General features: G+C 31.8%; 57 protein-coding genes and 2 tRNA genes (1 of these 59 running past the window's edge). 32 read left to right on the forward strand and 27 right to left on the reverse strand.

Annotation, left to right across the window (positions count from 1 at the left end; genetic code table 11):
- The first annotated feature begins 84 nt into the window (after nucleotides 1-84).
- Nucleotides 85-1095 carry a type IX secretion system membrane protein PorP/SprF gene (locus tag ACFWV9_RS13135; protein WP_411895690.1) on the forward strand — a complete coding sequence of 337 codons (1011 nt, stop codon included), beginning with the start codon at nucleotides 85-87 and terminating at the stop codon, nucleotides 1093-1095.
- A 37-nt stretch (nucleotides 1096-1132) separates the two neighbouring features.
- On the opposite strand, the gene ACFWV9_RS13140 is transcribed toward ACFWV9_RS13135, so the two are convergent.
- Nucleotides 1133-2290, reverse strand: coding sequence for a vWA domain-containing protein (locus ACFWV9_RS13140; RefSeq protein ID WP_411895691.1), 1158 nt, complete (start codon nucleotides 2288-2290; stop codon nucleotides 1133-1135).
- A 215-nt stretch (nucleotides 2291-2505) separates the two neighbouring features.
- On the opposite strand from ACFWV9_RS13140, the gene ACFWV9_RS13145 reads away from it, so the two are divergent.
- Genes ACFWV9_RS13145 through ACFWV9_RS13155 form a run of 3 tightly spaced genes read left to right on the forward strand, consistent with a single transcriptional unit; the run spans nucleotide 2506 to nucleotide 5949 of the window.
- Nucleotides 2506-4689, forward strand: a complete 2184-nt coding sequence (locus ACFWV9_RS13145; RefSeq protein ID WP_411895692.1) for a histidine kinase — start codon at nucleotides 2506-2508, stop codon at nucleotides 4687-4689.
- Nucleotide 4690: 1 nt separating this feature from the next.
- A complete protein-coding gene (locus ACFWV9_RS13150) occupies nucleotides 4691-5425 on the forward strand; it encodes a LytR/AlgR family response regulator transcription factor (protein WP_411895693.1) in 735 nt (244 codons plus the stop codon).
- Between the two features lie 2 nt (nucleotides 5426-5427).
- Nucleotides 5428-5949 (forward strand): gamma carbonic anhydrase family protein, encoded by a 522-nt coding sequence (locus tag ACFWV9_RS13155; RefSeq protein ID WP_411895694.1) that lies wholly within the window; start codon nucleotides 5428-5430, stop codon nucleotides 5947-5949.
- Here the strand turns inward: ACFWV9_RS13155 and ACFWV9_RS13160 are convergent.
- The 9 genes from ACFWV9_RS13160 to ACFWV9_RS13200 all read right to left on the reverse strand — a co-directional run bounded on the left by ACFWV9_RS13160 (nucleotide 5933) and on the right by ACFWV9_RS13200 (nucleotide 14624).
- Nucleotides 5933-6280, reverse strand: a complete 348-nt coding sequence (locus tag ACFWV9_RS13160) for a GTPase (protein ID WP_411895695.1) — start codon at nucleotides 6278-6280, stop codon at nucleotides 5933-5935. The genes ACFWV9_RS13155 and ACFWV9_RS13160 overlap by 17 nt on opposite strands.
- Nucleotides 6281-6313: 33 nt before the next feature.
- The gene (murI, locus tag ACFWV9_RS13165) at nucleotides 6314-7093 is read right to left on the reverse strand and encodes a glutamate racemase (protein WP_411895696.1); all 780 of its coding nucleotides are present in this window, start codon (nucleotides 7091-7093) and stop codon (nucleotides 6314-6316) included.
- 65 nt (nucleotides 7094-7158) lie between these two features.
- Nucleotides 7159-7659, reverse strand: coding sequence for an OmpH family outer membrane protein (locus ACFWV9_RS13170; protein ID WP_411895697.1), 501 nt, complete (start codon nucleotides 7657-7659; stop codon nucleotides 7159-7161).
- Nucleotides 7660-7692: 33 nt separating this feature from the next.
- The gene (locus tag ACFWV9_RS13175) at nucleotides 7693-8859 is read right to left on the reverse strand and encodes an OmpH family outer membrane protein (protein ID WP_411895698.1); all 1167 of its coding nucleotides are present in this window, start codon (nucleotides 8857-8859) and stop codon (nucleotides 7693-7695) included.
- Between the two features lie 152 nt (nucleotides 8860-9011).
- Nucleotides 9012-11582 carry an outer membrane protein assembly factor gene (locus tag ACFWV9_RS13180; RefSeq protein ID WP_411895699.1) on the reverse strand — a complete coding sequence of 857 codons (2571 nt, stop codon included), beginning with the start codon at nucleotides 11580-11582 and terminating at the stop codon, nucleotides 9012-9014.
- Nucleotides 11551-12294 carry an isoprenyl transferase gene (locus ACFWV9_RS13185; RefSeq protein WP_411895700.1) on the reverse strand — a complete coding sequence of 248 codons (744 nt, stop codon included), beginning with the start codon at nucleotides 12292-12294 and terminating at the stop codon, nucleotides 11551-11553. Before ACFWV9_RS13185 ends, ACFWV9_RS13180 begins: the two co-directional genes overlap by 32 nt.
- Nucleotides 12295-12984: a DUF6089 family protein gene (locus ACFWV9_RS13190; RefSeq protein WP_411895701.1), complete on the reverse strand. Its 690-nt coding sequence runs from the start codon at nucleotides 12982-12984 to the stop codon at nucleotides 12295-12297.
- Nucleotides 12985-13083: 99 nt separating this feature from the next.
- Nucleotides 13084-13962, reverse strand: a complete 879-nt coding sequence (locus tag ACFWV9_RS13195; RefSeq protein ID WP_411895702.1) for an NAD kinase — start codon at nucleotides 13960-13962, stop codon at nucleotides 13084-13086.
- Between the two features lie 5 nt (nucleotides 13963-13967).
- Complete coding sequence (locus ACFWV9_RS13200; RefSeq protein ID WP_411895703.1) at nucleotides 13968-14624, reverse strand: acetoin utilization protein acuB; 657 nt, start codon at nucleotides 14622-14624, stop codon at nucleotides 13968-13970.
- A gap of 91 nt (nucleotides 14625-14715) precedes the next feature.
- Here ACFWV9_RS13200 and ACFWV9_RS13205 point away from each other — a divergent pair, with 91 nt between their 5' ends.
- The 6 genes from ACFWV9_RS13205 (at nucleotide 14716) to clpX (ending at nucleotide 19993) form a co-directional block, all read left to right on the forward strand.
- Nucleotides 14716-15429: a pyridoxine 5'-phosphate synthase gene (locus tag ACFWV9_RS13205; protein WP_411895704.1), complete on the forward strand. Its 714-nt coding sequence runs from the start codon at nucleotides 14716-14718 to the stop codon at nucleotides 15427-15429.
- Nucleotides 15426-16190: an alpha/beta fold hydrolase gene (locus ACFWV9_RS13210; protein ID WP_411895705.1), complete on the forward strand. Its 765-nt coding sequence runs from the start codon at nucleotides 15426-15428 to the stop codon at nucleotides 16188-16190. Before ACFWV9_RS13205 ends, ACFWV9_RS13210 begins: the two co-directional genes overlap by 4 nt.
- Before the next feature lie 18 nt (nucleotides 16191-16208).
- Nucleotides 16209-16562: a phage holin family protein gene (locus tag ACFWV9_RS13215; protein WP_411895706.1), complete on the forward strand. Its 354-nt coding sequence runs from the start codon at nucleotides 16209-16211 to the stop codon at nucleotides 16560-16562.
- A 73-nt stretch (nucleotides 16563-16635) separates the two neighbouring features.
- Entirely contained in the window at nucleotides 16636-17958 is a 1323-nt protein-coding gene (gene tig, locus ACFWV9_RS13220) for a trigger factor (RefSeq protein WP_411895707.1), read from the forward strand.
- A gap of 87 nt (nucleotides 17959-18045) precedes the next feature.
- Entirely contained in the window at nucleotides 18046-18720 is a 675-nt protein-coding gene (clpP, locus tag ACFWV9_RS13225; protein ID WP_411895708.1) for an ATP-dependent Clp endopeptidase proteolytic subunit ClpP, read from the forward strand.
- A gap of 43 nt (nucleotides 18721-18763) precedes the next feature.
- Nucleotides 18764-19993 carry an ATP-dependent Clp protease ATP-binding subunit ClpX gene (gene clpX / locus ACFWV9_RS13230; protein WP_411895709.1) on the forward strand — a complete coding sequence of 410 codons (1230 nt, stop codon included), beginning with the start codon at nucleotides 18764-18766 and terminating at the stop codon, nucleotides 19991-19993.
- A gap of 269 nt (nucleotides 19994-20262) precedes the next feature.
- On the opposite strand, the gene ACFWV9_RS13235 is transcribed toward clpX, so the two are convergent.
- The gene (locus ACFWV9_RS13235; protein WP_411895710.1) at nucleotides 20263-21783 is read right to left on the reverse strand and encodes a GH3 auxin-responsive promoter family protein; all 1521 of its coding nucleotides are present in this window, start codon (nucleotides 21781-21783) and stop codon (nucleotides 20263-20265) included.
- 132 nt (nucleotides 21784-21915) lie between these two features.
- Here ACFWV9_RS13235 and ACFWV9_RS13240 point away from each other — a divergent pair, with 132 nt between their 5' ends.
- Together ACFWV9_RS13240 and ACFWV9_RS13245 are read left to right on the forward strand one after the other, a co-directional pair.
- Nucleotides 21916-22707, forward strand: coding sequence for a DUF2797 domain-containing protein (locus ACFWV9_RS13240; RefSeq protein WP_411895711.1), 792 nt, complete (start codon nucleotides 21916-21918; stop codon nucleotides 22705-22707).
- Nucleotides 22708-22798: 91 nt separating this feature from the next.
- Entirely contained in the window at nucleotides 22799-23059 is a 261-nt protein-coding gene (locus ACFWV9_RS13245; RefSeq protein ID WP_411895712.1) for a hypothetical protein, read from the forward strand.
- 153 nt (nucleotides 23060-23212) lie between these two features.
- Here the strand turns inward: ACFWV9_RS13245 and rpsU are convergent, their stop codons facing one another.
- The 4 genes from rpsU to ACFWV9_RS13265 all read right to left on the reverse strand — a co-directional run bounded on the left by rpsU (nucleotide 23213) and on the right by ACFWV9_RS13265 (nucleotide 27920).
- Nucleotides 23213-23407: a 30S ribosomal protein S21 gene (gene rpsU, locus ACFWV9_RS13250; protein ID WP_114299265.1), complete on the reverse strand. Its 195-nt coding sequence runs from the start codon at nucleotides 23405-23407 to the stop codon at nucleotides 23213-23215.
- A gap of 73 nt (nucleotides 23408-23480) precedes the next feature.
- Complete coding sequence (locus ACFWV9_RS13255) at nucleotides 23481-24344, reverse strand: RNA polymerase sigma factor RpoD/SigA (protein ID WP_411895713.1); 864 nt, start codon at nucleotides 24342-24344, stop codon at nucleotides 23481-23483.
- A gap of 112 nt (nucleotides 24345-24456) precedes the next feature.
- On the reverse strand, nucleotides 24457-27123 hold the full coding sequence (locus tag ACFWV9_RS13260) for an AsmA-like C-terminal region-containing protein (RefSeq protein ID WP_411895714.1): 2667 nt from the start codon (nucleotides 27121-27123) through the stop codon (nucleotides 24457-24459).
- Between the two features lie 92 nt (nucleotides 27124-27215).
- Complete coding sequence (locus ACFWV9_RS13265) at nucleotides 27216-27920, reverse strand: queuosine precursor transporter (protein ID WP_411895715.1); 705 nt, start codon at nucleotides 27918-27920, stop codon at nucleotides 27216-27218.
- A 71-nt stretch (nucleotides 27921-27991) separates the two neighbouring features.
- Between ACFWV9_RS13265 and folK the strand changes: the two genes are divergently transcribed.
- Nucleotides 27992-29119, forward strand: a complete 1128-nt coding sequence (gene folK, locus ACFWV9_RS13270; protein ID WP_411895716.1) for a 2-amino-4-hydroxy-6-hydroxymethyldihydropteridine diphosphokinase — start codon at nucleotides 27992-27994, stop codon at nucleotides 29117-29119.
- On the opposite strand, the gene ACFWV9_RS13275 is transcribed toward folK, so the two are convergent.
- The 3 genes from ACFWV9_RS13275 to ACFWV9_RS13285 are packed head-to-tail and all read right to left on the reverse strand — an operon-like array spanning nucleotide 29116 to nucleotide 30760.
- Entirely contained in the window at nucleotides 29116-29772 is a 657-nt protein-coding gene (locus ACFWV9_RS13275) for a methyltransferase (RefSeq protein ID WP_411895717.1), read from the reverse strand. The genes folK and ACFWV9_RS13275 overlap by 4 nt on opposite strands.
- Nucleotides 29772-30218, reverse strand: a complete 447-nt coding sequence (locus tag ACFWV9_RS13280) for a hypothetical protein (RefSeq protein WP_411895718.1) — start codon at nucleotides 30216-30218, stop codon at nucleotides 29772-29774. The genes ACFWV9_RS13275 and ACFWV9_RS13280 overlap by 1 nt, the downstream gene beginning before the upstream one ends.
- A 2-nt stretch (nucleotides 30219-30220) precedes the next feature.
- Complete coding sequence (locus ACFWV9_RS13285) at nucleotides 30221-30760, reverse strand: RNA methyltransferase (RefSeq protein WP_411895719.1); 540 nt, start codon at nucleotides 30758-30760, stop codon at nucleotides 30221-30223.
- A gap of 110 nt (nucleotides 30761-30870) precedes the next feature.
- Here ACFWV9_RS13285 and mutS point away from each other — a divergent pair, with 110 nt between their 5' ends.
- From mutS to ACFWV9_RS13305, 4 genes are all read left to right on the forward strand, one after another.
- A complete protein-coding gene (mutS, locus tag ACFWV9_RS13290; protein WP_411895720.1) occupies nucleotides 30871-33483 on the forward strand; it encodes a DNA mismatch repair protein MutS in 2613 nt (870 codons plus the stop codon).
- Between the two features lie 100 nt (nucleotides 33484-33583).
- A tRNA-Gly gene (locus ACFWV9_RS13295) sits at nucleotides 33584-33655 on the forward strand.
- 43 nt (nucleotides 33656-33698) lie between these two features.
- A tRNA-Leu gene (locus ACFWV9_RS13300) sits at nucleotides 33699-33782 on the forward strand.
- A 167-nt stretch (nucleotides 33783-33949) separates the two neighbouring features.
- A complete protein-coding gene (locus ACFWV9_RS13305; RefSeq protein WP_411895721.1) occupies nucleotides 33950-34495 on the forward strand; it encodes a hypothetical protein in 546 nt (181 codons plus the stop codon).
- A gap of 86 nt (nucleotides 34496-34581) precedes the next feature.
- On the opposite strand, the gene ACFWV9_RS13310 is transcribed toward ACFWV9_RS13305, so the two are convergent.
- Nucleotides 34582-34818 (reverse strand): hypothetical protein, encoded by a 237-nt coding sequence (locus ACFWV9_RS13310; RefSeq protein ID WP_411895722.1) that lies wholly within the window; start codon nucleotides 34816-34818, stop codon nucleotides 34582-34584.
- Between the two features lie 9 nt (nucleotides 34819-34827).
- Nucleotides 34828-35115, reverse strand: a complete 288-nt coding sequence (locus tag ACFWV9_RS13315; RefSeq protein WP_411895723.1) for a hypothetical protein — start codon at nucleotides 35113-35115, stop codon at nucleotides 34828-34830.
- A gap of 552 nt (nucleotides 35116-35667) precedes the next feature.
- Here ACFWV9_RS13315 and ACFWV9_RS13320 point away from each other — a divergent pair.
- The 5 genes from ACFWV9_RS13320 (at nucleotide 35668) to ACFWV9_RS13340 (ending at nucleotide 40498) form a co-directional block, all read left to right on the forward strand.
- Nucleotides 35668-37497, forward strand: a complete 1830-nt coding sequence (locus ACFWV9_RS13320; protein ID WP_411895724.1) for a hypothetical protein — start codon at nucleotides 35668-35670, stop codon at nucleotides 37495-37497.
- A 166-nt stretch (nucleotides 37498-37663) separates the two neighbouring features.
- Nucleotides 37664-37990: a hypothetical protein gene (locus tag ACFWV9_RS13325; protein WP_411895725.1), complete on the forward strand. Its 327-nt coding sequence runs from the start codon at nucleotides 37664-37666 to the stop codon at nucleotides 37988-37990.
- 198 nt (nucleotides 37991-38188) lie between these two features.
- Nucleotides 38189-38461 (forward strand): helix-turn-helix domain-containing protein, encoded by a 273-nt coding sequence (locus ACFWV9_RS13330; RefSeq protein WP_411895726.1) that lies wholly within the window; start codon nucleotides 38189-38191, stop codon nucleotides 38459-38461.
- Nucleotides 38462-38504: 43 nt separating this feature from the next.
- Complete coding sequence (locus ACFWV9_RS13335; protein WP_411895727.1) at nucleotides 38505-39728, forward strand: hypothetical protein; 1224 nt, start codon at nucleotides 38505-38507, stop codon at nucleotides 39726-39728.
- A 353-nt stretch (nucleotides 39729-40081) separates the two neighbouring features.
- Nucleotides 40082-40498, forward strand: coding sequence for a hypothetical protein (locus ACFWV9_RS13340; protein WP_411895728.1), 417 nt, complete (start codon nucleotides 40082-40084; stop codon nucleotides 40496-40498).
- A gap of 202 nt (nucleotides 40499-40700) precedes the next feature.
- On the opposite strand, the gene ACFWV9_RS13345 is transcribed toward ACFWV9_RS13340, so the two are convergent.
- Nucleotides 40701-42008 carry a tyrosine-type recombinase/integrase gene (locus ACFWV9_RS13345; RefSeq protein WP_411895729.1) on the reverse strand — a complete coding sequence of 436 codons (1308 nt, stop codon included), beginning with the start codon at nucleotides 42006-42008 and terminating at the stop codon, nucleotides 40701-40703.
- Between the two features lie 374 nt (nucleotides 42009-42382).
- On the opposite strand from ACFWV9_RS13345, the gene ACFWV9_RS13350 reads away from it, so the two are divergent.
- Nucleotides 42383-44644, forward strand: coding sequence for a glycoside hydrolase family 3 C-terminal domain-containing protein (locus ACFWV9_RS13350; RefSeq protein WP_411895730.1), 2262 nt, complete (start codon nucleotides 42383-42385; stop codon nucleotides 44642-44644).
- Between the two features lie 615 nt (nucleotides 44645-45259).
- Here the strand turns inward: ACFWV9_RS13350 and ACFWV9_RS13355 are convergent.
- The 6 genes from ACFWV9_RS13355 to ACFWV9_RS13380 all read right to left on the reverse strand — a co-directional run bounded on the left by ACFWV9_RS13355 (nucleotide 45260) and on the right by ACFWV9_RS13380 (nucleotide 49653).
- Nucleotides 45260-45934: an ABC transporter ATP-binding protein gene (locus ACFWV9_RS13355; RefSeq protein ID WP_411895731.1), complete on the reverse strand. Its 675-nt coding sequence runs from the start codon at nucleotides 45932-45934 to the stop codon at nucleotides 45260-45262.
- Nucleotides 45934-47196 carry an ABC transporter permease gene (locus ACFWV9_RS13360; RefSeq protein ID WP_411895732.1) on the reverse strand — a complete coding sequence of 421 codons (1263 nt, stop codon included), beginning with the start codon at nucleotides 47194-47196 and terminating at the stop codon, nucleotides 45934-45936. Before ACFWV9_RS13360 ends, ACFWV9_RS13355 begins: the two co-directional genes overlap by 1 nt.
- Nucleotides 47196-48275, reverse strand: a complete 1080-nt coding sequence (locus ACFWV9_RS13365) for an efflux RND transporter periplasmic adaptor subunit (RefSeq protein WP_411895733.1) — start codon at nucleotides 48273-48275, stop codon at nucleotides 47196-47198. The genes ACFWV9_RS13360 and ACFWV9_RS13365 overlap by 1 nt, the downstream gene beginning before the upstream one ends.
- A gap of 5 nt (nucleotides 48276-48280) precedes the next feature.
- The gene (locus ACFWV9_RS13370) at nucleotides 48281-48895 is read right to left on the reverse strand and encodes a WG repeat-containing protein (RefSeq protein ID WP_411895734.1); all 615 of its coding nucleotides are present in this window, start codon (nucleotides 48893-48895) and stop codon (nucleotides 48281-48283) included.
- Between the two features lie 87 nt (nucleotides 48896-48982).
- Nucleotides 48983-49282, reverse strand: coding sequence for a thioredoxin (gene trxA / locus ACFWV9_RS13375; RefSeq protein WP_411895735.1), 300 nt, complete (start codon nucleotides 49280-49282; stop codon nucleotides 48983-48985).
- Nucleotides 49279-49653 carry a hypothetical protein gene (locus ACFWV9_RS13380; protein ID WP_411895736.1) on the reverse strand — a complete coding sequence of 125 codons (375 nt, stop codon included), beginning with the start codon at nucleotides 49651-49653 and terminating at the stop codon, nucleotides 49279-49281. Before ACFWV9_RS13380 ends, trxA begins: the two co-directional genes overlap by 4 nt.
- Before the next feature lie 141 nt (nucleotides 49654-49794).
- Between ACFWV9_RS13380 and ACFWV9_RS13385 the strand changes: the two genes are divergently transcribed.
- From ACFWV9_RS13385 to ACFWV9_RS13425, 9 genes are all read left to right on the forward strand, one after another.
- Nucleotides 49795-51678, forward strand: coding sequence for a PAS domain S-box protein (locus ACFWV9_RS13385; protein ID WP_411895737.1), 1884 nt, complete (start codon nucleotides 49795-49797; stop codon nucleotides 51676-51678).
- The gene (locus ACFWV9_RS13390; RefSeq protein ID WP_411895886.1) at nucleotides 51668-52720 is read left to right on the forward strand and encodes a response regulator; all 1053 of its coding nucleotides are present in this window, start codon (nucleotides 51668-51670) and stop codon (nucleotides 52718-52720) included. Before ACFWV9_RS13385 ends, ACFWV9_RS13390 begins: the two co-directional genes overlap by 11 nt.
- A 78-nt stretch (nucleotides 52721-52798) precedes the next feature.
- The gene (locus ACFWV9_RS13395) at nucleotides 52799-53647 is read left to right on the forward strand and encodes a universal stress protein (RefSeq protein WP_411895738.1); all 849 of its coding nucleotides are present in this window, start codon (nucleotides 52799-52801) and stop codon (nucleotides 53645-53647) included.
- 6 nt (nucleotides 53648-53653) lie between these two features.
- Complete coding sequence (locus tag ACFWV9_RS13400) at nucleotides 53654-54040, forward strand: hypothetical protein (RefSeq protein WP_411895739.1); 387 nt, start codon at nucleotides 53654-53656, stop codon at nucleotides 54038-54040.
- A 485-nt stretch (nucleotides 54041-54525) separates the two neighbouring features.
- Nucleotides 54526-55377 (forward strand): universal stress protein, encoded by an 852-nt coding sequence (locus ACFWV9_RS13405; RefSeq protein ID WP_411895740.1) that lies wholly within the window; start codon nucleotides 54526-54528, stop codon nucleotides 55375-55377.
- Between the two features lie 11 nt (nucleotides 55378-55388).
- Entirely contained in the window at nucleotides 55389-56216 is an 828-nt protein-coding gene (locus ACFWV9_RS13410) for a universal stress protein (protein WP_411895741.1), read from the forward strand.
- A 76-nt stretch (nucleotides 56217-56292) separates the two neighbouring features.
- Nucleotides 56293-56694, forward strand: coding sequence for a hypothetical protein (locus ACFWV9_RS13415; RefSeq protein WP_411895742.1), 402 nt, complete (start codon nucleotides 56293-56295; stop codon nucleotides 56692-56694).
- Nucleotides 56695-56764: 70 nt separating this feature from the next.
- A complete protein-coding gene (locus tag ACFWV9_RS13420) occupies nucleotides 56765-57631 on the forward strand; it encodes an ATP cone domain-containing protein (RefSeq protein WP_411895743.1) in 867 nt (288 codons plus the stop codon).
- Nucleotides 57615-57671, forward strand: the beginning of a protein-coding gene (locus ACFWV9_RS13425; protein ID WP_411895744.1) for an MBL fold metallo-hydrolase RNA specificity domain-containing protein. 1317 nt of this gene lie beyond the right edge of the window; 57 of the gene's 1374 nt are visible here — the first part of the coding sequence; it begins with the start codon at nucleotides 57615-57617; the stop codon falls past the right edge of the window. The genes ACFWV9_RS13420 and ACFWV9_RS13425 overlap by 17 nt, the downstream gene beginning before the upstream one ends.

A 57671-nucleotide genomic window follows, 5' to 3' on the forward strand; every position in this document is an offset into this window, starting at 1 on the left:
TGGTTCGTGGTGGAGTACGACGAGCCCGTGACGAACCAGAGAAAGGAACTCAATGCCCATTTTACCTTGAAACGATAATAAAGCATGAATTTGAAAAAGTATAGTTTAGTAACAATAATAGCCTTAGTAGTTAATTTTAGTTTTGCTCAAGAAGGTGTACCTATTTATTCTGATTATTTAACGGATAATTATTATTTATTACATCCTTCTATGGCTGGAGTAGCTAACTGTGCAAAGGTTAGAATGACCGCAAGACAGCAATGGTTTGGTATAGATGATGCTCCTAGTTTGCAGACGATAAGTGCAAATGGTAGGGTTGGAGATTCGCCCGTTGGAATTGGTGGTATCTTTTTTAATGATTCGAATGGATATCATTCTACAGTTGGAGGTTACGCTACATTTGCTTATCATTTGATGTTTTCGAGGAATGAGATTGACTTAAATATGTTATCTTTTGGTTTAAGTGCAGGATTTCTCCAATATAAATTAGATGAAACAGATTTTTTAGCACCAGGGGAATTCGATCAATTAATTGCAGGTATTGAACAAAGTGCTACAAACTTTAATATTGATTTCGGATTTTCATATCAATTTCTAGATTTTTATGCGCATTTTACTGCAAAGAATATTCTTAAAAATGAAGGAATAAATTTCAACGAACAAGGATTTGAATTTGATAATCTTAGAACATATTTGTTTTCTACTGGTTATGTTTTCAGTAAATATGGTAGTGAGTGGAGTTACGAACCTTCCATAATGTTTATGCATAGAGATGCAACAGAAGAATCTACAATTGATGTTAATGCTAAGGTATATCGTGAGATGGATTTTGGCAAAGTTTGGGGTGGTTTATCATATAGAAGAAGTCTAGATGGAGCAGAGTTTGTTGATGGCTCTGGAGTAAGTAGCCAAAAATTGCAATATATTACGCCTTTTATTGGTGTTGACTATAATCAATTTGTATTTGCATATACTTATTCTTACCAGGCAAATACGGTTAATTTTAACACAGGTGGTTTTCACCAAATTACGTTAGGATACAACTTTAATTGTAGACGAGAGAAATACGAATGTAACTGTCCGGCAGTAAATTAATATAGAAAAAGGCTCAATTTTATTGAGCCTTTTTATTTTACCAATTATAATTTTTTCTCTTGCCCTGTGATTTTATAGCATCAATCATGGCATTTTCTAATCCATTTTTTATTTGCTTGGATTTCTTTGCAATATAATCACGTCGCTTCATATTTAATTCGGCAATAGACTGTTGAAACTTTTCTCGTTCTGTACGTTTCTGCTGGATATAGGTTTTAATTTCGGATTTTGATTTATGCTTAAGTTCTTTGGGAAGTTGTTCAACTTTTAAATCTTCATAGTTAAAATCATCTTCAAGCGCTGCATCTACCAAATCCCATGAACTATTCTTGTAAAGTCTTGAACTTTTACTTACTGTTCTGCTAACGGCATTTGCTTTATTATAACTTCTTGCATTGGAATCTTGTTCTGCTTGGAGTTCCATTTTTGCAAGTCCTTGTCTACCATATGCAACGTACGTTTTATTCAATTTTGAATTGAGTTGCAATATGTCATCGTCGTATGGTGTAGCAATATGAACTGTAGATTGATTATGATTAATTGCCATATAATTTCCGTGTGTTAAATCAGCACCATCTTTCCAATAGGTATCAATTCCTTGATTGTAATCGCCACAAAAAATAGTATTAACAGTAACGTCTTTTTGGTGAGCAAGTTTAGAGGCAACTTTATAACTCACATTTCCTTGTGTGTAGGGTTCGTTTCCAGCAATAAATATGAATTTTAGATCTTCTTTATTATCTCCCCAATCTAACTGTTTTAGTGCTGTTTGAATGACTTTACCGCAAAACTCATTTCCACCATTGGTAGTTAATGAGAATAGGCTTTTTGATATTTCATCTAAATCATCACTAAAGGCAATCACTTGTCTTAAATAGCCTTCATCTGCATTAAGATTGTCATTGCCATATTCGTATAAAGCAATCTTAAGATTTGGATTTTGCTCTCTACATTTTGCATAAGATAATTCATTGACTATTTGCCACAACTGTGCTTTCGCCTGATCGATAAGCCCATCCATACTATTGCTCGTGTCTAATAGCAATGCTACTTTAATTTCAGGATTATTAGATTTTACAGTTGTTTCTAAAATTGTTTCTTTTAGAGCAATTTCTTGTTGATTGTTATTGGCATTGCATGCTGTTACAATTAGAATTCCAAATAATAAGATACTGGTTTTAAATATTGTTTTCATAATAGATTCGTTTTTTGATTATTGTGTAAAGCTCATATGAAAAAGAATGAATTAAAAATCGGAATGAGTGAATCAGCCCTTTGGTTGAGTAATGTGATTTACATATTTAGTAACCTAGAAGATTTAAATCTTTATATGTAAGAGTTTGAAGATTGCGTATTTTCCAAAGTGGAATAAAGTATGTAAGTTTAGTCCAACAATTAATAATTGAGTTTGTGAAAACAAGACATATTTATATTTGTTTTTTCTTTTGTCTTTTTGGAATAAGTGCATTTAGCCAAATTAATAGGGAAGCTGATGCAATAAAAGAAGAGGTGATTTTTGATATTCGTGGTTCAGTGTATATGCAAGATACACGCGTACCTATAGACCGTGTTACTATTTCAGTGAACAGTGGCGCCTATACAACTACTAATAAAGATGGTAAGTTTACAATTAAGGCTAGAATAGGAGACGAACTTACCATACAACATAAAGATTTTGAGACTATATTTTATACCGTAAAAAGTGGTGAAAGAATCACGATTGAAGTTACTGAAGATAATAACTTTTATGGAAGAAAGCTCAGTAAGGAGACAATAGGCAAACGCTTTAATAGATTAATTGACTCAGCAGGTGTTTATTTGAAAAAGGATGCTGAAAAAAGTCTTCAATTTATTGGTGATGCATTAGACAAAGACATAAGTTCAGGTCAGAGTGCTGAAGCCCATGAACTTTTGGGTGATATTTATACGCATTGGAAACAATTCGATTTAGCGGTTTCAGCCTATAAAATTAGTATTCAAAATACTGAAACCTCTTCAGCGAAATTAAAACTTGCGAATGCATATTTAGGTAATGAGGAATATGGAATGAGTATAAGAACATATCAGAGTTTGAGTGAAAAGAACCTTTCAAATTATCAAAAAATTGAACTGTATGAAGGAATTGGTGATGCATATCAAAAAACAAAGGAATATTCTAGAGCTATAGTGTCTTATGAGAAAGGATTGGATGTAGCTAATAAACATCTTATTTCTCCTAAAATAACAGATTTGAACTCAAAAATTGCCCAGGTTTATAATATTAAAGGTGAGCAATCTAAGGCCAAAGATTATTTCAGTAATTCATTGAATTTAGCTGAACAAGAAAACAAAACTAGAGCTGTTGAAGAGCAAGTTAAAGTTGCTGAATTTAGCAGTGACATGGAAGATTATGAAGGTGAAATACAACTTCGAAAAAAGGCAATTGAGGGTATATTAGATTTAGAAAAAGATTCGGTAATCTCTAATGAAAGTGCAAATACACTTCAGAAACAGAATTATAAAATAGGTAATGCCTACTATCTCAAAAATGATTTAGAAAATGCCATTCCTTATTTAGAAAAGAGTTTTGAAGAAGCTGAAAAGAAAGAAGATCTTGTAGTAAAGAAAGATGCTGCACGTAAGCTCTCAGAAGTTAATATAAAAGCTGGAAATACAGAAAAAGGATTAGAGTATTTAGATACATATAAAAATGTAGTTGACGAACTTTATGACGAGTTATATGCACAGAAAGAAATAGAGATTTCTCAAGTATCTCGTTTTAGAAAAAACATCTTAGAGAAACAAAACAGAATTACTTCTCTTGAGAGTGATAGAGCCTTGTCTGAAAGTAAATATGAGTTAACCCAAGAACGTAATAAACGTCAGCAACTAATTATCTATTCGTTAGTTGGAGGATTAATACTTCTTCTAGTCACTGGTTATTTTATGTTTAAATATATAAAACAACAGAAACTCGCCAATAATTTACTAGCTCTTAAATCGTTACGCAGTCAAATGAATCCACATTTCATTTTCAATGCCTTAAACTCAGTGAATAGTTTTATTGCAACAAATGATGAACGAATAGCAAACAAGTATTTATCTGATTTCTCATTTTTAATGCGTGCAGTTTTGGAGAATAGTGAAGAGGATTTTATTCCTTTAGAAAAGGAGATTGACCTTATAGATTTGTATACCAAATTAGAGCACTTTAGATTTCAAGATAAATTTGATTATTCAATAACAGTAGATGAATCATTAAACATTGATGAGTTTCAGATTCCACCAATGTTATTGCAACCTTACATAGAAAATGCTGTGTGGCATGGACTTAGATATAAAGAAGAAAAAGGACATTTAAATATTGATATTAAATCCAAATCTAAAGATGAGTTAACTATTTCTATTACAGATGATGGTATCGGCAGAGAGCGATCTAAAGCCTTAAAAACATCCAATCAAAAGAAACAAAATTCAAAAGGTATGAACAATATCAAAAAACGTGTTGCTATACTTAACGAAATGTATAAAGACAAAGTAGATGTTACCATAGATGATTTTCAAGATGAGGAGGATAAAGGGACGAAGGTTGTTGTAATACTTAAAAAGGACTAAGATGAAATTAAATGCATTAATTGTAGAAGATGAAGCAAAAAGCAGGGAAATTCTAAGAAATTACCTCACAAAATACTGCCCTAATATTTCAATTTTGGGTGAAGCTTCAAATGTTGAGGAGGCACTTGTACTGATAAGAAATAATGATTTAGATGTTGTTTTCCTTGATGTTGAAATGCCATATGGAAATGCCTTTGACTTATTGGATAAAGTTGGTGATATTGATTTTGAAACTATTTTTGTTACTGCCTATAATCATTATGCTATAGATGCCTTAAATGCACATGCATCCTATTATTTAATGAAGCCAATTTCTATTGATGAGCTTATAAAAGCTGTAGATTATGTCATGGAAATAAAAACCAAAGAGGATGCACTACAAAATCAAGTCTTTGCGCCTAATACTAAAGCTGTATATGGTAAGATTACACTGCCACAACAAGACGGTTTTGAAGTCATAGACACTAAGGATATAATGTATTGTAAAGCCGATGATAATTACACGGAAATATATCTAAATAACAACAAGAAAAAATTAGTCAGTAAGACTCTAAAATATATTGAAGAAAGCCTAAAGGAAAGTAATTTTGCTAGAGTTCATAAAAGTTATTTAGTCAATGTAAACGAAATTGTAAAATATGTAAAAGGAAAAGGAGGTAGTGTAGTTTTGAGTAACGGAAAAGAAGTTATCGTATCTGCCTCTAGAAAGTCTGAATTGTTATCTTATTTTAAATAGCTATGCCAGTAATAAAACCAGTAAGGGGAATACACCCTCAAATACCAGATGATTGTTATGTTGCCGATAATGCTACAATAGTTGGTGAAGTCATCATGGGTAATGAATGCAGTGTTTGGTTTAATGCAGTCATTAGAGGAGATGTCCATTTTATTAAAATGGGTAATAAAGTCAATGTACAAGATGGCGCGGTTATACACGCTACCTATCAGAAGTCCGCAACTACTATTGGAAATAATGTTTCCATAGGTCATAATGCTATTGTACATGGTTGTACAATACATGATAATGTATTAGTAGGTATGGGAAGTATTATAATGGACGATTGTATAATTGAAAGCAATTGTATTATTGCAGCGGGTGCAGTCGTAATACAAAATACGGTTGTAGAATCTGGGAGTATTTATGCAGGTGTTCCTGCTAAAAAGGTAAAGGAAATAAGTGAGGAACTTATTACTGGTGAGATAGACAGAATTGCCAATAATTACGTAAAATACTCAGGGTGGTTTAAAAGCGATCGCTAATTGTTTCAATCAATTCACTCACGCTTTCTATGATATTAAGTTTTTCATTATTTAATAATATGGAAATTTGATTATCCTCTAGTTTTAATATTGAAGGATATTTAATTTTTACATTTGGATAGATGGCCTCAAATTCATCTTTATGATAAAAAACCATTTCTAAATTGCTTTGCTCTCTAAAGTTTTTCCATGTTATATTTTCTGTAAAGGTGTCATAAGTAAGTGTGCACAAACTACATGGATAGGTCGATGGACTCAATAGTTTATGCCCAACATCCAATAATGCATTCAAATTTCCTGAGTTGGCATTATATATAAAGAGTAGCTTCATTTTAATTTAGTATACAAAAGAAGTTTTTCCTTACTAAAAATCTAAAAAAGAACTATTAAACTTATTATCTATAATTGTGCGTAATACCTCAATATCTCCATTTGAATAGAAACTTATTGATGGTTGAGAGTCAGTTGTATTTAATAGATCGTTTGATTGTAGAATGGCTTGAGTTTGCCTGGCAACGGCTAATCCAGAATCTATAATCGTAACCTTTTTAGGTAACATCTTAGTTAAAATTGGGATTAAATAAGGATAGTGAGTACAACCCAAAACTAAATGATCTATATCTGCTTTAACCATAGGTTCTAAGTAATAATTTAGTAAGGTCACCATTCTTTTAGAATTTAATTGACCACTTTCAATTAATGGTACTATACCTTCTCCGACCTGTTCAATGACTTTGATTCCGCCTGCATATAAGTCCGTGGTTTTATGAAACAATTGACTGCTTAAAGTACCCTTAGTGGCTAGAATACCGACTGCATTCGTTTTTGTGTTTAGCGCGGCTGGTTTAATGGCAGGCTCAATGCCTATAAATGGTACATCATATGTTTTTCTTAAGTACGAAATGGCATTAGTCGTAGCTGTATTGCATGCAACCACAATAATTTTGCAATCTTGTTTAAGAAGATATTCTGTGTTTTTAATACAAAGTTGAAGTATCTCTTTTTTAGTTTTATTACCATAAGGAGCATTTTTACTATCTGCCAAATAAATACAGCTTTCATTTGGCAATAGACTATGAATCTCCTTAAAAATAGAAGTTCCTCCAATTCCAGAATCAAATATACCTATGGGTCTATTACTCATTATCACAAAAATAAAAAGTCGCTTATCAATTAAGCGACTTTTTAAAATATTTATTTGTTATAGATTTATAAACCTAATTCAGCCTTTACATCTGCCATTAAGTCTTTTCCTTTAGCAACGATTAAACCACCTGCTTCAAGAACATAATCAATGTTTTGTGCTGTAGCAACTTTTTCAATAGCAGCTTTAGCTTTTTCAGTAATAGGTTTTAAAAGATTAAATTCTTTCTCTTGAATGTCTTTTTGAGCCTGTTGTTGATACTGACCAAGGCTTTGTTTCATTTCTTCAACCTCTTGCATACGCTTTTGGTTTTCCTCTTGAGTTTGGCTTGGAGCTTCAGCATCGTATTGCTTTAATTTGTTCTCTAACTCTTTAATAGAACCTTCAATTGTAGTTTGATACGTTTTACCTAGCTGTTCAATTTCTACCTGTGCCGCTTTATACTCGGGCATTGCTTTTACAAGTTCTTGTGTATTAATATGTGCAATATTACTTTGTGCGGCTATAAAACTTGTCGCTCCAATAAAAAGTGCTGTTGCAAATAGTAAAGTTTTTAAATGTTTCATTTTTTCTAAGTTGTATTTGTGTGTTATAATTAATTAATTTCCTTCTCCTTTCTTAGCTTTCGCTATAGAATCTCTCTTTTTTAGTTGTTTTTCTCGTTCTTCACGTGCTTTTTTGCGTTCTTCTATTATTTGTTTTTTACGTTCTTCTAATGCTTTCTTTCTGGCTTCTCTTTCCTTTAATTTTTGCTGGCGCTTTTCTTCTAATATCTCAGCCTGAGTCTTAGGTTTACTAGTTTTGGTTGAGTCTTTTTTTATTTCAGAATCAGATTGCTTCGCACTTGACTTTTCAGTACTTTTTTCTTCTGCACCCGCACCTTCAACTATCTTTTCTTTTGCCTCACTTTTGGTTTCTGATTCTATCGTTGCTTCTTCTTTAGTGCCAGTTTCAGTTTCTGATTCAGAATTTTTCTGACCGTTTCTTGCTTCTAAAACTTTTTGTCGTCTTTCTTCAGCTTCACGTTTTTTGGCTTCCCTTGCTTCTTGTTGAATTTTTCTTCTTTCTTCAAGAGCTTTTTCACGTTCAGCTCGTTTTGCTGCTAATTCTGCCTCACGAGTTGCTTTGCGTTCTTCTAATGCTTTTTGACGTTCATCCTTTTCTGCACTCACAACAGGTACAACTTCTTCTTCTTCTAAGGCCTTTCTTTCTTTTTTATCTTTTGCCTGTGTCCGTTTGGATGTTCTTGTTATAGTTCTAAGAACCTGTTCACTTATATCATACCTTTCAGCCGAATATAGCATAACTACATCTGCAGATTTATCAAATACAAAATCATATTTTTTTGTTGATGCGATTTCTTGTACAGCAGAAAAAATTTGATCTTGAATAGGCGCTATTAATTGTCGCTTTTGAATCATTAAATCTCCATTTGGACCAAATCGTTTTTGTTGATAATCTAAAATTTCAGCTTCTTCAAACGAGATGTCTTCCATACGCTCTTCATACAGCTCCTTAGTTAAAAGAACACTTTCATTTTCAAGTTCTTTTTTCTTCTGTTCTATAACGCTTAGCTGTTTCTCAATATCAGATTTCCATTGCAACACTTTCTTGTCTAATTGTGTTGAAGCTTCTTGATATTCAGGTACATTTTGCAAAATGTATTCAGTATCTATATAGCCAATCCTAACACCACGTTGTGCAATAGCACTAAAGCTCATTAACCCTGTAATTGCCAGTAAAAAAAGAACTTTAAATTTCATCATGATTATGTTTTTATTTTGAGACATAATTGGTATAACCAAATATTTCCTTGTTTATCAGTGTTACTTTACTTCAAATTAACGAAATATATTCCTAAAAATTTTAACACCATGGTGAAATCCTTATATAGCTGTTAGAAAATATCGTGCCAAACTTAAAATTGTTGTCCGATAATGAAGTGAGTTTCCCATCCATTTTTAACAGTTTGACCGGGAAGAGGATCGAATCCATGGCCAAAATCTATACCTAATAATCCAAAAGCTGGCATAAATATTCTTAAACCAACACCTGCAGATCTATTTAGGTCAAACGGATTGAAGTCCTTAAAGCTATTAACCGATGCGCCTGCTTCTAAAAAGGTCAATGCATAAATTTTAGCTTGTGCACCCAAAGTGACAGGGTACCTCAATTCTAATGAAAACTTGTTATATATTGATCCACCATCTTGAGCCGATAGCGATTGATTTGGATAACCACGTAATTGAATAATTTCCCTTCCATCCAATGCAAAGTTTCCTAAACCATCACCACCTAGAAAGAATCTTTCAAACGGAATTACACCTCTATCATTGTTATATGCACCTAAGAAACCAAATTCAACACTTGGTCTTAAAACTAACTTTTTGGTTAACTCAGTATACCAATCTGCTTTAAATTTTATTTTGTAAAACTCTAACCAATTAAAGCGTTCTTGATCTATTTCTCCAATGCGTTCAAAATCATCAGGATCGCTTGGGTCAAGTGAGTCTCTTTCGTCTGCTAAAGCTTCGTAATCAACACCATTCACTAATGAATAAGGAAAAGTAAGTTTTGCTGAGACCGAAAAATTAGATCCACCAGTTGGGTAAATAGGGTCGTTGTAAAGGTTGTTTCTACTTAAACCAATAGTGTAAGATAAATTATTTGAGGTACCGTTACCAAAAGTAAATAGTCCTGTATTATAATTATTGAGATCATAATGCTGATAACTAATTGCCTGTGAAAGTAAAAAGAAATCATCTGGTTTCTTTAATCTAGTAGATGCTCCAAATGTTATACCAGTAATATTAAAACTTCTACTCTTATCTGCTCTTCTGCTCTGCGGATTGAATAAAAACTGTCTAGAATATGATAAAGAAGTTGATAATTGAAATGGTTTTTTGCCACCTAACCATGGTTCACTAAAAGAGAAACTATAAGTCTGAAAGAACTGACTGGCTTGAAGCCTTAATGCTAAACTTTGCCCATCTCCTCTTGGCACTGGCTTATAAGCTTCCTTTTTAAAAATGTCTTTAATTGCAAAATTGTTAAATGACAATCCAAGTGTTCCAATAAAACCACCTCCGCCATAACCTCCTTGTAGTTGAATCTGGCTTGAGCCTTGCTCTACAACTGAATACTCAACATCTAATGTGCCATCTACTGGATTTGGATTCTTGATATTTGGTGCAATTTGCTGAGCATCGAAAAACCCTAGTTGACCAAGCTCTCTAATTGTTCTAATAATATTTGCCTTACTATATAATTGACCTGGACGAGTTCTAATTTCTCTATATATAACATGATCGTTTGTAACATCATTACCAACCACTGTCACATTATTAAAATAGGCAGGTTTACCCTCAGAAATACGAATCTCCATGTCAATTACATTTCCCTCTGCACTTACCTCTACAGGGTTTATAGTGGAGAACATGTAACCAAAGTTTTGATAGGCATTGGTTAAATCATTAGCATCGGGATTATTAGGATCTGCTATTCGCTCCCTTAATTCAACTCCATTATAGGTGTCGCCTTCTTTAATTTTTAAAATACTAGATAAATAACTGTCCGTATATACTGTGTTACCTACGAAATCAATTTTACCAAAAGTATATTTCTCTCCTTCTTCTACATTGATATTTAGACTTATAGTATTATCATTATTGTAGATAATTGAATCTGAAACAATCCTTGCGTCTCGATAACCATTTTCTTTATAGAAATCTACAACACTAACTAAATCGGTTTTGTAATCTTCCTCTATATATTTAGATCTTTTTAGAATACGAATAGGATTTTTCTTCTTCGTATTTTTCATTGCTTTTCGAAGCTTTTTACCTTTAATTTTCTCATTGCCATTGAAGGCAATGTCTTTGATTTTTACTTTTTCGCCCCTATCAATCTTAACCAGCATATTGACACGTTCTTTTTTGACAGAATCGATTACTTCAGATGTTACAATATTTATTTTAGCATTAAGAAATCCTTTCTTTTTGTATTTATTGGCAAGATAATTTTTTGTATTCGCAATTAAGTTTTCAGTTACCTTAACGCCAGGTTGGAGATTATTTTCTTGAATAATCTCATCTTTTTTACCCTTCTTTACACCAGAAATAGTAAGCTCTAATAATTCTGGTAAATCCATAAGATTTATCTCGAGGTTTGCGGTATTGCCTTCAATATTGGTAATGTAAATATCAATACTACTAAAAAGATTAGATTTCCATAAGGTCTTTACCGCATTTGCTATTTTCTCACCGCCTAATTGAATTTCTTCATCTTTTCTAAGCTTAGAATAAGCGATAATAGTTTGTGGACTAAAATTAGTATTACCGGTAACAGTAATTTCTTTGATTAAATACTTAGCGCCTTCAACTTGAGCGTTACTTACCATTGTTGCAATAAAGAACAATACTATGCTTAAAAACGTTGTAAAGGAGATTAGTACTCTATTAAGGGGTAAGTTGTTCGCTTGTTTTTCCAAATCTTCGTTCTCTATTTTGATAATTTATGAGTGCTTCATACAGATTTTCCTTTTTAAAATCTGGCCATAAAATATCTGTAAAATATAATTCTGCATAGGCGATTTGCCATAGCAAAAAATTACTAATACGCTGTTCTCCACTTGTTCTTATAAGGAGGTCAACATCTGGTAAATTTTGCGTGTAAAGATGCTTATTTATAATGGATTCATCAATACTTTCGGAGGAAATTATATTATTTTTAACTTTAACTGATAATTCCTTAATAACATTAACAATTTCTTCCCGAGAACCATAGCTTAATGCTAAAGTTAATGTCATATTCGTATTGTTTTTCGTTTTTTCTATAACATCTAATAGTTCGGAATAAGCTTTTTTAGGTAAATCTTTTAAGCAACCAATAGCAGAGAGTTTAATATTGTTGTCCTGTAATGTTTTAATTTCTTTTTTTAAAGACTTAACCAACAACTTCATTAATGTTTGCACTTCTAATTTTGGCCTATTCCAATTCTCGGTAGAGAATGCATAAAGTGTAAGATTCTTAATTCCTAATTCAGCACTAGCCTCAACTGTTTCTCTGACAGATTTTGTTCCGCTTTCATGGCCAATAACCCTTATGAGACCTTTTTGTTTGGCCCAACGACCATTTCCATCCATTATAATAGCTACATGGTTAGGTAATTTGGCTTTATTTATCTGTTCTTTTAGACTCATTTAAAAATTACAATAGCAAGGTCTTCTTCCAAAGGTGTAAGTTAGTGTAAATCCTGAAAACACATACCAATCATTATTATTTGTATTGCCAAAACTAAATCGTTCTCTAAATTCAGCATCTGGCACACTACCATCAATTTCATCAGTAAAGGTGTATCTAGCACCTATTTCAGCGGCAAGAACCAAATGATTTGAAATATTAGTTTTATATCCTAATACCATTGGTATTCCATAAGCCCAACTGCTTGTGTTTTCAGAAGTAATTATACCATTTTCATCAAAGTAAAAATTGTCATGATTTGCTGTTGTAATACCAGTATATATATATGGTGTACCCTGTATGCCAACTTTATGAAGGTCAAAATCCCAAAAAGTGAATTCCATCCCAGCTGAAATTTCAATGATATCGTTGCTAAAACTATAGTCTCTTTCTACTCGCCTTTGATCACTCGATTTACTGTCTAGTCCTTCTAATTCACTAAATATAATTGAAGCTCTGAATGAATGTCTGGGGCTTCTATTCCACTTAAATATAGCGCCAATTGCAGGCTGATTTGGAGAGATGTAATTGGTAGCTCCAACATCGCCAATAAAATTACTTCCACCAGCAAAAATACCAACTTCATAAATTTGGGCATTCATATTTTGGCTTAGGAAAATACTCAATATAACTAGGAAAAAATACCTCATAAAATTCTCAAAGTTTGCAAATATAATAATTATGATGAGCCTTTAATAATTTGTATTAAATTGTCTTAGAGATAAACAGATTAAACAGTTATTTATTGTTTAATTACGGCGATCTTCACCCCAGAGTAATTTTTTTCTTAGCGTGTCTAAAAAAGATTCATCAATCAATTCAACCATTTTAATTACAAAGTCTGCTTTTTTTATAGTGACTTTTGCGCTATTTGGTAAAGTTATAATTCGAGAGTCTAGTGACATTAAAAACTGATCTTCTCTACCATCTACTTTAAACTTAACGGATGTATTATCTGGTATTATCAATGGTCTGGCACTAAGATTATGGGGTGCAATTGGTGTTAAAACAAAGTTATTAGCATCTGGAGTAATGACTGGTCCACCACAACTTAATGAATATCCAGTAGAACCTGTTGGAGTGGAAAGAATCAGGCCGTCTGCCCAATATGATGTTAAATATTCATCATTTAGGTGGGTTTCAACAGTAATCATTGATGTTGTATTCTTTCTGCTAATTGCAATTTCATTCAAGGCAAAGTTTGTGTCTTCAATGGTTTTATTTTTAGGATTAGTAGTTACACATAATAAAGAGCGTTCGGATATTTTAAATGCACCTTTAAATATTTCATTTAAAGCATTTGAGATTTCTTCAGTTTGAATGGTAGCAAGAAAGCCTAATCGACCTGTGTTTATGCCTACAATTGGTATGCCCAAATCTCGTACATAAGTAATAGCTCTTAAAATAGTACCATCACCACCTATGCTTACTAATAGATTAAAAGAATTATCTAATTTCTTGAATTGATTGACAGTAGTGTTGTTTTGAATAGATTTAGACTGTTTACTTAAAAAATTACACTCAACAAACACATCAGCGTCATTTTCTAAAAGTACCTTTAAAAGCATTTCAAATGCTTCTTGAGTTGTCTCTTTAGCATAATTTTGACCATAAACAGCAATTTTCATAATAATTACATGTTTAAATATTTGTCGAGGTATTGAGAGCGTTCCTTCAGGCTTTCTAAGTATGTGTCATCCTCATGTCCAGAAATGATATTATAGCCATAGCGCCTAAAGGTCTGAATAACTTCGTTGAGACTTGCATTGTCGATTTTTAAGGTAATTTTTACTAAATCACCGTCCATTTTAGAAATAAATGCCCCAAGTAATTTGGCGTCATTAGATTCTACTATTTGACTGATTTCACTAAATGAATAGTCATTGATACCCTTTTCGACAATAATAATTCCACCTGGTTCTGAAAAAAATGGTGTTTCATTAAATAAATGGATAATATCATTTAATTCATAATATCCGAGGTAAACATTATCCTTACCTAGTACAGGCATTATATTGCAATCGTTCTGAGCAAATGCTTCTAAAACATCTAGCCAATTGGTGGAGTCTCTAACATAAAAACCTTCAACCGCATAGTTGCAATCGCTAATTGATATTGCACCATCAAAACAATGCGCATCTGTTTCAGAAATACAACCAATATAAATTCCGTCTTTATGTATAGGAATATGTGAGTATGTTAATTGATTAAATAGTAATTGTAAATCACTTATTTTATCAGTAATACTCAGTGGTTTAATGTCATTTATTATGAATTCCTGTAATTGCATTATGGGACTATTTATTAGTTGCAAATTAATCAAAAATAACCACAAAAAGCGTGTTGTACTTCGTATTTTTGTGAATTGAAAAACGATTTAAATGACCAAATTAAGTGTTAATATAAATAAGATAGCAACACTCAGAAATAGCAGAGGAGGAGATTTACCTAATGTTGTGCAATTTGCAAAAGACGTGCAAAGATTCGGTGCCGAAGGTGTTACAATACACCCTAGGCCAGATGAAAGGCACATTAGATATCAAGATGCTTATGACCTAAAACCTGTTGTGTATACTGAGTATAATATAGAAGGCAACCCAATTCCAAAGTTTGTTGATCTGGTTTTGGATATAAAACCAACACAAGTCACATTAGTTCCAGATACAGAGGATGCAATAACTTCTAATGCAGGTTGGGATACTATTAAGCATAAAGATTTTTTAATAGATATTATTAATGAATTTAAACGCAATGGAATTAGAACTTCCATTTTTGTTGATCCCGATCTCCGACAGATTCAAGGTGCAAAGGAAACAGGAACAGATAGAATAGAGCTATATACTGAAGCATTTGCACATCAATATAAATTAGGAAAGAAGGAAGGCATTGACCCTTACATGGAGTGTGCAGGACTTGCAAATACTTTACATTTGGGTATTAATGCTGGCCATGATTTGTCCTTAGATAACATTAAATTCTTTAAAGAAAATATCACAGGACTTCTAGAGGTATCTATTGGCCATGCATTGATTTCAGAAAGTCTTTACTTTGGAGTAGAAAATGTAATTCAAATGTACTTACATAGACTGCAATGATCTTACATTCTAATATCATTGGTGAAGGAAGGCCCTTCGTAATCCTTCATGGTTTTTTAGGTATGGGAGATAATTGGAAAACCTTAGCCAGAAAGTTTTCCGAATCAGATTACCAAGTCCATTTACTAGACCAAAGAAACCATGGCCGTAGTTTTCATTCAGATGAATTCGATTATGAACTCATGGCCGATGACCTAAAGAAATATTGCGAAATCAAAGACTTTTCTGATATCGTTTTGTTGGGTCATTCAATGGGTGGTAAAACAGCGATGCTTTTTGCTTCAAAGTACCCAGAATTAGTAAAGAAATTAATCGTTGCAGATATTTCTCCGCGTTATTACCCTGTACACCATGATATTATTTTAGAAGGATTGAGTCAATTAGATTTTTCATTTGTTAAAACCAGACTTGAAGCAGATCAGGTATTAGAAGAGTATGTATCGAATATTGGTGTTAGGCAGTTTTTGTTAAAAAATCTATATTGGGTTCATAAAGGACAATTAGGACTTAGAATTAATTTAGAAGTTTTAAAAGAACATGTTTCTGAGGTAGGAGAAGCTTTACCTGTGCATGCTGTTTTTGATAAGGATACTTTATTTCTTCGTGGTGACCGATCTGAATATATTGGTGAAACAGATGAAGCTATAATTCAAAGACATTTTCCTGATTCAGAAATCGTTACAATAACTAATGCTGGTCATTGGTTACATGCAGAAAACCCTAAGGAATTTTATGATGTTGTTATAAAATTTGTAAATTAGAGTTAGATATATTGTATTATGAATTTAATTATTAGACTCTTATTAAATGCCCTAGCTGTTTTTATACTTGCACATGTTTTGGATGGAGTTACCGTAAATGGTTATTTGGGTGCTGTTATAGTGGCGCTTGTTATAGCGGTTTTAAATATTTTGGTAAAACCATTACTTATTATTTTAACCTTGCCAGTAACAATAATGACATTGGGACTTTTCCTGTTGGTTATAAATGCCCTGATAATCCTTTTGGCAGATAAATTAATTGACGGATTTGGTGTTTCAAGTTTTTTAACAGCCTTACTATTTAGTATCCTCTTGTCAATACTGCAATCAATACTTCAGTCAATATTTAAAGAACAGAAGAAATCACAATAAATCAAAGACTTAAAGTGTTGTTGGGTTGTAAAAAATATTGTATTTTTGCAGCCCAATTTTAGTTACAATAATAATGAATATTACAAGAGAAAACATCGATGAACTTAATGCGGTAGTTAAAGTAGATATCGCCAAAGAAGATTATAGCGATAAAGTTGAAAAAATATTAACAGATTACCGTAAATCTGCTAACATTCCTGGTTTTAGAAAAGGACATGTACCAATGAGTTTGGTAAAAAAGCAATACGGTAAAGCAGTTCTTGTTGATGAAGTGAATAAATTATTACAAGATGCAATTGGTAAGTATCTTGTAGAAGAAAAACTGGACGTATTAGGTAACCCATTACCAAAACCACAGGATGATTTAGATTGGGATTCTGATGCTTTTTCTTTTGAATTCGAACTTGGTCTAGCACCAGAATTTGAAGTAAAGCTAAAGAGTAAAAAAGCTATAACACACTATAATATAGTTGCTGATGACAAAATGATAGGCAATCAAGTTGATCACATCAGAAAACAATATGGCAAGCTGATTTCAGAAACTGAAGTTTCAAAAGAATCTGAAATTACAGGTAAATTTACAAGTGAAGAAAATGGTATTGAAAATGTTGCTACAATAACTTTAGATAAACTAAAAGGGAAAACAAATCCTAAAAAGTTTATTGGAGCTAAAGTTGGTGATAACATAGTATTAAAAACCAAAGGGTTATTTAATGATGATCACGATTTAATGACTTTTTTAAAGGTATCTCATGATGATGCGCATGATTTAAATGTAGAGGTAGTTTTTGAAGTTAGCGAAATCAATACCAGAGAATTAGCAGACTTAGACCAAGAATTATTTGATAAACTTTTTGGGAAAGGCGTAGTTACTACTGTAACGGAGTTAAAAGAAAAAATCAAAGCTGATTCAGAAAAACAGTTTGCTCAACAAGGAGAGCAAAAATTGTTGAACGATGTTACGGAATATTTGGTAGAAAGCACAAAATTTGATTTACCAGCATCATTCTTGCAAAAGTGGATGCAAACGGCAGGAGAAGAGCCAATGACAGAAGAACAGGCTAAGGAAGAATATGAGAAATCTGAGAAGAGCATGCGCTATCAATTAATTGAAGGTAAATTAATTCAAGATCATAATTTACAAGTTCAATTCGAGGATTTAAAGGCTTATGCACTGGAAATGATTAAAGGTCAAATGGCACAGTTTGGACAAATGAATCCTTCTGAGAAAGAATTAGAAGATATTGCAGCACGTATTTTATCTAATCAAGAGGAAGTAAAGAGACTTTCTGAGCAATTAATGAGTCAGAAGTTATTAGAGCTTTATAAAAGTGAAGCAAATCTTAAAACAAAAGAAATCACTTACGATGATTTTGTAAAAGAATTTTACAGTTAATCAGTCTGTAAAAATATTAGTATCTTTAAGGCGTAAAACTGAAAAGTTTTACGCTTTTTTTTTAAATCAAAAAACAAATTAAAATATATGAACTACGGTAAGGAATTTAAAAAATTCGCTATAAAAGACCAAGGTGTAAGCAGTACATATTACGACAGTATTATTACAAGTATGTATCCTACAAACTTAACTCCAAATATCATTGAGGAGCGTCAGATGAACGCAGTGGCAATGGATGTTTTCTCTAGGTTAATGATGGATCGTATTATATTTTTAGGGACAGGTGTTAATGACCAAGTGGCCAACATTATCCAAGCGCAGTTATTATTCTTGCAGAGTGTTGATGCGTCAAAGGATGTTCAGATTTACATCAATTCACCAGGTGGTAGTGTTTATGCTGGTTTAGGAATATATGATACAATGCAGTTTATAAAACCAGACGTTGCTACAATCTGTACAGGTATAGCAGCTTCAATGGCAGCAGTATTATTATGTGCTGGTGAAAAGGGCAAAAGATCTGCGCTTAAGCACTCTAGGGTTATGATTCATCAACCAATGAGTGGTACACAAGGGCAAGTTTCAGATATGGAAATTGCAGTAAGAGAAACCATAAAAGTAAAAGAAGAACTATACAACATCATTTCTAATCATTCAGGTAAACCTTATGAGCAAGTGGAGAAAGACTCAGATAGAGATTATTGGATGAAATCTACCGAAGCTTTAGATTATGGGATGATTGATGAAGTTTTAGAACGCAAGTAGTTGTAATAATTTACGACTAAATCTACTAACTAGAATTAATATTATGGCAAAAGAAGAATTAGAATGCTCGTTTTGCGGAAGGAAAAAGCCAGAAACAAATTTACTTATTGCAGGTTTAGACGCACATATATGTGATCGATGTATTGAACAAGCTCATGGTATTGTTATTGAAGAATCTAAGCAAAGCGGAAATACAGAGTTAAGTGCTGAATTAATGCTTAGAAAGCCTAAAGAGATTAAGTCTTTTTTAGATGAATATATCATTGGGCAAGAATATACAAAACGCGTAATGTCAGTTGCCGTATATAATCACTATAAAAGATTATTGCAACCACCAACGGATGATGATATTGAAATACAAAAAAGTAATATCATTATGGTTGGCCAAACAGGTACGGGTAAGACATTAATGGCAAAAACTATTGCCAGAATGTTAAATGTACCATTGGCAATTGTAGATGCAACAGTTTTAACCGAAGCTGGATATGTAGGAGAAGATGTAGAGAGTATATTAACTAGACTTTTGCAATCTGCAGATTATAATCTTGAAAAAGCACAAAGAGGTATTGTATTTATTGATGAAATAGATAAAATTGCACGTAAGAGCGATAATCCTTCTATTACTAGAGATGTTTCAGGTGAAGGAGTGCAACAAGCTTTATTAAAACTTTTAGAAGGAACGATAGTCAATGTACCACCCAAAGGGGGTCGCAAACATCCAGATCAGAAATTTATTGAAGTAAATACAGAACATATTTTGTTCATAGCAGGTGGTGCTTTTGACGGTATTGAACGTGTTATTACTAAACGTCTTAATATGCAAGCCATTGGTTATAGCTCAATTAATACGGATACTGTTGATCAAGACAATATCCTTCAATATATTATACCTAAAGATCTTAAGGACTTTGGGTTGATACCTGAAATTATCGGAAGGTTACCTGTGCTAACGCATATGGATCCTTTAGACGCTAATACTTTAAGAGCAATCCTAACAGAGCCTAAAAACGCCATCATTAAGCAATACAAGAAATTGTTTGCAATGGATGAGGTAGAATTTAGTATCACTGAAGGTGCACTAAATTATATTGTAGGAAAGGCAATAGAATATAAACTAGGAGCTCGTGGTTTGAGATCACTTTGTGAAGAAATTTTAACAGAGGCAATGTTTGATTTACCAGGTTCTGGAGAAACTAAATTAAATGTTACCAAGTCATATGCGGAAGATAGGTTGTCTAAATCTACATTGAAAAAATTGAAGGCTGTTTCTTAAGACATTTATACCTTTATAAAAACAGAAACCACAATATCTAATTAAAGATCTTGTGGTTTTTATTTTTAGTTAGGATTGATTAATAAATATTGCTTGCAATATTGTTCTGTTGACTAGATAATGTCATTGTCATTTCTCTTCGGTACGAATATAGAATCTTAAGTTGGTTAAGGTCTTTAATCAACTAATTATTGGTTGAAATATTGGCAATTATCGATGTACGATAATTCTATACATATTTTAACGATTAAAGGTTATTATGCTTAATCTTATGCATTTGAGTTGAGCCTAAGAAGCTCCTCAACATAATCTCTGGTGTTAGAAAGCCGTGGTACCTTGTGCTGTCCACCTAGTTTATTGTTTTCTTTTAACCAGTCGTAAAACAAGTTTTGCCTTGCATAATGAATTTTAGGCTTGTTAAGCGTCATATTATTATAACGCTTAGCCTCGTAATCTGAGTTAAGTGCTTTCAGAGCATTATCAAATAATTCTTCAAAATAAGACGTGTTCTGTGGAGGTGTCTTAAATTCAATGATCCATTCGTGTGCTCCTTTTTCTTTTCCTATCATAAAAATTGGAGCTGCTGTATAATCTACAATTTCAGCATTGGTGCGTTTACATACTTTTTTAAGTGCAACTTCGGCATTCTCAATTATTAGTTCTTCACCAAAAGCATTTATATGATGCTTAGTTCTACCAGACACCTTTATTCTATGAGGGTTTAGGCTTACAAATCTTATGGTATCGCCTATTCTGTATCGCCATAATCCTGCATTAGTAGTTATTATAAGTGCATAGTTTGTATTTAGCTTTACATCACTAAGAGGAATAACTTTCTGATTATTTGTACCAAAAGTGTTCATTGGAATAAATTCATAAAATATTCCATAATCCAACATTAATAATAAATCACCTGTATAGTTTTGATCTTGTATAGCAAAGAATCCTTCGGAGGCATTATAAATTTCGTAGTATTTAAAATTCTTTGATGGTAATATCGCTCGATATTGTTCTATGTATGGATTAAAACTTACACCACCATGAAAGTAGACTTCAAGATTTGGCCAAATATCAAACAAGTTGTCCTTTCCTGTTTTGTCTAGAACATTGTTTAATAATACCATCATCCAGGACGGAACACCAGCAAGACTTGTAACATTTTCATTAATGGTTTCGTCAACAATAGCAGCCATTTTGGTTTCCCACTCACTCATAAGTGAGACCTTACTACTAGGAGTGCTACTAAACTCAGCCCAAAAAGGCATATTATCAATAAGAATGGCACTTAAATCCCCAAAAACAGTTCCGTTCTCCTTATATAATTCTTTACTACCTCCCAATCGTAAACTTTTTCCAGTAAACAATTGAGAATCCTCATTATTATTTAAATACATGCATAGTAAGTCCTTACTGGCTGCATAATGGCAATCCTCCAGAGATTCATTGCTTACTGGGATAAATTTGCTTTTAGCATTTGTTGTTCCGCTCGATTTCGCAAACCATTTTATAGGTCTTGGCCAAAAGATATTTTGTTCACCTCTTCTTGAACGCTCAATTGATGGTTGAAGACTTTCATAATTTACTATAGGTAAACGTTCGCTAAATTCTTTATAAGTCTTAATTGACGCAAAGTCATACTTTTTTCCTATTTCTGTATCCTTGGCAAATTTTATAAGGCTAAAAAGTAGCTCATTTTGCACTTCATTAGGATATTTCAAAAACAAATCAATCTGATGAAATCGCTTTTTTAAAAACCATGAAGCAATAGAATTTACAATAGGAATTGGCATGGATTAGTTATCTTTACTCGCAATGCGAGATTTAATTATTTTAATTAGAAAATTAATATTAAATCTTTTTTCTTCAAAGTTCTTTATGCTAATTTCATAGAGGCTTAGATGCTAAAAATAATAAATTCTTTTATGAATTATAGAGGTGTCCTTACTAAAATGCAAACGGAGTTTTTAGAGCCAATACAGTATTATTTGGTATTTGAGAATGACTTCATTCATATGAATCAATTATTAAATAAAACGATTTCCATAAAATTGGTTGGGCATCAATGCTTAAGTTGTGGGCTAGATAGACCAATTTATAGACAGGGATTTTGTAGAACCTGTTTTTTTGACAAACCAATTGCTGGTGATTGGATAATGCGACCAGAATTAAGTACGGCCCATCTAGGAAAGGAAGACCGTGATTTAGAATATGAAAAGAAGGTGCAATTACAACCACATATTGTATACTTGGCTAACTCTAGTAATGTAAAGGTTGGAGTTACCAGAAAGAGTCAGGTACCGACTAGATGGATAGATCAAGGTGCACACGAAGCAATTGAGATTGTTGAAGTTCCTAACAGATACCTTGCTGGTATAACTGAAGTTGCATTAAAGGATTATGTTGCTGATAAAACCAATTGGCGAAATATGTTGAAGAATGATGTAAAGGATGAAAATTTAATTGAATGGCGAAATAAGCTAAAAAATCATATACCTGAAGAAGCTAAGGATTATTTTATTGAAAATAATACTGAAACACATTTACATTTTCCAGTAATGCGATATCCTGAAAAACCCAAAAGTTTAAATCTTAATAAATCTGTAGAATTTCAAGGTAAACTAGCTGGTATTAAAGGGCAATATCTAATTTTTGAAGACAATACAGTGTTCAATGTAAGAGCCAATGAAGGATTGGTAATTGAATTAAGTTTATAGTCTCCGTGTACTCTTATGAACTGATGTTAGTATTCCGTTAAAATTTATTTTGTTTAACAATTAATACATAATTTTAAACAAAATATAAAATATGAAAACTTCACCCTTTTTATATATTGCAATTACAACTTTACTATTAATTACAATAACCATAATGTCGGCAATGGATTTTCCATTCGGATGGGTTTTCTATTTAACGGTTTTGGGTCAGATATTTTTAGTTGTTATGGTTTATAAGGTATTGAGAGATGATTATAAAACGGATAAAACTTTTGATCATTTTTATGAGGACAAACCAATTGACCCTTTTGGAGTAAGTGCAGAAAACGAATCTGAGAAATTTAGATTATAATAAATTATAAAGTCTTAGTAAATGATGAATTTAGAACATAGCTTCAACATTGCTATGATTGAGACGTCAAGAAATTTTAAAGTATGAGCAGATTTTGACAAAAAAAAAGAGCAACATTACTGTTGCTCTTTTTTTTTGTATTTAGGAATATAATTATATGTTTTCCTGATCTCTTAAGCCTTGAATATATTCTGCTTTTTGGATTTCTCTTCTTCTCTTAACTGAAGGCTTTGTAAAATAACGAGACTCTTTCAAATTATTCATAATTTGAACGTTTCTATGCTTACGCTTATAACGCTTGAGAGCTCTTTCTATATTCTCTCCTTCTTTTATTTCAATCTTTATCATCTAATGATATTTTATTGTGTGTTTCTCAATTGAACGGCAAATATATGTTAACTATTTGAAAATAAAAAATTAATTAACCCAAATAGGTCTTTAATATTTTACTCTTACTAGCATGTCTTAATCTTCTAATACCCTTTTCCCTTATTTGTCTCACACGCTCTCTAGTTAAATCATATATGCTTCCAATTTCTTCAAGTGTCATTGCTGGTTGATCTCCAATTCCAAAATTTAATCTAATGATGTCACTTTCCTTTTGAGTTAATGTGTCTAATGCCCTTTCAATTTCAATATTTAAAGAGGCTTTCATTAATGCTTTATCCGGATTTGGTGATTCGCTTGCACTTACCACATCGTATAAACTAAAGTCTTCACCTTGTTTTAATGGGGCGTCCATTGATAAATGACGGCCAGAGTTTTTCATAGATTGTTTTACTTCTCTAACACTGATATCTAATTCCCTTGCTATTTCCTCTGCATTTGGTGGCCGTTGGTGAATCTGTTCTAAATGAGAAAACGTTTTGTTTATCTTATTTATAGTACCAATTTTATTAAGTGGTAATCTAACAATTCTAGATTGCTCAGCTAAGGCTTGAAGAATGGCTTGTCTAATCCACCATACTGCATAAGAGATAAACTTGAATCCTCTAGTTTCATCAAATCGTTTAGCCGCTTTTACCAAACCTGCATTACCTTCATTTATTAAATCAGGTAATTTTAATCCTTGATTTTGATATTGCTTTGCAACAGAAACCACAAATCTTAAATTAGCAGTGGTTAATTTTTCTAATGCTTGTTGATCACCTTTTCTTATCCTTTGCGCTAGTTCTACCTCCTCATCAGCAGTAATCAACGGAATTTTACTTATATCTTGTAGATATTTGTCTAAAGATTTGTCTTCTCTGTTGGTTACCTGCTTGGTGATTTTTAATTGCCTCATGTATTTAGTTTAAAATTAGTCAACCCATAACATAACTTAATAATTAAGAAAAGCAAGTAAAACAGCAATAATTAACAAAAATTGGCAATTATGTATGGTTTTTACGTAAAAATCAGTCGTTTTTGGTTGAATCTTGAATTTTTTTATCTCCTTTTGGCTTATTCTTCTTTTTGCCAAAGATGTCTCCAAGTACATTTTTTACTCCTTCTTTTACGGTTTTTTCGGTTGAATTTGTTTTGGTGCTATCGGTTTTGGTCTGTGTGGAATCTGTTTTAGTTTCGTTTTGATTACCTCCCAAGATTCCACCAAGTAATTCATTGACTTTGTCTTTTCCCTTATTTGTAAGTTTTTCTTTTTGTATTTCTACAAGTTGTTTAGTTAAGTTGGTAACAGCACTTGTTAAATCCGTTTTTACTTGTGGGTTTGTAAATGTACCATCAATATTTGCGGTAACCGGAATTGTGATTTTATCAACTTCAGAATCATTTATATTACCTATCAAACGGTTAACATCGCTTCCTAAGTATTTAGCGGGTACCTGTAAAACAGCGTTATAATTCAATGTGTTTGTGAAACTGTGTTTCCCAGAAACTTCAATTGGAATATCTTCATATACAATTGTAAAAGGTTCTACATTCACTTCACCATTTTCAAAACTGAGTTTTGTTTTTATTTCTTTTTCGAGTTTATCAAAATCAATAAAATTTAATTTACTGTCTAAACTAGCTAATAAAGGACTTTTTGAAACATCGATATTGGAGGTTAATATTTCTCCAACAGCATTACCAGAAATGTTACTTAAATCTGGCGAGAAATTTTCATCTAATAAACCACTTACATCAATAGTGGAATTCAATTTACCTTGAACTACTTTGGCTATAGGTGCAAGTGCTTTAAGCATTTCTAAATCTTTAAAAGACTGGGAGACATCAAACTGTTGCATAGCTAATTGCATATCAAAAACTGGTTTGTCTTCTTTTGTTGATACATTACCATTTATACCTAATTTACCACCAAACAAATTGGTTGTCATCTCACTCAAATTCGCATTTTGATCTTTTATACGAAGCTTACCACTAACATTTTTTAAGTTTAAATTATCATAGACCACATTCTGTGCGTTCGCATAAATCGAACAATCCAAAAAATCAGGAATCTTTAACGATTCTGCATCTGATGTGGTTTTGTTTGAAGATTCTGAAGCTGTCTCATCTTCTACCATAAAATCGGAAACTACAAAATTATCCGATGTAACTTTAAAGTCACCTTGTAGTTTTTTATCACTTAATAAAAAACCTAACAAATTATTTATTTGACCCGTAGCATAGAGATCGCTTTTACCCGTTAATGCGTTAAAACTATTTAAGATAACTACACCTGGTTTAAATGTAAGATCTGCTTTATTAATTTGTATTGGGTTTACTATGTCTTCAGACGAAAATATAAAGTCAGTAATTGAGACACTACCATTATTTTTAATACGTTGATAGGCATTGGTTTCAATGGCATTCATATCAAAAGTGGTATTCAATTTTCCTTTTATGATACCGCTGAGTTGATTTTCTAATTCAACAGGATAGGCTTTTGTGATATTAGCTAAGTTTAAGACACCATCTAAGTTGGCGTTAACCAACATATTCCCTGTAAGATTTTTTATATAGGCTTCAGACTTAAAGACATCTTGGTCTATTTTAAAATCGAGTGTATTTATATCTACAAAGGTCTCATCTGCATTTCCACTAGTGTTTTTTATTGATGCATCAATCTTAATATTATCAACACGCTTAGGTAAATTAGGATATTTAAACGAGGCATTATCAGATCGCATATTTATATCTAACATCGGAATCGTTTCATCAGAAACTAAACCTTTAATTTTACCATCAACAGTGAAATTCCCAGTGGTGTTTACGTCTTCAATATTTTTTGCATAGTCTTGAGGAATTACAGCTAAGAAGTGCTTAAAAGAAGATTCTGGGTTTTTAAAACTAATATCAATATGTTGCCCTTCTTCTACTAATTTCACGAACCCGTCAAATTCTAAAGGCAAGGCATTAATAAATCCTTTGTTTTCTTTAAAGGTGTACTTATCATTTTCTAAATCTAGGTCTATGAGTGCATCTAGTTTTATTGTATTATTTTTTAAATAGGATGTGCTATCAATGCTTAGGCTAATTTTAGCTTCGGTTTCAGTTTTTAATTCTGAAAGTTCACCTGAAAATATCCCATTACCAAAATGATTGATTCCGGTAGCATGAAACTGCATGTCGGATTCTTCATCGATATATGTTAATGCACTGTTGTTGATTTCGTAGTGTTCTATGTCAAAACTGAAATTTGTAGAAGTAGTTTCAGTAGATGTATTTGCACCTTCATTTTCTTTTACTATATCATAATTAACCGTACCATTTTTATTGGTTATTAAAGTTAAAAGTAACTCGTTAGCTATAATTTCATTTACCGCTAAAGGTTCATTTGTGCTACTGAGTAACTGACCTATTGGCATTTCAAATGAAATAGATTTTGCGGTCGCAAACGTTTCATCTTTAAATGGTGCTCTGTTAGTAATTTTTAAATTCTCTACATTAACTTCTGCTTTTGGAAAACTACTGATAAGGCTAAGACTTATATCATCAAAACTTAAATTGGCATTTAAATTTTCATCAGCATAATTTTGAACAATGGTATCTATTTTAGATTCTAAAACAAATGGAATAGCTATTAATATGGCAATGAATATGAGTAAAATAATTCCAATAATTTTTAAAAATTTCTTCATAAGGATATAGTGTCTATAGAATTATACGTAATGTATATGACAATAGTTGTGCCTTTAATAAACTTTTAAAGATTTTAATTATTCAGTAACACTTAGAGAAGGTCAATTTCTTCGTTTACTTTCAAATTAAATCGTTTTCTAAATAGATAAACACCGAGGTAAAGAAATGGTGTGTCAAAAAAGGCAACTAATACTTTAAACAAAAACCCGCTTATTAAAAGACCTTTAAAGCTAGACCATGGTAAAACCTCGAAATAACATAATAAGCTTATAATCGAAAAGGTATCTATAAACTGAGACACCCAAGTAGAGAAGTTATTTCTTAACCACAGATGCTTTCCTTGAGTTAAGTTTTTCCAGAAATGATAAATTCGAATATCAATAAATTGCGCAAATAAATAAGCAAACATGCTAGAACCTACTGCAATAATAGTTTTACTAAAAACAAATTTAAAAGTTTCATCATCTAAAGGAGAATTGTCTAAAGCTGGCACGGCATCTGCTACTAAGATGATACCGACAGAAAATAATGATGCAAAAATACCTGCAACAACAACGTCGTTTGCACGCTTTCTCCCATAAATTTCACTGATTAAATCAGTAATTAAAAAGGTAATAGGATAAGGTAAAATACCAACAGAAATTTCAAACAGGTTATTTCCAAAAATTTCTATATCTACAGGATACCAATAAAAAAACTTCTGAAAAATTAAGTTAGAAACTACAAGTGAGGTTATAAAAAGCGCACCTAACAATAAGTAGATACGCTGTGCTAAAAGCTTGTCTTTTAGTTGCATTTAAAATTGTCGATAAATTGTTCACCCAAAGATAATCTATTAATATATCTTTTAGTTAATTTGCTTTCTCCATGATATTAGCAAAGTCAGTATATATAGGATTAGGTAGTAATAAAGGTATAAAATTGCAAAACTTGCAAGATGCTGTCGATGCTATTTATGAGACCATTGGTACAATAGTAAAAATTTCTAAAGTATATAATACAGCGGCTTTCGGTTTTGAAGGTGATGATTTTTATAACGCTTGTATTCTGGTTAAAACCGAATTAAAACCAAAGAAGCTCTTAAAACAACTTCTAAGGATTGAAAAGGATTTAGGACGCAAAAAACCGACTTCTAAGGGTTATGAGTCGCGTGAAATCGATTTGGATATTTTGTTCTACGAAGATGAAATCGTTGATGAGAAAAGTCTTGTTATTCCTCATCCTGAAATGCACAAACGCAAGTTTGTCTTACAGCCATTGCTTGATATTGCAATGGATATTAAACACCCAAAAATGAGCAGGTCAGTTGAGGAGCTCATGGAAGAATGTACAGACGATTCTGAAATTGAACCAATTAAAATTTGGCTAAAGAATCCTAAGAAAATTTATAAGTTCAGTGAATATAATTTCATTGCAATTGAAGGTAATATTGGTGCAGGCAAAACAAGCTTAGCTACTAAGATTTCAGATGATTTCAATGCAAAACTCATTTTGGAACGTTTTGCAGACAATCCTTTTTTACCAAAGTTCTATAAGGAACCAGAGCGCTATGCTTTTACCTTAGAAATGTCTTTTTTAGCGGACCGTTACCAACAAATTAGTGATGATTTATCGCAGTTAGATCTATTTAAAGATTTTATGGTGAGCGATTACGATGTACATAAATCGCTCATATTTTCTAAAGTGACCTTGCCAGAAGATGAGTTTAGATTGTATCGTAAATTGTTTTATCAGGTATATAAGGATATAGCAAGACCAGATTTGTATGTGTATCTCTATCAAAACACAGAACGACTTCAAGAGAACATTAAAAAACGTGGTCGCAAGTATGAGAAGGAGATTCAAGATGAATATCTCGAAAAGATCAATTCAGGTTACCTCAGTTTTTTAAGAAACCAAACCGAATTGAATGTGAAAATCATTGATATTTCAGATCGTGATTTTATAAAGAAGCGAGAAGATTATCTGTGGTTGTTAAATGAGATAAACCATTAATGCAGTTCAATTATAGTAGTTACAATTTTGCCTTTATTTTGGTTTAGAATAAATTCATCAAGAACTGTTGTTGATTTCACTTTCAAATTAAAAGGCTCAGCCAACAGATCAACACCACTATTTTGTTTTAAGCGTATACCTTGACTGGCAATTTTGTTTTTATTTGGTGTGAAATTACCCATTGGAAGATGCTCTGTAAGAATCATATACTTATAATTTGAAAGCTTTTTGACAATAGATTTTATTTCTTCATTTGATAAATGCTGCAATACTTGCTTTAAAATGATACAATCTGCTTTTGGTAACTCGTCTTTTGAAATATCTAAACAATGAAACTCTAAATTATTTGCCTTAAATATTTCAATGTTCCTCAATATCAGGCTTTCAACAATATCAACAGCAATGTATTTTTGTGTGTATTCAAAAAGATGTTTGCCAATATTAAAATCACCACAGCCCAAGTCACAAACCGTTAGTTTGTTCTTATGAGATTTTAAAAAACCTGAAACAACTTCAAAATAGGGCTTAATAATTTCTGGTTGATGTGAGCCTTCGCCAGAATAAAAATCATAGTCTTTTCCGCCCCAAAAATGTTGCTCATAAATCTGTTGCATGGCATCTTTTGTTGGCCAAGGGCGTTTATTGGAAGACATTATTTAGTGTTTTTAAGGCGCTCGAAATAGCGTAATAGCGAATACAAAATCATCAGAACTACTGGTGCCACAATCAATACATATATAATATTCCAGTAAAGGATAGATGCTTTTGGACTACCGAGATATCCCGTAGCACTAGAACTGAAATCAAAATTAAAATTTCCAGATAGTAGAAATGCAATACCAAACCACAAAATTGAAACACCGATTAGCAAGTGCATCAAATTCCGAATCAATTTACCTAATATTGAATTGCTCGCCTTAAAACCTTTGTGAAAGCTATAGACTACGAATTGAAGGGATATAAAACCAACCCAAAGAATGAGGTTACCTGCTGGGATTCCAAATAAATCATAAGTCAAGATTGATGATCCCGTAGAAAATAGAATTACAACTATGCCTACTACGGCTAACGAAATTGAAAATATTTTTTTGTTTGTCATATTCAAGATTTTAAACTTTTAATTTTTGTGAAGACATCCCAAACAACAACACCAGCACTTACTGAAATATTTAATGAGTGTTTAGTACCATATTGAGGAATTTCAATAACCACATCACAGACATCTACCACATTTTGGTCTACACCTTTGACTTCATTCCCAAAAACAAAAGCATATTTAGTATTAGGTTGAGGTGCAAAATCATTTAGCATTGTGGCGTTTTCGGCTTGCTCAATCGAGCAAATTTGCACGTCTTCAGATTTCAAGTTATTAATAACATCTAATGTGTTTTCAAAGTATTCCCAATCCACAGTTTCTGTGCTGCCCAGGGCTGTTTTACGAATGTCGTTGTGAGGTGGTTTAGCCGTTATGCCACAGAGGTAAATCTTTTCAATTAAAAAGGCATCACTTGTTCTAAATACAGAGCCAATATTGTTTAAACTTCTAATATTATCCAAAACAATAATAATTGGCGACTTTTCAGCTAGTTTAAATTCTGAAATGTCCAATCGATCTAATTCGTCGTTTTTTAGCTTCCGCATGTTGAAATCTCGGTCTTTTTGTAGATAACTTATTTTACTTTTCTTTTATAAAACAAGGCTATTTAGCTAAATTAGCACTCTTACATTTTCGACAAAAATACGTAAATCTCTTGGCTAAAAAGGTAAAAAAAGTAACACCATTAATGAAGCAATATAATGCGATCAAGGTTAAATATCCTGATGCTTTATTGCTTTTTAGGGTTGGTGATTTCTATGAGACCTTTGGGAGTGATGCTGCAAAGGCATCTAAGATTTTAGATATAATCCTCACTAAACGTGGAGCAGGTAGTGAAAGTGAAACAGAACTCGCTGGTTTCCCGCACCATTCCCTAAACACCTATTTACCTAAATTGGTGAGAGCAGGTGAGCGCGTTGCTATTTGTGATCAGTTAGAAGATCCAAAACAAACCAAGACCATTGTGAAACGTGGTGTAACTGAGTTAGTAACACCTGGTGTAGCATTGAATGATGATATATTGCATTCAAAATCCAACAATTTTTTGTGTGCAGTTCATTTTGATAAAAAATATATTGGCGTTTCTTTTTTAGATATTTCTACAGGAGAGTTTTTAACCTCACAAGGTGATGCCGAATATGTTGATAAACTCCTTCAGAATTTTAATCCAAGTGAAGTATTAATTTCTAAGCAATATCGCAAAGAATTTGCAGAGACTTTTGGTAATGATTTTCATACTTTCTATTTGGAAGATTGGGTATTTCAGGCAGATTACGCACACGAAACATTAACCAAGCACTTCAATACAACTACCTTGAAAGGCTTTGGGATTGAAGATTTATATGAAGGTATTATTGCTTCTGGTGTGGTACTACATTACTTAAGTGAAACACGTCACAATAAGCTAGAACATATAGCTACAATTTCAAGGATTGCCACTGATGATTATGTGTGGATGGATAAGTTTACCATCCGAAATTTAGAATTATACCATTCTACCAATGCCAATGCAGTTACACTAATAAATGTAATTGATAAGACCATTTCTGCAATGGGAGGGCGTACATTAAAGCGTTGGTTGGCTTTACCGCTAAAACATGCCGATAAGATAAAACAGCGTCACGAAGTTGTTCAGTATTTATTGGATAATGAAGCTGTACTTCAAAAGATTCAAGGGCAAATAAAACACATTGGTGATATTGAGCGCTTAATTTCTAAGATAGCTACAACCAAGGTGAGTCCAAGAGAAGTGATTCAGCTTAAAAATTCCTTGGAAGCTGTTGTCCCTATCAAGTCATTGGCTGAAACGTGTGATAACGAAGCCTTAAAAGTAATTGGTGCTAATCTTAATAATTGCGATTTGTTAAGAGATAAGATTAAGCAGACCTTAAATGAAGAAGCGCCTGTTAATGTCCTTAAAGGAAATACAATTGCTGAAGGTTTTTCACAAGAATTAGATGAGCTTAGAGGTTTATCTAAATCAGGTAAAGATTATCTAGATGCTATGTTGCAACGCGAAAGTGAACGCACTGGTATAACCTCTCTAAAGATAGCCTCAAATAATGTGTTCGGTTATTACATAGAAGTGCGTAATTCGCATAAAGATAAAGTGCCGGAAGAGTGGATAAGAAAGCAAACTTTAGTCAATGCAGAACGCTACATCACTGAAGAACTCAAAGAATACGAGGCTAAAATTCTTGGGGCCGAAGAGCGCATTTTAGCCATTGAACAACAACTATTTTCAGAGTTAGTACTTTGGATGCATCAGTTTATTATTAAGGTACAACAGAATGCGCAACTGATTGGTCAACTAGATTGTCTTTGTGGATTTTCAAGTTTAGCAAAGTCTAATAAATACTATTATCCAACTATTGATGATAGCTTTGATCTAGAAATTAAAGATGGTCGTCATCCAGTAATTGAAAAACAATTACCGCTTGGTGAACCTTATATAGCTAATGACGTCTATCTCGATAGAGAAACTCAGCAAATTATAATGATTACAGGTCCTAATATGTCTGGTAAATCAGCGATACTAAGACAGACTGCATTGATAGTGTTGTTGGCGCAGATTGGTAGTTTTGTTCCTGCTAGAGAAGCTAGAATTGGACTTGTAGATAAAATATTTACGCGGGTTGGTGCCAGTGATAATATTTCAATGGGCGAATCAACCTTTATGGTAGAGATGAATGAAACGGCATCTATTCTTAATAATATTTCTGAGCGAAGTTTAGTGTTATTAGATGAAATCGGTCGAGGCACAAGCACTTACGATGGTATATCTATTGCTTGGGCAATTAGTGAGTATTTACACGAACACCCTGCACGTCCAAAGACGCTTTTTGCTACGCATTATCATGAGCTTAATGAAATGTCTGAGACCTTCAGTAGAATTAAGAATTTCAATGTTTCAGTAAAAGAGTTAAAAGACAACGTTCTTTTTGTTCGTAAGTTAGTTGAAGGAGGTAGTGAACACAGTTTTGGTATACATGTAGCAAAAATGGCTGGTATGCCTCAACAAGTGATTAGACGCGCAAATAAAATATTATCTAAATTGGAGAAATCACATTCTAGTGAAGAATTGACGGATAAAGTAAAGTCATTAAAAGATGATTTGCAGTTGAGCTTCTTTAACCTAGACGATCCATTGCTAGAAGAAATAAAAGACGAAATATTACATACAGATATTGATACCCTGACTCCTGTTGAAGCTTTGATGAAGCTCAACGAAATAAAGCGTATGCTAGTTAAGAAAAAACAAGCTTAATTTAATTTCTATTTATTTTAAAAAAAAGGCTTTGCTTTTCTAAGAAATATTTTAAATTTGCATCCGCTTTTACAGCGAATATGTTCTTTCAAAAGACTACGCGAAAGTAGCTCAGGGGTAGAGCATCACCTTGCCAAGGTGAGGGTCGCGGGTTCAAATCCCGTCTTTCGCTCTATAAAATATATACCAATTGGGTTACAGTGTGTAACCTAGATGCTGAAGTGGTGGAATTGGTAGACACGTTGGACTTAAAATCCAATGTCCATTAGGACGTACGGGTTCAAGTCCCGTCTTCAGTACAAGTAAAAACCGTAATTACTTTATTCATAGAGTGTTACGGTTTTTTATTTTTAAATATAGACTATATTTAGACAACAAGTTTAAAAAGTGAGAATTACATACTTTAGATTATGTAAGAATTGGATTAATTTAGGTTTTTGGATTATATTTATCCAAACTATTAAATATGTGGACTAACGAATTTTTTATTGGAACATTAATTAGTTTATTGATAGGTATAATATCAGGCGCATTTGCATCTTATGTATTTCTAACACTGTATTTGAAAAGAAAGGTTCCAAATCTTATAATTGCTGAAAGAATAAGTAAATGTGTGTTTGACGGAGAAACAAATTATTTTTTTAAGTTTATTAATAAAACAAAGAGTGAAATTTTTGATGTGAGAGTGGAGCTGACCTTCCATAAGTTTAGAGGTGGTGGAAATAATATTCAAGAAATAGATTTAACTTTAAAAGATAGTTATTTCGCTTATATCCCTGTAAAATCTAAACGTGATGTTTTCAATTTACATGCAGTACGAGTTAGAACTGAAGATAGAATTGAAGATATGTGGGATAATGACTCTTCGTATGTTAGAATTACAGTTATTGCAAAGCATTCGTTATCAGGATTAAGCAAAGTGTATAAAATGGATTATAGGTCAACACATTTTATCGTAAATGGGGAATATGCTTCTGGCGATAATTTGAATGTTTTAACGAATAATAATTAATTTTATTAGTTTTGGTATTATATTTGAGTATTGTATAATAAACTAAATGAGATGAAAAATTCAAAAGACTTAATCGGTGGGTAATTTCAGACTGTTCTATCTAAATTAGAATATTTGGCTAATAAATGACCAGTTTTAAAACTTCTTATTTCGGTTATACTGTTATGTTCAGCATTATAAACCACCTCAACAAAAAACATATCAATTGCGTAAAGATTGCATCGTTCTTTAGTTGTAACATGGTTATCTAAGAATGTGCCGTATTGATTAACGGCTTCCATTTTATCGTTGAGGTTAAGTAAGTTAAATTCGTATAACGTCATCTTATACGTTTAGTCTTCTTTTTTAAACCAAATGTGATATTTGGTAATTGTTGCGTTTGGAAATACCGCCAAATCGATTTTATGTAATTTGTACCCTCTTTCTTTAAATATTTTAATTAAGTGAATTTGGCTTTTTGCTGGAAATTTTTTCTCGGTTATAATCCCGTTTTCATCTGCAATTTCAACATTCTTTATGAAAGTTTCTTTTTGGTCATTGTCCCAATATTGAACGTATAAATCTTGTGAATAAGAATTGTAAGTGAAAAGTATTAATGCAATAATTATTATTTTTTTCATGTGTAATGATTTAGTTCATTATCTGAACGTAAGTTCTTTTATCGAATGACTATTGCATAAATAATTACCACTAATATAAGTAGGTAAAATAGGTATTGATCATGCTTTTCGTTATCCATATTTAAATATAGCAAATCAGTTTAAAATCAGTTAACTGAATTAATAAAAAATCAATTAATTAATCTTGTAGGTTTATGAAATTATTAAAAATATCACTCGGCTTTTTATCGCCAATTAAATTATAGAGTTTAGAATATAGACTGTAATTCCTTTTGTTTAGAATTACCTTTGAATTTGGATCAGTGGTACACTTTAAGAGTTTGTTTGTTTCATCTATCCTAGTTTCCAGTATCATGATATTAAATATCCTTTGATACTGCCTTACCGTTAAATTAGGTATACCTTTGGACTTTAAAAGACTAGAGTAGTAATTTGTAAACTTCATGGTACAAAATTATTTATAATGTAAGTAAGGTATTGCTACAAAAGGTAGTTTTGGACTAATTTTATCCTTTATTTTTATACTTGTAAAAGTTCAACAGTATTATTTGAATGCTATATAAAGATATTTATACCTATGACCAACTGATAAATTTAATTTCAGAGGATGATTCCATAAATGATGATATAGTGATTCGTGGAAATTCAATTAAAACGTTAGGTAGGCTTAAGAGGGTATATGGGACATTAGGTATAACATCAAATAGTCTTATTGACCTTGGTTCCTTAGAATATGTTCAAGATTTATGGTTGTCTTCTGCAGACAAACTTACCTCTTTAGGGAAGTTGAATACAATTGAGGGAAATGCCAATCTGAGATATTCTAAATTGGTCTCTCTTGGCAGTCTAAGAAGGGTTAAAGGAAAATTATCTCTTCGAGATACTGAGGTAACAAACTTAAGCAATTTGGAATATGTTGGAGAGTTATATTTACCAGCAAGACTAAAGAAACTGAACTTTGATTTCATTGAAACTAAAAAGGGTGTAAGATTCTGGAAAGACTTAATATCATTTGAGAAACCAGAATTGAAGAGTGTAGGTGGTGAAAATCAATGGTTTAATATTAATGTGGATTTAAGTAAAAACAACTATGCTGTTAGATTGGGAGTTTATAAAACCCCTAATGATCCAAATGAAAAATACTATAAGAGTAAAGATCAAATTAAAACAGAGAATGACAGATTTAATCTTTATAAGAAATATTTAGAATTAGACTCAAGTTATCTTGAAGGATTTCGAGATAGTTACCAAATATCTCAATTTTATAATCGACTAAATTTTGAACAGGTCAAATCTTTAAAAAATAATACTATTAGTGAAGAAGAATTTGTGAGTAGTACAAAACATATAAATAAATGTTTTTCAAATTTCTCACTTAATAAAGATGACTTTAAGGAGTTTTATTATCTAAAAGGCGAATATGCTACATTAAGAGATTTAATTGTTAATTGTGATGTCAATACGACCTTTTCAGAAATTCATAAATTGGAACTCAAATTAAAACGAAGAATCCTGAACGGTAGGTTACTCCTCAAACAAGTTGTTAAGGAATCAGAGTTAAATGGTTTTATTGTAAAAAATATCAAAGAGTTTTATGGTTATTTAGATTCAAAGTTAGATGAAATTTACTCTGATAATTATTCTTTTTACTTTTCTCTATTCGGAGATATTAAAACTATAGATGGGGTTAATAGTCTATTTCCTAAAAAATTTATTTTAAGTGACGATCTAACCCTGAATCAAAAGCAAAAAACAACAATTGAGGCAAATAAGTATTACAAGTCCAATATAGATAAGCCACCTTTTGCTAAGTATATTGCTGTTAAGAATAAGTTTGATTTGGGCTATGATGTTTCGAAACTGTTTAACGGTGGTAGATTGTGGTTAAGCCATAATGAAAGTCTGTTATCTTATTTTAAAAATAATTCAAATTGTTTCTTTTATTTTATAGAGAATGTTATTCACGAAATTTTCCTTTACTTGGTGTTAAATTTGCAGAATGACTTTAGGGTATACAAAGGAGTTCCTCGAATTGGTGAGGGGTGGGTTTCTGAAACAGAATTATTTAACTTACTGAAGAACGAATTTGATGGATTCAAGGTTGTTCAACACGGTAGGCCAAAATGGCTGGGAAGACAACATATTGATATTTGGTTTCCAGAACACAATTTAGGAATAGAGTATCAAGGCAGACAACATTATGAGGCGATAGATTACTTTGGAGGTGAAGAGGCATTTTTGCAGAATCAAGAAAGGGACAAACGAAAAAAACAATTGTGTAAGGAGAATGGAGCTCTGCTATTTGAGGTTACTAGAGGGTATGACTTTAATAAATTGGTTGAGAAAATAAATAAAGTCATTAATAAGAGTTCTTCTAATTAAGAATATTACAAAAATATAATCAATACTCAATTTGTCATTAAAATATTATCTAAATCTTTTTAAACCTAGTTATAGGTTAGATTCAATCGATAAGGCTAAATTTTATAATAATTTAAAAGAAGATTTTCGAAGGAATTACAAGTTTAAACCTTCATTGTTTGTTAGAATGGCGAAGGAAAATGATTTGGATATTAGACATTGCGTAGAGGTTTTGCAATGGCTAGATAGAGAATTTGTTTCAAATAACGGTAGTGCTGCGATTGGATTTTCAAAATTTATTTTAGGATTGGAAAAATATAATGATACATTATCAGAGAGATCAATTGTTAGAGACCGGGACAATTTCATTAGAGATTTTCAAATCCTTAGACAGAAGTATATTGAAATGACAGATAGGGAATTCTTAGATTTTATAAAGCAAAACTTTGACTTTTTGGATAATGAATTATCTCGATCTTCACTCGAAACATTTTTTTATCAAAAAATTAAATAATTTTTTCTTCCAATAAATAGTTTTTGAAAGCAGAAATGAATTCTATCTGTGTATATTTTGATTACATTAGTTATTGATTACACACAATACTATATTTGTTTGTATATGTTTTTATTCTATTGTATATCAGAGATATACTTACATGAAAACTGATTAATTAGATTGAATTTTACTGAAATAATTAAAATAATGTTTCAGATGGCACATGAAATTCAATTGCAACTACCTCCAGAATTAAAATCCGATATAGACTATCTAAAATCAGAAGTCAAAGAACTCAAAAAGTATTTAGAAGCCAAAGAACCAAACCGTTATTTATCTATATCTCAACTTTCAAATATGTTAGGAGTTGATAAAAGTACCATCCATAATTGGCGTAAGCGTAGCATTATAGAGGCGGTTCAGATAGGGGGGAGGGTATTCTTTGAAAGAGCAAGTATTGAAAAGGCATTTGTAAAACTTGAAAATTAATTGATACATCAATATTTGAATCATTATAGTTCCTCCAGTAATAGTGATTGACTATACCAAAATATTGCTAGTTAATGTAGACAAGCATAGACTTGAACAATTGAATTGCCTAGAATTTGAAATAGAGGTTTCAGAAAAAACAGGAGCGATATCAGATAAAAAAACGGCTGAGTACCATCATTGTAAGATCATTAGTTATGATTCAGGTAGAATATTATTTATCGGAAGTATACACAAGATGTATAATTCGCTGAAAGGAATAACAGCACCAAACAGCAGAAAGGGCTATAATGGAAATCAATTTACCCTAAATAACATCAAAGAAGTAAGATGTCATTTATGTTCACTCTTTGATTGTGAACCAAATCAAATCATTTTTCAAAACATAGAATTTGGAATTAATACAACAATAGATTTTAGTCCTCAAAGTTTTATCAAGGGTTTATTGTTTCACTATGGTAAACCTTTTGAATTCAGATATAATAGGCAATATGCTGAGGTTTCACATACAAGGTATAGAATTAAAGTTTACAATAAGTCTGATCAGTATGGATTAAGCAATCATACTTTAAGAATTGAACTAAGCCATAAGAAGGCATTGGATTTTAAAGAAACAGGAATAAAAACTTTTGCAGATGTGAACCAGGCTTCGCTTAGTAGGGCTACAGAACTTCTTATAAGGCGTTTTGATGAGATAGTTTACTATGACAATACAATTGACAAATTGGATTTAAACATATCCATTAGAAGAAGATTGGACTTTTACTCCAATATTAACTTTTGGATGAATTTGAAACCTAATAAGAGGGATAAGCATAAAAAACAACTACAAAAAGTAATCTCTGAAAAATCTAAGAATCTGCATTCAATCTTGAGGTGTGATTTAAATAATAAGGGGGTAATAATTAACCAAGAATCTAAAAAGGGTACGGAGGTAATAATTAACACTTCAAATATAGAGTTAAACCTTACACATAAACTTAAAAGAAAATGTTCGATTACAGGCATAGATTTAAGTCTTGAGGACAACAGCGCAAAATACGTAAGAACCTCAACAATAAAGTATCTAAGATTGAATGATAATGAGACTTTCCAAATGCTTTGCAGTTTATATATTCCTCATAATGGTAAAAGACCAAGGTTTGAGCATAGTTTGGTGGCTCATTTGTGCAAAAACATTAGAAATACTTACTATAACCAGAATAAGTTTAAACAACAAGGCTACAATAAAAAGAGATTAAAGAATCAACTAAAATTATCGATATGAGAACTGTCTAAGTATACACAATAGTATATATCTGAAATTTATGTTTACGTCCATTGGAGTATTAAAACCATATCTATTTTGGAGAGTAAGAAGTTATAAGTTCTGATTTTTAATACCAATTACAAATAAAAATAAAACCGAAAACAATCAGTCAATTAAGCCAACAAGTAACCCCACCCAATGGAAAAAACACGTTTTCAGAATATGGTGTCACCTATGAAGTATGTATTGGGTTTTGGATCTCTTTATTAAGGCAATATTTTTATTATTGGATTTGTGTGCACGGAATTTATTTTGAAATTCAATTGTAAATTCTCTCGTAGTAAGAATGCAAGGATTTTTTATCTTTAACTATGAAGAATCGGATAATTTACTATTTACGCTGGATTTTAGTTTTACCTGCCGTTGTGCTTACTTTTTTCATTACCTCTTTAATTATAAGTGTTATTTTATGGATGGTAAATAGTTTTTCGTGGGATTTAGCCATAATAGACACAATATTTCAAGATGTATTGAAAAATGGTGCTATTGGGTATTATTCGCTTTTGGTTTCTGCTATAGTCGCTCCTAAGTCTAAAAAAATAACTGCTTTAATAATACTCATAATTATTTGCATGCTGTTAGCAATAAATATTTTCTTAGCAATTTATTACACTGATGATTATATTTCAATTATTGGATCGATATCATTAATAGTTGGAGCAACTTTTTCTTATTATAAATTGAACGAAATGAGTGAAGAGGAACTGGAATATTTTACAAATTTGTGAAAAGGTTGTTAATCCTTACTGGGCTATTTTGGGGCATAGTTATTAAAGATTAGAGTCCTGGTTTAGTCTATTTATCTCAAATTCTTTTAATTTTTCTTCCACGATTTTTTTTAACTCTGGATATTTTTTGATTGCTCTTAATATCTTTAGTCGTAAATACGATCTCTGTGCATTAGTTAATTGCTGTTTCATTAATAACAATTTATTTTGCTTGTTTGACTATACTTAGATGAGGTTCTTTTTTCTCTTTCTGCGCCTTTAAAATATAAAAATCTGCTATCTGTTGAGCATAATCAAGAGAGTTTTTACCAATATAATTGAGAAGCATTTTCTCTGTACTGTGACCAGTTATTTGCATGATTAAGTTCGTTGGTAATTCGCCGTATAGGTTCGTAGCAAAACTTCGTCTGCAAACATGGCTAGTTATCAACTTATACTTAGGGAATTTTCCATAAACTTTACGCTTTTGTTTTTTTCCTTTTCCCATTTCTGTTATTTCATATATACCTCCCTCAGTCATTTCATTTATCTCAGCAAGTTTGCATATCTCTTTGATATAGTTGTTCAGTTTCTGAATTGAGATTGTATAAGGTAATCCGTTTTGTAGAATATTTTTAGTTGTATTGAGTACCGGGATCGTTACATTCTTACCAGTCTTTTGTTGTTCTAACTCAATTACTTCATATCCGTTTCTTTTGACAAAGTTGGATTCTGTTAATCTCAGAAGATCTCCACCTCTTTGACCTATATTACAGCCCAACAAAAGCCATTTTCTCGCATTAATTAATGCTTGGTTAGTTAATTCTAGTTGTTCAATTGTGTAAAGTTCAGAAGGAGATAAATAAACTATATTTTGATTCTTAACTTTAGTGCTCTCAATCTTCTTAAATTGTTGATTAATAGTTATACCATTAGTTTCTGCGTTATAGCAAACGGTCTTTAAGTCTGCAACTTTCTTTATGGCATAACTTTTTGAATAATCTTTTTCCTTGATGAGGTATTCTAGAAAATCATTTGCGAATTTAATATTAACTTCTTTTATCTTATATCTCTTTGATTGTGAGAAATCAATGATTAAGCCTTTCAAAGATCTGTAGGAGTTAATTCTGCTTTTTGAAAGTCCTAAACCACCTTTTGCATTTTTCCTAGTACTTGATGTGTCAATTATATTTTGAATGGTATCAATTATTAATTCACTTTGATTGTTTTCACTTATTCTTTCAAAATGAAGGTCAATGTGATATAATAACCAATCTCCAGTAATCTCTTGACCTTTGCTGTTAGCGTCATTTATTTTGTCAAGAATTTTGATTTCAAGTTTCTTCAGTTTAGAGGTGAGGTTCTTATTTTGAGGTGTTGTTTGCTTAGGAAAACCCTTATCGCTCCAATCTTTACAATTTATATGCAATCCTGTCTTTCTTTTGATTTGTTTTTTACGACCTAGTGAAAGTCTCAGATAAATAGGAGCATTTTCTGATTTGCTTTGAATCTGATATTTAATAGTTGCCATATAATATAAAAAGAACAGTCAAAGTTAATAGATATTTATTATTTAGACAACTATTAGATAACATTTGACCAATCACATTCAACAGCATTAAATAATCATATATCCATTTAGCCCTATATATATTAGGTTTTAATGTACTTTTAAATAGTATTTGAACTAATGAAGTTGAATAATATTTAAGGTTTCAAGTCCCGTCTTCAGTACAAAAGCCTTATCATTTTTTGATAAGGCTTTTTTGTTTTTCTTTCAGACTACAATTTCTGCATTCAATTTATTGAAAAAGAAAATGTTTAAATATCTTTATTGAACTTTTAATTGGTATTGAAAATTCCTTAATCAAGAATTCACAATTTGATACTTCTAAAACTAAATCAATGCACAAAAAACTAGTCATCTTATCAGTAATTGCAGTCACTATTTCTATGTTGTCCTGCAGTAATTCAAAAAAAACAGAAATTCAAATGGATGAAGACGCAACATCTAAAAGCTATCAAGGTAATCCTATTACGCACGAATTTGATGAACAAATTGATGCTCTAATTAGTCAAATGACCTTAGAAGAAAAAACAGGTATGCTTCACGGTACAAGTATGTTTTCAACAGCTGGTCTGGAGCGCTTAGGAGTGCCAGAATTAAAAATGGCTGACGGACCTTTGGGTGTGCGCGAAGAAATTTCTAGAGATTCCTGGGCACCAGCAGGCTCAGATGATGATTTCGCTACATATTATCCTGCAGGTGGAGGACTTTCTGCTACTTGGAATACAGAGTTAGCTTATACTTTTGGGTTTAGCGTTGGTGAGGAAACTCGTGCCAGAGATAAGGACGTGTTGTTATCTCCTGCAATAAATATTATTAGAACACCATTAGGCGGAAGAACCTATGAATACTTCACTGAAGACCCATTTTTAAATAAAAAACTAACGGTTCCTTTTGTGGTTGGTATGCAAGAAAATGATGTGGCCGTTTGCGTGAAACATTATGCAGCAAACAACCAAGAAACCAATAGGGATTTTGTTGACGTTCAGATTGATGAACGTACACTGCGTGAAATTTATTTACCAGCATTTAAAGATGCCGTAGTTGAAGCTAAGGCCTATAGTATGATGGGTGCGTACAATAAATTTAGAGCGGAATACTTATGTGAGAATAGCTATATGCTAAACGAGGTGTTGAGAGATGAATGGGGATTTGAAGGTATAGTGATATCTGATTGGAATGCGGTTCATACATCAGTAAAGTCATTAAGAAGTGGACTAGATATTGAAATGGGAACACCAAAACCATTCAATGAATTTTATTTAGCAGATCCATTAATTGATTCTGTTAAAGTTGGCAAAATTTCCGAAGCTGAAATTGATGTGCATGTGAAACGAATATTGCAATTAATGCATACAGTGAAAAGAATGGGAAGTGAAGATCGCAAAACGGGAAGTATTAACACTGAAGCACACTTTAAGGATGCTTACAATATTGCTAAAGAGTCGGTTGTACTTTTAAAAAACAGCAATGATTTATTGCCAATTAATACATCTGGAATTAATTCTATTGCAGTAATAGGTAATAATGCTATGAAGAAGAATGCACTAGGAGGCTTTGGAGCCGGAGTGAAAACTAAACGGGAAGTTACACCTCTAGAAGGTCTGCAAAATAGACTGCCAGAATCTGTAACAATCAATTATGCAGAAGGTTATCTTGAAAGATATGCACCCAAAAAGAAGGGTGCCGTTGGACAAGTAGCAGAAGTCGGTGAAGTAACCCAGGAACAATTAACTACAATTGATGAATTGGATCCTAAAATGCTTGAAGAAGCAATTAATGCTGCTAAAAATTCTGATATGGCAGTAATATTTGCAGGCTCAAATCGCGATTTTGAAACAGAAGCTTCAGATAGGGCAGATTTAGAGCTCCCTTTCGGTCAGGTAGAATTAATTGAGGAAGTTCTTAAGGTAAATCCAAATACAATTGTTGTCATGATTGGTGGTGCTCCATTCGATTTAGGTACTATAAAACAAAAATCGTCTGCATTGGTTTGGAGCTGGTTTAATGGTTCTGAGGGTGGTAATGCCCTAGCAGATGTATTGTTAGGTAATGTTAATCCTTCAGGAAAGTTGCCTTGGACAATGCCAAAAAAATTAGAGGATTCGCCTGCACATGCAACCAATAGTTTTCCTGGAGATATGTCTGTGTCATATGATGAAGGGCTTTTAGTTGGCTATCGTTGGTTTGATACTAAGAATGTAGAACCTTTGTATCCATTTGGTTATGGACTTTCATATTCCACCTTTGATATTAAAAATGTGCAGGTAGAAAAAGAAGATTATACTAAAAGTGAGACTATTTACGTTACTCTAGATGTTGAAAACATTGGAGAATATGACGGTAAGGAAGTTGTACAACTGTATGTTAGTAAACCAAATTCTGAAGTTGAAAGAGCAACACAAGAATTAAAAGGGTTTAAGAAAGTACTTGTAGAGAAAGGCCAAACGAAAACGGTTACTTTAGAATTACCTGTTAAGGAATTGGCTTATTACCATTTAGAGCAAAAGTCTTGGACAATAGAGTCAGGTAATTATAGTCTTAAAATTGGTAACTCTTCAAGAGACATTAAGAATGAACTTAATATAAATATTAAATAGTTTTATTAAATTTGGAAAATGTCAAAAAAGTAAAAAGGGCATCAAAAAAATGATGCCCTTAGTTACTATCTTGTTACTTAAATAACTATTACCCTTAATTATAAACCAGTAACAGATAGATTTACTTAATTTGATTATAGTTCAAAGGTGTCTGTGTCTTTTCGGCCAGGCACTTTTTTATTAACTTAGGGATAACCAATAAGTAATATATTAAAGATAACTTAAATTTATAACTTATCTATACGTAACCATACGTATACTCTTATTTAAATAACATCACACATCACACATCTACAAGAAAAATTAAAAGCAGGGCACCAATTTGGTACCCTGCTTAACTACCTTAATACTTCAATAACTATTACCCTTAATAATATATAAGTCGTTAGATAGCTATTACAAATGTAGTTCTACATTAATTGTTTTAAAATGATAATTGTCATGATTTAAGGTAAATATTGTAAAATAAAAAATTGATAATCAGTAATATAGATTGAAATTTAAAGCTTAAAAAATTGTAATTGATATGACTTAATACAAATTATTAAATTGCTTTGATGGGTGTATATTGATAAGTCTGTAATCTATTTCGTAACCGTATTTTAAAGATTTGAATTATCGGATAATTCTACCATCTCCCATAGTAATTATTCTATCAGTTTGATTGGCAAAATCCATATCATGTGTAACGACCAGTAAGGATAGATTTTGCTCAATACTTAACTGTTTAAAAATATTAAATACATTTTCAGCATTATAACTGTCTAAATTTCCTGTTGGTTCATCTCCCATAATAATTGAAGGATTATTGATCAATGCTCTGGCGATTGCCACACGTTGTTTTTCGCCACCTGAAATTTGTGACGCACGTTTCTTTGCCAAGTGTTCAATATTGAGAATTTTTAATTTTTGAATGGCATCATGAATAATTTCCTCACCAGAATTTTCTCCAAGTTTTTTTGCTGGAAGCATAACGTTTTCTAAAACAGAAAACTCAGGCAGTAAATAGTGAAACTGAAAAACAAAACCAATATGCTTATTTCTAATGTATGATAATTCATTATGGTCAGCACCGGTAATGAGTCTATTGTTAAGGTACAATTCGCCTTCATAATCAGTATCCATTGTTGACAGTATGTACAATAAAGTAGATTTACCACAACCAGATTTACCCATTATTGAAGTGAAATCACCCTTTTTTATCTTGAAATTGATGTCTTTAAGAACATGGAATAAAACAGGTTTTTTAAAGTATTTGTTGATATGTCTAGCCTCTAAGATAGTTTCCATCACTGTCCTCTAATTATTTTAACAGGATCAATTTTTCGCGCACGTTTAGATGGTAAGTAACCAGCTAAAAAGGTTGATAGCATTGCAAAACTAAAGCCAATAACAAAGAATAATGGATTTAGATTAATAGGATAGGTTTCAATTGTGGGCAATGCCTCTGTATTGAATGGTAATGTCCCTATAAAGTTTGCTAAAACTAAGCCAATTAAGAGTCCTAAAATACCACCTACAAAACCTATTATCATTGCCTGACTCATAAAAATAAGATGTACATCACGGCCAGAGAATCCTGTTGCTTTAAGAATTGCTATATCATTCATCTTTTCATAGATTAACATGTTGAGGATATTGTAAATGCCAAAACCTGCAACAATTAAAAGTGTGATTGAAACTGCGTATGTAATAAGATTTCTAACTGTAGTTCCTGTTTCAAATTGTGCATTCGCTGTTTGGATGTCTATTGCTCTTAAGTTGAATTGCTTTTCAATCTCATTGGACAGTTTTGGTGCTACATTAAGATCAAATAACTTGAGGTTTAAATCGGTAATATAATTTTTTGGTTTTCCTAGTATCCGTTGAATCGTTTTTATATTGGTAAAGCTTTGTATAGCATCAATATCTGCAATTCCACTTTGATAAGTTCCTACAATTTTTAATGGAAAAAAACCGCCATCAAGAGGGCTTACTTGTACGCGATCTCCAATTTTTAAGGACATTTTTTCAGCAATACCTGCACCAATAATGATACTGTTATCAATATTGTTAAGATCTATTGCAGATCCTTCAATTATATAATTGTTGAGATTAAAATGTTCAACCTCTTTAATTGGTTCAAATCCGGTTAAGTTGCCTCCAATTTCTATAGAACCAGCGATATAAAATATTTGAGTTTTTATTTGTGGTAAAACAGCATTGACATCATCATGATTAGATAAATAATCCATAATTGGTAATACATTATGTATCTTCTTTTGGGTTACTTTTGGTTTAATAGAATGAACAACATTAAGGCTATTATTTAGCTTATCGTATAAATTAATAGGCTGCTGGGCTGATGGTTTAATTTCATTGTAGATGTGAATGTGAGGTGTCTGGTTTAATATAAGGTCATCTAGCATGGTATTTAGTCCCGTCATAAAGCATACTAAGGTTATATAAGCACCAATGCCAAAAGTAACACCTAAGGCGGCAATACTAGTTTGCTTCACTTTAGTCAGTAAATGTGTTTTAGCAATGTTTAAGATTAATTTCCAATTAACCATTATTCAGGTTTATATATGACGGTTTGCTCTGAAATACCTGATAATATTTCGACAAACTCTAGACTTTGTAGCCCAATTTTGACAGTTTTTAAACCATCATCAGTGGATACTCTATTATTATCAATTAAGTAAGATTTTGGAATAGTTAAGACATCTTTATGTTGTGCAATAATGATATTTGCTTCTCCTGAAAGTCCAGGATATAGTTTTTTGGGAGCAACGGTAAAAATGGCCTCGACTAAAAAGGTTTGATTACGTGCATCCTTTTTAGGATATATTTTTGTAATCCTTGCATTAAACACCTGTTTATTGTATGCATCTAAGGTTATAAGCACATCTTGCCCTAGGTTGATGCTAATGATATCAATTTCATCTATAAGCATCTCAATCACAAAATTATTTTCACTGCCAATTGCTGCTAAAGGTTCTTGAGTGGTTATAATTTCACCAGGTTCTTTATACAAGGCATAGACTTTGCCATCAATCTTACTTGTAATAGTAAAATCTTGAGTAGTAATAAGTGATGTTTCATAGTTATTCTCGGCTTGCTGCAACTGAACTTTTAATTCATTTTCAGTTCTTTTAAGTTTATCTTTAAGAAGTTTTAATGCGTTTTTAGATAATTGATAGTTTAATTTTTTACTATCATATTGTGCTTTAGATCCTATGTTTTGTTTCCATAAATTTGACTGTCTATAGTAATTTATGGAGTCATCTTTAAACTTCAGTACTGCGGTTTCTATTTCATTTTTGATGTCATTTAAAAGAGTTGCTTCGCCTTTATAATTTTGATAAGCCAAATCTGCGGCAAGTCTATTATTTTGAGTGTTGAGTTTGGGCGAATTGTTTATTATTTGCATTAAAGGTTGCTCTTTTCTAACCGCTTCACCTTCTTCAATTAAGTTGTCTTGTAGTATACCATAAACAATAGAATGAACCTGATATAGACTATCTGGTTGTATTGTAACCGATGCATATACTGATTCTGTAATTGAACTTATTGTAGCTGTAGTTTGTTCCTTATTATTTGAGCAATTAAAAAATAGAATTATAAACACAATTAAATGGTATGACCTCATCAGAACTATAATTTATACTTTTTTATAGTCCAAGTTTTGTCCTCGTTCTGAGTGGCAACTAAGTTGTCTGAAATAAATTTTGATTTAATTTTTGGTGGTTTTTTTAAGAAGTTTTTTTCTAAGGTTACATGGGTTGGTTTTTCATCAAAATAATGAACAATTTCACCATTGGTATCAATAGCAACTTCCATATAATTATACTCAATCATTTGTTTGTCTAAGACATCATTTCTACCTAAAACATTTTTATAGAGTTTCACAACTGTCGCTTTACCATTATTGAATGCCGTTGCGTTTAAGAACTGTGATTCCAAAACAGCCTTACCTTTTTTATCGATATACCCAAAATAGGTGATACCTTCTTCCTTCTTGGAGATTAAACATCTGTTTGAGTTAAAAACAGGATACTTTTTGCCCTTAATATCTGCAACAACTAGATCTTTTCTAAAATCAAATAATAGTTCACCTTGCTCGCTAATAAAGGACCATGTTTCACCTTTTTTTATAGCTGCAACACCATCATGAAATGGAGATATAAAATCTAAACCATCTAAACTTTGTGCGAACGATGCCAACGGTAGTACTAATAGCACCAGTAATAAACTGATAATTTTTCTCATGATAAATACCTTTATATGTTAACGGATTAAAGGTATGATTGATTGGAGGTTCAAACAATGACCATTGTCAATGTTTGAGTATATCATTTAGATGTGGTTTTGTATAACTGAAACAATATCAGTTTTTTGTAATACACCTGATTGTCGCCAAACTTGTTTACCCTCTTTAAATAAAAGCATTGTTGGAACACCTCTAACTTGATATGTATTTGCAAGGGCTTGATTTTTATCTACATCTATTTTTACGATTTTAATTTGGTCACCCAATTCGTTTTTTACTTCCTTCAATACTGGCGTCAGCATTTTGCATGGACCACACCAATCCGCATAAAAATCTACCAATACTGGAACCTGAGAATTTATGATTTTGCTGAAACTAGATTTCATATCTCCCTTTTTTTAAATTCGATATTCAATTTTGCGACATAGTTTAATTCTGATTTATTGATTTTGGCAAAAGCATAAGCGATATCATTGGCTGTTTTTAAAATTAAGGACTTCATATCGCTATTAAATAAGCCTGGGTTTTTGTGTAAATAATCAATAAATGATTCGTAGCAGGTTATTGCTAATTTGTCTTCACTTTGCAAGTTGTTAAAACGTTTTTTTATAACATTTATATTTTCAGCTCCAATATGATACCAATCACGATCTAAACAATCTGCTAGTTTAGTGTATTCCTCAAAACTAAGGTTACCATCTGCCTTTGCTATTGCATAAAAAAGTGCGCCTATATGTTTATAAAATTCTGTTTTCATTTCACTATCTAAATTTAATGAAAAGCTAGTGAATTATAGATGATATTGTTATTAATATGAACCTTTTAATGTGATAAATGTCATGATATTGTAAAACCTAAATTCATAAATTTATTAGATATACTAATTACATTGTTAATTATGATTAGGCAAGACCAGGAGATATTCAACATTCTACTAGAAACTGTTTCTGAAGCTGTAATAATTGTTAACCAAAATCAAAAAATTATGGAGGTTAATAGATCAGCTGAGGTGATTTTTGGTTATGACAGTTCTGAGATAAAAGGGAAGCCTTTGAATATTTTATTACCGTCTAATTATCATGATTCCCATAAGGCCCTTTTTAAAAAGTTCATAGAGCAAAACGGACAAAAGAAAATGGCGAAGTCTATGGACGTCTATGGCCTTAATAAGCTTGGCGATATTATTCCGATAGAAGTACAATTAAATCCTTTTAAAATTTATGATAAGACCTATGTAATGGCACTTATAAAGGATGTGTCTAGACAAAAGGAAACAGAGTATGATTATATGTTGAGAAGTAAAGCTTTAGAATCTGCAAGCAATGGTATTATAATAACAGATGCACTAAGGCCAGATAATCCCATAATTTATTGTAATAGGGCATTCACAAAACTTACTGGCTATTCCAGCAAAGAGGTTATTAATAAAAACTGTAGGTTTTTGCAAGGTGAAGATAGAGCACAAAAAGAGCTCAATAAAGTAAGGAAGGCTATTAAAAAAGGTGAAAGTTGCCTTGTTACATTAAGAAATTATAGAAAAGACGGCACCCTCTTCTGGAATGACCTTTATATAACTCCAATAAAAAATGACAAAGGAACAATAACCCACTTTATTGGTATACAGAATGATGTTACGGATCGCGTAAAGTCTGAGGAAGAACGCAATCATTTAGCTGCAATTTTTAACGAGTCTTTAAACGAAATATATGTTTTTGATGCTAATACATTATTGTTTTTATCGGCCAATACAGGCGCCTTAAATAATTTAGGCTACTCGGAGGCTGAAATAAAAAAAATGACACCTTTTGATTTAAAGAATGAAGTGGATAAGGAAAGTTACAGAAAGGCATATTTTGATCCATTAACGACTAAAGCAAAAGAGAAAGTTGAATATGAAACCATTCACGTCAGAAAGGATGGAACAGTATATCCTGTTAATGTACATTTACAGTTGTCTTACCTTAATGAAAAACCTGTTTTAGTAGCCATTGTTCTTGATATAACGGAACAAAAAAATTACTTACAAAAGCTCGAGAAAACGGTTGAAGAAAGAACAGCACAGTTGAGCGTGGCTTTAAGCAAAGAAAAGGAGCTTAATGAATTAAAAACAAAGTTCTTGTCCTTAGTATCACATGAGTTTAAAACACCACTTAGTGGTATATCAACTTCGGTGATGTTATTAGAAAAATACAAGAAAGCTACGGAGCAAAATAAGCGCGATAAACACCTCAGTACCATAAAGGAGAAAGTACAGTATTTAAATGCTATTCTCAATGATTTCTTGTCAATCGAACATATTGAGTTAGGCAATGTAAGCTACAAGTTTAGTGAGTTTAAATTAAGCAAAGTGATTAATGAAGTAGTTTACAATGCCAATATGCTTTTAAAAGAAGGTCAGCATATAAAGTATCCTGACAATATTGATGACATAACTATGTATCAAGACGAGCGCATTATTGAGTTGATTTTAACCAATATTGTTTTAAATGCCATTAAATATTCCAATGATAACTCCACTATATTTATAAAAGTAGGCCAAAAAAATGGATTCATAAAAGTAGAGGTTAAAGATGAAGGTATAGGTATACCAAAAGATGATTTGGACAATGTATTTACGCGTTATTTTAGAGCTGAGAATGTCCTTAATGTACAAGGGACAGGTATTGGTTTGAATATTGCCAAAACACACTTAGAGAACTTAGGAGGAATTATTTCTTTGAAAAGTGAAGAGCATAAAGGCACAACAGTAACAATTGAAATACCCACTAGGTATGACGGATAAAATATTACTTATAGAAGATGATTTTGTATTAAGAGATAATACTGCTGAATTATTGGAGCTATCTAATTACAATGTAATTAAGGCATCTGATGGGAAGGAAGGCTTAAAACTTGCAATGACAAACCCTCCTGATCTTATAATATGTGATATCATGATGCCCGAAATGGATGGCTATGAAGTATTAGAGAAACTATCTAAAAACAAAAAGCTTAAATACATACCATTTATTTTCCTGTCTGCTAAAACAGAACATCAAGATGTAAGGAAAGGAATGAATATGGGTGCAGACGATTATATTACCAAGCCATTTACAGAAGATGAACTATTAAGTGCACTTAAAAGTAGACTTGCAAAAGCATCAATATTAGCACATAAAAGAAATACAATACAGTATATTGAAGAGGATGAAGAAGAACTACGTTCATTAAATGACTTAAAGAATTTCTTTGATGATTATGGCGAAGAATTTAGCTATGATAAAAATGAAATAGTATATAGTGAGGGCGATCATTCAAACTATATTTATTTAATCACGGAAGGGGCTGTTAAGTGCCATAAATTAGATGATCAGGGTAAAGAACTTACCATTGCACTTTATAAGGAGGATGACTTATTTGGGTACACTTCATTTACGCATAACCTACCTCATAAGGAAACTGCAACTGCTATTAAAAATACGCAATTAATGGGCATTTCCATACTTCAGCTTTCTGGTATTTTAGACAATAATCATAAAGTTGCCATTGCGTTAATAGAATTGTTAACAGATGATTTGTGTAATACTAAAGAACAGTTATTACAAATGGCATATAGCTCAGTTAATAAAAAAACAGCAAATACAATTGTGCAATTTGCTGAGCACATAAATCGTAAACCAGAAGATCCAATAAAAATATCAAGAAGCGATTTAGCAAGTGTTGCTGGTGTTGCAACAGAAACCTTTATAAGAACACTTACAAACTTTAAAAACGAGGGAATTATAAAGTCAGAAGGAAGAAATATAGTTGTGTTAGACTTAGAACGATTAAAAGAAATTGAATAGAATCCTGGTATTAATGACTCTCGTCATTTTAGAGCCGTCAAAAAGAAATTAAATTAGTTCTCTTAAATTATAAGAATTATGAAGAGTGTACTTCTACCCACAGATTTTTCCGAAAATTCATGGAATGCCATTGAGTATGCACTTGAGTTTTTTAAAAGAGAACCATGCGTATTTTATTTACTTCATGTAAATACCATGAGCAATGCCATTTTAAATGACCCAACATATATAAGCACTGAAGATGTTATTGAAGAAGTGTATGTTAAGCCTGCTAAGGTTAAACTCCGCACATTATTAAAACGTATTTCAAAAATTTCAGACAAAGATTATCATAAGTTTTATTCAGTTGTAGACTATGGTTTCTTTATTGACTCCATAAGAAGGCAGATTGAGGAAAAAAATATCGATTTAATTATTATGGGCACTAAAGGTGCATCTGGCCTAAAAAAAATTGTTATTGGTAGTAATGCTGGTGATGTGGTTGTAAAAGTAAAGTGCACAACCTTGGTCGTACCAGAAAATGCGGTTTATGAAGGCGTAGAGGAAATTGCGTTCCCAACAGATTTTTCTTCCTACAACAATTTTAATACACTAAAACCACTACTAGAACTTATTGAATTAAGAGACTCTAAACTGTCTGTGTTACATGTTAATAAGGCAAATACTGAGCTGAATGATGAACAAGAGAGTGGTAAAGAACTACTAGAAGATTTATTTGCTGAGTATAATCACAAATTTTTCTTCTTGTCTAATAGCAAGTTAGAAGATGCTGTGCAATGTTTTACTGAAAGTAGAGAAGTTGATATGATAGCTATGGTTGCAAAGAATCTCAATTATTTTCAACAAATATTATTTCACTCAAGGGTAGAGAATATCACCTATCATACAAATATTCCTTTCCTTGTATTACATGAAACCAATAATTAAACTATTATGGATATATCAGTAACTTTTGCAAAATTTTGGGGATGGTATCTTATTATTTTCTTTTTGATTTTAAGTTTAAATCCAAAACGTATCAAACAGATTTTTGAAGATCTTAAGGATCAAAAATTTTTAATACTATTTTCTTTTTTGGCAATAATAGTGGGTTTGATTAATATCATCTTTCATAATATTTGGGAAGCTAATTACAAAATTATAATAACTTTGATAGGTTGGTTCTCTCTAATAATTGGTCTTGGCTTATTTATATTTCCGGTTAAGACTGTCAGTTGGCTTCAGGTAACCAATGTGAAATTTGTTCAAGTTATTTATACACTTTTATTTTTGGTTGGTTTATTTCTATTAAATGAAGTTTATAATCTTATTCCTTTATAAAGTTGATAATTATCATTTTTAGAAAAATAATAAATTGGTATGTTTAACCAATATTAAGGTCAGGGAGTTCCTTAATGTTAGTTTGCTATTAATCATGAAGAAAACCAGATTTTATTAAAATCTGGTTTTCTTTTATTTTGATTGTCATCATTTAAATATTTAAAACTGATTAATATCATTTTAGGGTTTATTTCTTTATTCTAAATTGAAAATTGTTAAAAGGGGGCTTTTAATAATATAATTAAGGAGCAGTGTGAGTTTATGATAAAGTTTTAAGTACTTTCAGTTTTCTTAAGACAAAAAGATATCTTTAAACTGCTACAAAGACAATATCATAAAATTATAATGTTCGTTGAAACAGGGAGTGTAAGCTCCCTGTTTTGGTTTTGCCCAGCACCATTTTTGTAGTTGAACTAGATGATATATATCATTGTAACAGTTATGATTAAGATATAGTTTTATAGCTCAATAAAATTATAACTGTTATGAAAAATGTGCTTGTTCCTACTGATTTTTCAGACAATGCAATGAATGCCGTACGGTTTGCATTGGAGTTTTTTAAGTATGATAATTGCGAATTCTTCTTCTTACATACTTATGAAGATGAGGTATATGAAAAGCATAGATTATTAGAAGAAGAATCCTTTGACAAAATAAGGGAAACAGCTAAAATCAAATCAGAAGAAAATTTAAAATTATTGCTTAAGGATGTAAAAACTCTTGCACCTCATAAAAGATTCAACTACCACATCATATCAGCTTATAACTCAATTTTGGACGAGGTTGACAAAATTGTAATAGATAAAAATATTGATTTGATTGTAATGGGGACGAAAGGGGAAAGTACAAATCATGCATATGCTTTTGGCAGTAATACGCTTCAAGTATTAAAGTATGTTGCCTGTCCGGTTTTGGTGATTCCTGAGTTTTGTACATACGATCAACCCAAACACATTCTTTTTCCAACCAATTTTTTAATTCCTTACAACAGAAGGGAGCTTAAATTATTATCCACTTTGCTTAAACCTTTTAGATCTGTGGTTGATGTGTTGTATATCGCAAAATATAGTAATCTATCAAGACGACAAATAGATAATAGAGAGTTTCTTATAGAAGAGTTAGAAGGATTAGAATTAAAATTTGAAACTGTAGATAAAAAAGATGTGTCAAAGGCAATTATGCACCACATTGAAGCATATAAAATTGATTTATTAGTAATGGCAAATACTAGGCATTCCTATTTAGAAGATATGTTATTTAGGTCTAAGGTAGATGAAATATCATTACATACTAATATTCCATTTTTAGCACTTCAAAATATAAGAAGAACCATTTAAAACGAATCGAAATGAAAAAAATATTATTACCTACGGATTTTTCAGATAATTCTTGGAGTGCTATCGTTTATGCACTAAAGTTTTTCCAAGAAGAGTATTGTACATTTTATGTTTTAAATTCCATTGCATTAAAGGCATCTACAATGTCTAATTTTTCTAATACTTTATTAAAGAAAATGAAGGATAATGCAATTATTGAACTTCTTGAGATTAGAGATCAATTGATATCTTCTGATCCAAATGCAAATCATGAGTTTCATACAGTTCTCAGTACTCACGATTTAATTGATGCTATAGATGCTGAAGTAGAACAAAACGATATTGATTTGATTGTAATGGGAACAAAGGGAGCAACTGGAGCAAAGGAATTATTTATTGGAAGTAATACGGTTAAGGTAATTAAGAAGATAAAACATTGTCCGATATTATTGGTACCTGATGAGCATGATTTTGTTTCACCACGTCAAATTGCTTTTCCAACAGATTTTAAACATAAGTATACCGATATACAACTGGCGCCATTAATTGAAATGGCAGATCTGCATAATTCTAAAATTAGAATATTACACATTAATGAAGAGGAAAAATTAAGTAAAGAACAAGAACTTAATTATATGGATTTAAAGGAGCAACTTTCAGATTACAGAACTACGTTCCATTGGATGCCAGACTACAGTACTAAGGAAGTTGAGATTAAAGAGTTTATTTCAGAATTAGAGATTGACATCTTGGCTATGGTTAATAACAAACACAGCTGCTTAGAAAAAATAACACATGAACCTGTCATTAAAAAAATAGGATTTCATCCGTTAATTCCATTTTTAGTAATACCGGCTTAAAGTGATTAATATCATTGTTAAAGCTGTTATTACAATCTAAATTTAAACTATAGCTAATTATTATAATAATATATATATGGAAAATAAAGGTATATGGATTGATAAAGAAAAGGCACATATTGTAACAATTTCGGGAGAAAACATAGATATGGTTACAATTCTCGCCACAGAAAGTGTTGTGCAATCATTAGAATTAGAACGACCAGGTGGAGCCCAAGAAATAATTAAGGATCGCAAGGTACTTGAACGAGAAAAACTAAGAACAAATAATTTTATTAAATCTATAGTTTCAAAATTAAAGAATACAAAAAATCTTCTTGTATTAGGACCTTCAATGATGGGTCAAAGATTTGCTAAAGTCTTGCAGAACGATTACCCAAAAATTGGTGCTAGAATAAAGGATGTAAAAAGGGCTGATAAGATGACAAAGAATCAATTAAAGGCCTTAGTTAAAGAATACTATATGCCGTTAGGTTAAGCGGCGATTTGGTTAGTTTGGGGAGTTGCCAGGGCAATTCGTTGTCCTGGCAACATTATTTTATCTGGTTATGAAAAACGACAATTTTGAGGTTATAAAATCAAGTGGTAAAAGGGTAAGGTTTTCATTGAGCAAACTCAGATCCTCATTAAAAAGAAGTGGAGCCAATAAGGAGACCATAGATAGTATTATAGATAAAGTTAGAGATGAGCTCTATCAAGGTATTTCTACCAAAGAGATCTATAATAGAGCGTATGCACTTCTGAAGAAGAAAAAGAGTTACCTCGCTTCAAAATACAAATTAAAAAAAGCAATTTACGAACTAGGACCAACAGGATTTCCATTTGAAAGGTTTATTAAAGAAATTTTGAGATACTCAGGATACGATACGTTCGTTGGTGAAGTATTAAATGGTAAATGTGTTTCGCACGAAATAGATGTTATCGCAAATAAAAATAATGAAACTACCATAATTGAGTGTAAGTTTCATGGTGAACAGGGATTAAATTGTAATGTTAAAGTCCCTCTTTACATAAACTCGAGATTCCGGGATATTAAGTCTAGCTGGGAATCTAACGGTAATGGTACTTCATTGAATAGTTGTTGGGTAGTAACAAACACAAGATTTTCTGAAGACGCGGTTCAATATGGTCGCTGTTCTGGGTTGTATTTACTGAGTTGGGATTATCCAAATAATGAAAGTTTAAGAGACAGAATTGATAAGCTAGGTCTTTATCCGATTACAGTGTCTACCTTGCTGACAAAACGAGAAAAGCAGTTTCTGTTAAGTCGCAATATTGTTTTGTGTAGACAACTTTTAGGCGATGTTTTTTACTTAGATCATTTGGGGATTTCTGACACTCGAAAAGAAAAAATCTTATCTGAGATTGATGCCTTATGTGAAATTTCAAAAACACATCATGAAACCAATAGTTAAGGTTAATTTTTTGGGTGGTGCAAGTACTGTCACAGGTTCT

This window comes from Winogradskyella sp. A2 (assembly GCF_046762865.1).
Taxonomy (GTDB): domain Bacteria; phylum Bacteroidota; class Bacteroidia; order Flavobacteriales; family Flavobacteriaceae; genus Winogradskyella.

Bases quoted from the DNA above. Each gene is read 5' to 3' on its own strand.
- ACFWV9_RS13195 (WP_411895702.1), bottom strand. From the start codon at position 13,962: ATGAAAATTGCTGTTTATGGTCAAAATTATGCTAAAGAGACAACTCAA.
- ACFWV9_RS13260 (WP_411895714.1), bottom strand. From the start codon at position 27,123: ATGAAGAAATTTTTAAAAATTATTGGAATTATTTTACTCATATTCATT.
- ACFWV9_RS13345 (WP_411895729.1), bottom strand. From the start codon at position 42,008: ATGGCAACTATTAAATATCAGATTCAAAGCAAATCAGAAAATGCTCCT.
- ACFWV9_RS13370 (WP_411895734.1), bottom strand. From the start codon at position 48,895: ATGAGAAAAATTATCAGTTTATTACTGGTGCTATTAGTACTACCGTTG.
- ACFWV9_RS13155 (WP_411895694.1), top strand. From the start codon at position 5,428: ATGCCAGTAATAAAACCAGTAAGGGGAATACACCCTCAAATACCAGAT.
- ACFWV9_RS13400 (WP_411895739.1), top strand. From the start codon at position 53,654: ATGGATATATCAGTAACTTTTGCAAAATTTTGGGGATGGTATCTTATT.
- ACFWV9_RS13415 (WP_411895742.1), top strand. From the start codon at position 56,293: ATGGAAAATAAAGGTATATGGATTGATAAAGAAAAGGCACATATTGTA.
- clpX (WP_411895709.1), top strand. From the start codon at position 18,764: ATGGCAAAAGAAGAATTAGAATGCTCGTTTTGCGGAAGGAAAAAGCCA.
- ACFWV9_RS13255 (WP_411895713.1), bottom strand. From the start codon at position 24,344: ATGAGGCAATTAAAAATCACCAAGCAGGTAACCAACAGAGAAGACAAA.
- ACFWV9_RS13280 (WP_411895718.1), bottom strand. From the start codon at position 30,218: ATGACAAACAAAAAAATATTTTCAATTTCGTTAGCCGTAGTAGGCATA.
- ACFWV9_RS13380 (WP_411895736.1), bottom strand. From the start codon at position 49,653: ATGAAAACAGAATTTTATAAACATATAGGCGCACTTTTTTATGCAATA.
- ACFWV9_RS13285 (WP_411895719.1), bottom strand. From the start codon at position 30,760: ATGCGGAAGCTAAAAAACGACGAATTAGATCGATTGGACATTTCAGAA.
- rpsU (WP_114299265.1), bottom strand. From the start codon at position 23,407: ATGATAAAGATTGAAATAAAAGAAGGAGAGAATATAGAAAGAGCTCTC.
- ACFWV9_RS13240 (WP_411895711.1), top strand. From the start codon at position 21,916: ATGAATTATAGAGGTGTCCTTACTAAAATGCAAACGGAGTTTTTAGAG.
- ACFWV9_RS13135 (WP_411895690.1), top strand. From the start codon at position 85: ATGAATTTGAAAAAGTATAGTTTAGTAACAATAATAGCCTTAGTAGTT.
- folK (WP_411895716.1), top strand. From the start codon at position 27,992: ATGATATTAGCAAAGTCAGTATATATAGGATTAGGTAGTAATAAAGGT.
- ACFWV9_RS13200 (WP_411895703.1), bottom strand. From the start codon at position 14,624: ATGCAATTACAGGAATTCATAATAAATGACATTAAACCACTGAGTATT.
- ACFWV9_RS13160 (WP_411895695.1), bottom strand. From the start codon at position 6,280: ATGAAGCTACTCTTTATATATAATGCCAACTCAGGAAATTTGAATGCA.
- ACFWV9_RS13395 (WP_411895738.1), top strand. From the start codon at position 52,799: ATGAAGAGTGTACTTCTACCCACAGATTTTTCCGAAAATTCATGGAAT.
- ACFWV9_RS13205 (WP_411895704.1), top strand. From the start codon at position 14,716: ATGACCAAATTAAGTGTTAATATAAATAAGATAGCAACACTCAGAAAT.
- ACFWV9_RS13170 (WP_411895697.1), bottom strand. From the start codon at position 7,659: ATGAAACATTTAAAAACTTTACTATTTGCAACAGCACTTTTTATTGGA.
- ACFWV9_RS13420 (WP_411895743.1), top strand. From the start codon at position 56,765: ATGAAAAACGACAATTTTGAGGTTATAAAATCAAGTGGTAAAAGGGTA.
- ACFWV9_RS13265 (WP_411895715.1), bottom strand. From the start codon at position 27,920: ATGCAACTAAAAGACAAGCTTTTAGCACAGCGTATCTACTTATTGTTA.
- ACFWV9_RS13150 (WP_411895693.1), top strand. From the start codon at position 4,691: ATGAAATTAAATGCATTAATTGTAGAAGATGAAGCAAAAAGCAGGGAA.
- ACFWV9_RS13190 (WP_411895701.1), bottom strand. From the start codon at position 12,984: ATGAGGTATTTTTTCCTAGTTATATTGAGTATTTTCCTAAGCCAAAAT.
- ACFWV9_RS13235 (WP_411895710.1), bottom strand. From the start codon at position 21,783: ATGCCAATTCCTATTGTAAATTCTATTGCTTCATGGTTTTTAAAAAAG.
- ACFWV9_RS13320 (WP_411895724.1), top strand. From the start codon at position 35,668: ATGCTATATAAAGATATTTATACCTATGACCAACTGATAAATTTAATT.
- ACFWV9_RS13340 (WP_411895728.1), top strand. From the start codon at position 40,082: ATGAAGAATCGGATAATTTACTATTTACGCTGGATTTTAGTTTTACCT.
- ACFWV9_RS13365 (WP_411895733.1), bottom strand. From the start codon at position 48,275: ATGAGGTCATACCATTTAATTGTGTTTATAATTCTATTTTTTAATTGC.
- ACFWV9_RS13350 (WP_411895730.1), top strand. From the start codon at position 42,383: ATGCACAAAAAACTAGTCATCTTATCAGTAATTGCAGTCACTATTTCT.
- ACFWV9_RS13175 (WP_411895698.1), bottom strand. From the start codon at position 8,859: ATGATGAAATTTAAAGTTCTTTTTTTACTGGCAATTACAGGGTTAATG.
- ACFWV9_RS13390 (WP_411895886.1), top strand. From the start codon at position 51,668: ATGACGGATAAAATATTACTTATAGAAGATGATTTTGTATTAAGAGAT.
- ACFWV9_RS13275 (WP_411895717.1), bottom strand. From the start codon at position 29,772: ATGTCTTCCAATAAACGCCCTTGGCCAACAAAAGATGCCATGCAACAG.
- tig (WP_411895707.1), top strand. From the start codon at position 16,636: ATGAATATTACAAGAGAAAACATCGATGAACTTAATGCGGTAGTTAAA.
- ACFWV9_RS13245 (WP_411895712.1), top strand. From the start codon at position 22,799: ATGAAAACTTCACCCTTTTTATATATTGCAATTACAACTTTACTATTA.
- ACFWV9_RS13215 (WP_411895706.1), top strand. From the start codon at position 16,209: ATGAATTTAATTATTAGACTCTTATTAAATGCCCTAGCTGTTTTTATA.
- murI (WP_411895696.1), bottom strand. From the start codon at position 7,093: ATGAGTAATAGACCCATAGGTATATTTGATTCTGGAATTGGAGGAACT.
- ACFWV9_RS13360 (WP_411895732.1), bottom strand. From the start codon at position 47,196: ATGGTTAATTGGAAATTAATCTTAAACATTGCTAAAACACATTTACTG.
- ACFWV9_RS13140 (WP_411895691.1), bottom strand. From the start codon at position 2,290: ATGAAAACAATATTTAAAACCAGTATCTTATTATTTGGAATTCTAATT.
- ACFWV9_RS13185 (WP_411895700.1), bottom strand. From the start codon at position 12,294: ATGAGTCTAAAAGAACAGATAAATAAAGCCAAATTACCTAACCATGTA.
- ACFWV9_RS13405 (WP_411895740.1), top strand. From the start codon at position 54,526: ATGAAAAATGTGCTTGTTCCTACTGATTTTTCAGACAATGCAATGAAT.
- clpP (WP_411895708.1), top strand. From the start codon at position 18,046: ATGAACTACGGTAAGGAATTTAAAAAATTCGCTATAAAAGACCAAGGT.
- ACFWV9_RS13355 (WP_411895731.1), bottom strand. From the start codon at position 45,934: ATGGAAACTATCTTAGAGGCTAGACATATCAACAAATACTTTAAAAAA.
- ACFWV9_RS13410 (WP_411895741.1), top strand. From the start codon at position 55,389: ATGAAAAAAATATTATTACCTACGGATTTTTCAGATAATTCTTGGAGT.
- ACFWV9_RS13315 (WP_411895723.1), bottom strand. From the start codon at position 35,115: ATGAAAAAAATAATAATTATTGCATTAATACTTTTCACTTACAATTCT.
- ACFWV9_RS13305 (WP_411895721.1), top strand. From the start codon at position 33,950: ATGTGGACTAACGAATTTTTTATTGGAACATTAATTAGTTTATTGATA.
- ACFWV9_RS13310 (WP_411895722.1), bottom strand. From the start codon at position 34,818: ATGACGTTATACGAATTTAACTTACTTAACCTCAACGATAAAATGGAA.
- ACFWV9_RS13325 (WP_411895725.1), top strand. From the start codon at position 37,664: ATGGCGAAGGAAAATGATTTGGATATTAGACATTGCGTAGAGGTTTTG.
- ACFWV9_RS13210 (WP_411895705.1), top strand. From the start codon at position 15,426: ATGATCTTACATTCTAATATCATTGGTGAAGGAAGGCCCTTCGTAATC.
- ACFWV9_RS13385 (WP_411895737.1), top strand. From the start codon at position 49,795: ATGATTAGGCAAGACCAGGAGATATTCAACATTCTACTAGAAACTGTT.
- ACFWV9_RS13330 (WP_411895726.1), top strand. From the start codon at position 38,189: ATGGCACATGAAATTCAATTGCAACTACCTCCAGAATTAAAATCCGAT.
- trxA (WP_411895735.1), bottom strand. From the start codon at position 49,282: ATGAAATCTAGTTTCAGCAAAATCATAAATTCTCAGGTTCCAGTATTG.